A 44,210-nucleotide genomic window follows, 5' to 3' on the forward strand; every position below is an offset into this window, starting at 1 on the left:
CCCCCTACCCCCCCCCCCCCCCCCCTCCCTCCCCCCCCTCGTCCCCCCCCCCCCCCTCCCCCCCCCCCCCCCCCCCCCAGCGCCGTCTTTTCTGCTCCCGGGGTCGCTACTTGGCCTGGCTGCGCTTTTCGGCAGCCTTCAATTCCTTGCGGATGCTACGCCCGCGCAGGCCCATTGACGCCATGTGCGCCAGGAGGCCGACGCCGATGAACGGCAGGGCAACGAACGTCATGGCGGGTGTTGTTGTCACGGCACCGATCACAATGATCACAATGCCAATGAACGTCAGGCCCATACCGCCAAAAACAGCGCATTTATAGGCGGGCGGCGCGGTTTCCCAAAAGTCGTTAAGCACCACCCCAGTGTACGGGACGCGTTCGCGCAGACTTCTCGCCTTAGAAGAGCGATTCCTGCAACGCCGGCACCTCCGTGGCGTAGTCGCCCCAAGACACCTTGTGCCCCTTCAACGCCGAAAGATCCGCCACAAATGACACGCTTGAGTCATCCACGGCCACCAAAGCGTAGGGGCCCAGCATGGATACGAGCCGCATGCCGTGGGTGCCCGAGCCCAGCGGCTGCGGGTAGGCGACCCTGGGGGTGTTGGCTGTGATCGCGCCGGCGAAACTGCTTGGTTCCCACAGCTCATGGACAACCTCGAAGCCCTCCAGCGGGTGGGTTTGCAAAAACTCCCGTACGACGTCGGAGGTAGCCTGGTTGCCTGCCTCAAGGTGCGCTGTAGGCCGGGGTGAGAGCAGGGATGCCAGTTTGGCGGCCCCGCGGACAAATTGCGTCAAGCCCAGTTCCTTGGTTACCGCGTCTTCGAGCAGGCGCACCACGGCGCCGTCGCGGGCCAGCGCCACGTACTGCGCCACCACTGCACCCTGTTCAGCAAGGCGTCGCCATTTGCTCGGTTGCGAGGCTGTGCCCACCTTCGTGGTGCCGTCGGCAAACGTGGCAATGTACAGCCAGTGTGGCTGGGCCAAGTAGTCCCGCATTCCAGCCGGGGCATAGCCGCTGCGGTGAAAGTCGTGCATATGGCGTAGATCGTCCCGGGCAAAACAGGAACCGCATTGGAAGCCGCGCTCAGCCGCCTGCCCCGACGGGCAGCGACAATGCTGAGACTGACCAGCCCCCGCAACGCTGGTGTAGCCAAGACAATACCGGGCGGGAACGCCAGCCCCCGCGTGAACCCGAAACCGCAGCCACTGCCGAGCCGCCAGCGACACCAAGGCGTCGCCGTCGTCCGTGGTCAACGACAGCGAGGCCCCATCAGGCCCCCACGAGACGCCCCGGACCAGTCCGCCCTCAGGCACTGTCGGCTCGGCGCTGGCGGGATCCAACAGTTTAGAGCGCGGGCTGGACGCCGTAGGCGACGGCCAGTTTCATGATCTTCTCGGCCCGGCCCAGGCGGGGCAGGTCGGACCCGTCGCGGATTATGCCGCCGCGGGCGTTGAAGTCGTTCATGAAGTCGGTGGCCCAGGCCACGTCCGTGGGAGTGGGGCTGATGACTTCGTTGATGATGGTCGTCTGGTCCATGGCCAGGGCGAGCTTGCCGGTCATCCCCATGGAGACGGTGATGGCCGACTGTTCGCGCAGGATGGGGTGGTTGGTGCCCACCGTGGGGCCGTCAATGGGGCCGGGCAGGTTTCCGACGCGGCTGGCGACGACAAGCTTGGCGCGCGGGTAGGCCATGGCTTCGCGATCGGCCGACATTCCTGTGTCGCGGCGGAAGTCACCGGAACCGAAGGCCAAACGGAAGGCACCCTCGGCGCGGGCAATGTTGTTGGCTTCCTCGATGCCCAGGGCGGACTCCACCAGGGCCAGGACGCGTGTGTTGCCGTCGAGGCGGTGATACGTTTCCTTGACCTGTTCGGCCTGCTCGGTCTTGGCCAGCATGACACCCAGAAGGCCGGGGATGTTGCGCAAGCCGGCCACGTCGTCGGCCCAGAAGTTGGAGGAGACATCGTTGATGCGGACCCACGCCCGGCCGCCGTTGCGCAGCCAGTCAATGACGTCGCCGCGGGCGGCGTCCTTCTTTTTCGGGTCAACGGCGTCTTCAATGTCAAGGACGACGGCGTCGGCGCGTGATGCTGCCGCCTCGTCGAATATTTCCGGCCGGGTAGCGGGGACGAGAAGCCACGAGCGGGCAATTTCCGCCGGGATATTGCGGGTTCGGACGGGCTTGGAGACGGCTTCGTTACCAACGGTGCTAGACATATATCTACCGTATACGGACTGGCCCCCCAATGTCCTTGTGTCCACCCACAAAGCCGGGCATCTTTTACTAGTGCATTGCACCAGTGCCTCTACTTGCGCAGATAGTCGAGCAGCCGGGCGAAGGGTTCCATGTCACGGCCCTTCGCCGTGTCGGCCTCCGCGGCCATGGCCTTTTCAAGTTGTAGCTGGCTCATGTCCGACAACGACCAGCCCAGCGGCGCTGCAAGGGCAGGAACGCTATTGGGGGCCACTTCCACGACGGAACGATTGCCCAGCGCCTCCGCAACCGATTTGGCGGCGACGCTGCAAATGCTAGCGGCTTGACTGTCGGGGCACACGCTGGCGCTCGCCTCGAGGCGCTGGATCCACGCAGGCGCCCCTGACTGCAGTTCCTTGGCACCTTTGCCGATCAAAGGAACCATGAGTTCCGCGGCGGCCTTGGGTGCCCGTGCCACAATGTCCGATCCCGGAGAGTTTTGCAGGAACAGGAACACTGGAACCACGATCTCCGTTTTCGCGACCGTCTCCGTGCATCCATCAACCTCTTTCTTGGGGTCCTCTTTCGGCATGGTGGCAATCGCCACGACACACGCGTTGTGAGCCAGAACCGCCTTCTGCAGCACAGGCCACAGATCCGCGACAGTTCCCATCGCCGAGACTTCGGAGTAGCCACCGTCAATGAGCTGGAACCCGGGGTCCATTGGGCATTTCACACCACCTTTCCCGTCTGCAACCGCGGCCGCTGCCCGGCCACCCGGGGAAACGATGGGAAACCGGCCCGAGAGTAGGGTCGCTGTGGACCAACGGAGTTTCAGCGCGCATTGCGCCTCCTGGTCCAACAGATCCACCGATAGAGGGAATCCCTGCTGCGCTGTGCACTGAATTCCTTGTGGAGGCGCCCCGGTTGTGGTGACCGGAGCGGGAAGGTCCAGCTGGCTAATTACCACCCGGCATCCAGTACCGGTGTCCGTCGAATTCAGCAGGAGTGCCCCGGTGGGTCCAGCCTGGTCGGCACCAAAAGGGTAGGCCAGCTTGCCCGCCGACTGCTCCCACACCGATTCAACGAGGCCCGCCCTGTCATTCCAGGCCAGCAGCTCTTGGCCGGTTGCAGGGTCATTGAACTTTGTAGGGATCTTGAGACCCGTACTCGCCCCGACGATGTCGCCCACCAGTGCGCCGGTGACTGCTGCCGCCAACGGCCCCGATTGGGCCAGCTCCTTCATCTTCCCCACCGCGTCGACCCCGTACAACCGGCTCAGCGTCAGACCCAGAGATCCGCCGCTGACGCCCGACGACAAAATGACGGATCCGTTGGCGCAGCTATCCACCGGGGACAGCTTCTCAAAGGCCCGCACCGTCCAGCTGGCAGCTCGAATCCCTCCTCCTTCGGCTGCAACGAGGATCATGGGACGCACGCGCAGGTCCTGGGCAGTGCGTGCGTCCGCGTCGGACAGCCCCGATCCGTCGATAGCTTTTGTACAGGCAGACTTGTTCTTCAGCCACTCCCCCAGGCTACTTTCAACTGTGAGCCGTTGCTTCACCGAGTTAGTCCCCTCTGCCACCTTTGGGCTTGGACGCAAGTTGTGAAGATTAGTGGTCCCGCCAAAGGCTGTGCCAGCCAGCAAGGTGACAGCAATCAGTGTCAGTACGGGATTTGCCCTGAGCTTCATGCTGGCAAAGAGCCGCAGGGGCTTCTGCCCTTGCAATGACACCACCAGCAGGCCTATGACGACGGCCCACGCACCAACGAGCAGCGCCGCAGTCCCGGGCACACCCACCAAGCCGCTGGCCTGCACAGGCAGCACTGCAAAGAGAGCCAACACTGTGGTGAAGAAGACAAAAAGAACCACGGATCCGCTCGCGACTTCCGGGCCGGCCCACGCGCGTGGATCCATGAACTTCCCCCACGCCATGCGGTTCAGCAGCGCACCGATGGGGAATGCCAAAGCAGCTGTAAGGACTCCGACGATCCAGAAGGCCCAGGCCACTCCGATTTCATCATTCATGGCCTGACCCTGGGCCAGATGCAGCGCCAAGGGCGCCGTGAAGGACCTCACCAGGGATATTCCTGAAATGGCCAGGAACACCATGGCCAACACATCCCCGCAACGCCATGCATCCCAGGCGCGAAAGTAATCAGGGTTTTCGTATTGTGGAGTCGAAGCCTCACCAAGTCGTTTCTCGATGGCGAGACTCACGACAACTGCGAGGGTGGGAACAAGAAGGACTGCTATAAACGGCGCATCGACTGACCAATATTTATGGCCTGGAGTGAGGAGGGCTACAACAATAAACCCTACAGCCAGCAGTAGCGGGAGCACCATCCACAACTCATAGTGGGGCTTCTTGTCAGGAATGCTGCCTGGATTCCGACTCGTCAAATCGCGTGGAACATGGAAGATCTTCCAGATCAGTTCACTGCGCCGTCGACCCACAAAAAATATGCCAAAAACGACCACGAGGACTATGCAGCTCGTCACGAGGAAGGGAAGAATACCCGCCCCAATCCACGCCCTTTGGGTGTCCGGCAGCTGGTCATTGACACCTTCAATGGGCAACAATGCCAATGCCGCGATGAGCAGTATGGCAACGAGCGAGATCCTGTGAATGAAAAGCGCCCGCCACGTACGTTTCACAAGCCGAAAGAAGGACCTCCGCAACCGTGGATACGCAAAGGTGACTACAACTAGGCCAGCCAAGAACGCCCACTTCAATGTCGTCGCCACCAAGGCCACGGCTAACAAGCCCTGAACGGTCAGTGGTTCCGACGCGGGAGTCACCAAGACCTGGTGGAGGGTGCTGAGCTGAATCAAGCTCTCGGCTAGTTCACTGGCAAGAACGACGAAAACCAGGAAGCGAACCCAGCGCCGGCGCCAGAGCAGACGTAAGAGCAAGCCAGTGTAGAGGGCAGCAAAAAAGACATCAGCGATGAAATAGATGGCCAGCAGTGAAGCCACCTGGTCGCCGATGGCAGGGGTCCCCTGGATGGCTTCACCAGCTGCGAGGTCTGAACTAAAAGGCAGGCTGTGCCACACAGCCCAGTTTTCTTGGCCCAGGCGGGGATCGATTGCCTGGAGTGAGCTGGCGGAGGCGCTGCGGCCGGTTTCCGTGGCGGTGTCGGCAATGAGCCGATCCACCTCGGCCATGGCAATCCACACCGTCAGAGTCAGGACCGCCAGGGTTCCTGTCAACCATTTAGACATGCGGGCCCGAAACCATCGGGTCATGCGGCCCAGCTGCGCGTTCTCTCGTTCTGGAAGATCTGGCAGCGTGCCTGTGAACCAACTGACGAGTTCATTCATGACCGGCTCCTGACCCCGCAGAGAAACCAACACAGCATGTTGACTAAAGTGGACACCCGCCGCCATGCAACGTCAAGGATTGACTTTCTAGCTCTCCGGCATGATCATGGTGCGCAGATCCAGCTGGCGCAGCACCCTGTCCACCACCTCCGGGTCGGCCTCCGGTTCGCTGCGAGCGCTGAGGACCTCGGCCCGGGCCGCGTCCAGGGCGATGGTTTGCACGGCAATGGCCAACTCCCGGCCACGACGGCGGCGCTCGTCAGTGTCATCATTCTTCAGGCCGTCATCGAGGAGTTCCGCGTGCAGGCGCTTCATCTTGTCCTTGACCAGAGACAATTTCTCCGGTGGCAGGTTTTTGATGACCTCATTGTCCCGCAGTGCGGCAATCGCTGCCCCTTGGGCACGCAGGGCCAGCAGCTTGGCCGCCTCACGCTCCTCCACGCCGTCGTCGGTGGCTTTCAGGGCCCGCATGAGCCACGGCAGCGTGAGCCCCGGCAGCACCAGCGTGGTGAGCAGCACGGCGCAGGCGATGACGATGATCTCATGCCGCCCCGGGAATGCCTCCCCGGAGGGCAGCACGGTGGGAAGGGCCAGCGCCAAGGCCAACGTGGCCAGCCCGCGCATGCCACACCAGGTAAGAATGGTGACGTCCTTGATGCTGGTGGGCGGAAGGTCGCCGTCGTGCTTCTTGGACAGCAGCGCCAACAGGCCGAACCACAGGAACCGGACCACCATCACCAGAACACTGATGGCGACGGCCGCGTGCAGCATCCCCCAAATGGCTGAGCCTTCTTCCTTGATGACCACACGGACTTCCAAGCCCACCAAGCCAAAGGCCAGGCCCGTCACGAGCAGTTCAACCACGTCCCAGAAGGCGGCACGGGTGATGCGCTCGGTGGCGTCCTCCGCACGGGCATGGCGTTTGATCTCCAATGCTGTGACCACCACGGCTATGACGCCCGAGGCGTGGACTTCCTCGGCCAGGATGTACGCGGCGAAGGGAACAATGAGGGTCACGGCGCTGCGAGCCACGGAGGAGGTGATGAGTTTGGTGATCACCCCCGTCACCCAGCCCATCAGCATGCCAACTGCCACGGCAATGACGGCACCGAGCAGGAATTTTCCCACCACACCGGCACCTAACGGCTCGCCGTCCATGGTGCTGGCCACGGCGGCTTGGAAGATCACGATTGCTGCCGCGTCGTTAAACAAGCCCTCACTTTGCAGGACTGTGATGAGTCTGCGCGGCATATGCACCCGCCCGGCAACCGATTCCACGGCCACCGGGTCCGGCGGAGCACACATGGCGCCCAGGGCGATGGCTGCCGGGATGCCAATACCCGGGATCAACAGCCACGCGGCACCGGCCACCATGGCCGTGGAAACCACCACTAAGGCAACCGCCAGCATGATGATGGTGCGCCAGCGGACCCGGAACACCGCCCAGGAGCTTTTCTGCGCAGTGGCAAACAACAAGGGCGGGAGGAAGATGGGCAGGATCAGCTCGGGGTCGATCCGCAGATCCGGGAACCCCGGAATGAACGTCAGCGCCCCCGCCATGATGAGCATGAGCACCGGGTAGGGCAGCTTGAGCCGGTCCCCCACGCCGACGGCAACTACTGTGGCGAAAAGAAGACCAATGATGAGTACAAGCTGTTCCACGCCCCTTATTTTACGGGGTCAACGCCACCTCAATGGGAACATCCCCGTCGGTGAACTCAATGGTGCGCATGATGGTCTTCGGGTCCGCCAGCACAGCGGCCGCCACCAGGGCAACGTTGGCCCGGGAGGTGTTGGTTGACTCAGCGGCGTTGCGCTCCGCCGCCGGGGTGGGGTCGATCAACCCGGTCGGTTCGGCCAGGGTAAGGGCTCCCGGGGCCAGGACTGTCCAGGCAAGGGTCGTGGAATGCAGGTGCGCGTCGGCAGCAGCCTTGGCTTGGGCATAGGCGAAGAAGCTGTTCTCCGGCGGCACCCCGTGGTCTGTCCGGGCGCCCAGGTAGGAGACCATGACGTAGCGCGGCACATCAGCCATGGACGCCGCATCCATGGTCGCGATGGCTGCGTCCCGATCCACCGCGTAGGTGCGTTCGGGGCCGCCACCGCCAGCACCGGCGGACCAGATGACGGCGTCCTGGCCGGTGAAGAGGTCGGCGAGTTCGGCAACCGAGGAGGATACGACGTCGTGCACCACAGGTGTGGCACCGGTGGCTGCGACGGCGTCGATCTGGGCGGCATTGCGGATCACCGAGGTGACTTCCATGCCTGCATCCTTGAGCAGCGGCGCCAGCAGCAGGGCAATTTTCCCGTGTCCGCCAATGATGAGAACCTTGTTCGGCATTTGTGCGCTCCTTTGTATCCTTCCCTGCGGAAGGCCGTGACGAGAGGTATGGCTACAGTTGGCGACCCCCGGTAAAACAAAAAACCCGTAGTCGCCAGGCCATCTGGCCCAAGACTACGGGTTTTCTTGCTGTAGCGGCACCGAGACTCGATCTCGGGACCTCACGATTATGAGTCGTGCGCTCTAACCAACTGAGCTATGCCGCCATAAATGAGATTGGCCCGTGCCCCCCGGACAAAACCGTCTTGACACGAGCCTTCTCATTTGCGAGCCCCCCACCGGAATCGATCCGGTGACCTCGTTCTTACCAAGAACGCGCTCTACCACTGAGCTAGGGGGGCAACGAGAGAATACATTACCAGTGGATTTGCCGGATGTGAAATCGAGAGAGGCGGAACGCTCTCCGAGCGGCGTGGCCGGCGCATATTCCGCTTCTGAAGCCGAGAATTTGGCGGAAAAATCCTCTACAAATCAAGGCATTTCACCGCGTCAACGACTTACGCATGACTTGCGTCACATGGATGTTCAGGCAAGAAAAGGGCCGGTTATCGCACAGGATAACCGGCCCTTTTTCTAGTGCCCTAGGGCGTGGTTGTTACCACTTGCCCTTGCTGTTGAAGCTCTGGCCACCTTCGTGACGGGGACGGCGGTCGCCGCCACCGTGACCTGTGTGGCTCTGGCCACGGTCGGCGCTGAAGCCGCGGTCAGCGCCGCGGTCAGCGCCACGGTCTGCACCGCGGTCACGGTCGCCGCGGAAGCCGCCGCTGCGGTCGCCGTCGAACTTCTTCTTGAAACCACCCTGGCCGCGGTCGGTGCGCTCTTCACGGGCCTTGTAAGGTGCTCCGGCGCTGGCGCCGCCACCGGAGGGGCGACGGCCCTTGTCCAGTTCAAGGTTGATGAGCTCGCCGCTGATGCGGGTCTTGCTCAGTGCACGCCACTGGTCCTTGCTCAGCTCAGCCGGCAATTCCACCAGGGTGTGATCGGCGCGGATGTCAATGCCGCCGATCTGCGCGGAGGACAGGCCACCTTCGTTGGCAATGGCACCAACGATGGAGCCGGGCATGACGCGCTGGCGACGGCCTACTGCGATGCGGTAGGTTGCGTTGCCCTCGGTCAGGGTGCGGGTCGGCCCGCGGGAGCCGAAGCCGTCCTTGGAGCGTTCCTTCTTCTGGTATTCCGGTGCTGCCGGCAGGTCGTTGACCAGCAACGGCTGACCACCCTGGGCCATAACGGCCAAGGCGGCTGCAATCTCCGATGCAGGCACGTCGTGCTCCTGCTCGTAGCTTGCGATCAGGTCGCGGAACTTGGCCACGTCCTGGCTGGCAAGCGTTTCGGTGATCTTCTCAGCGAACTTGCCCATGCGCAGCGAGTTGATGGTCTCCGCCGACGGCAGGTGCATCTGGTCCACCGGCTGGCGGGTGGCTTTCTCGATGGCGCGCAACAAGTACTTCTCACGGGGAGTCATGAACAAGATGGCGTCACCTGAACGGCCGGCACGTCCCGTACGGCCAATGCGGTGCACATAGGACTCGGTGTCGTGCGGGATGTCGTAGTTGATCACGTGAGTGATGCGCTCAACGTCAAGACCACGGGCGGCAACATCTGTTGCCACCAGGATGTCGATCTTGCCGTCGCGGAGAGCCTCAATGGTGCGCTCACGCTGCTGCTGCGGGATGTCACCGTTGATGGCGGCAGCCTGGAAGCCGCGTGCCTTCAACTTGTCGGCGAGGTCCTCGGTGGCCATCTTGGTGCGCACGAACGCGATGACGCCTTCGAAGTTCTCAACCTCGAGCACGCGGGTCAGGGCATCGAGCTTGTGCGGGCCCATGACCTGCAGGTAGCGCTGGCGGGTGTTGGCGCCCGTGGTGGTCTTGGACTTTACAGTCACCTCGGCCGGGTTGTTCAGGTACTGCTTGGAGATGCGGCGGATCTGGCCAGGCATGGTGGCGGAGAACAGGGCAACCTGCTTTTCCTTCGGCGTCTGGGACAGGATCTGCTCCACGTCCTCAGCGAAGCCCATGCGCAGCATCTCATCGGCTTCATCCAATACCAAGTACTGCAGGTTGGACAGGTCCAAGGAACCCTTGGAGAGGTGGTCGATGACGCGGCCGGGGGTACCGACAACAACCTGTGCGCCGCGGCGCAAACCGGCCAGCTGGGGGCCGTAAGCCGAGCCACCGTAGACGGGCAGTACGGAGAAGTTGTCCATGTACTTGGCGTACGAGGTGAAAGCCTCAGCAACCTGCAGCGCCAATTCACGGGTGGGTGCCAAGACCAGGATCTGGGTGTCCTTGGTGGGACCGTTGAGGTCCATCAGCTCAGCCATGCGGGACAGGGCGGGGACGGCGAATGCTGCAGTCTTACCGGTACCGGTCTGTGCCAAACCAACAACGTCGCGGCCCTCAAGCAGCAACGGAATGGTGGCGGCCTGGATGGGTGAGGGCTTCTCGTAGCCAACGTCGCGCAGGGCAGACAGCACACGGCCGTCAATACCCAAGTCGGCGAAAGTAGTTTCGTTTTCTTCCACGGCGTCGGGGGAAGTTTCTGTCAAGTTTTCGGGCATGGTCAAACTGTCCTCATTCATAGGGCCAAGCGGCTAGGAAAGCCGCAGTGGAGGAAATCCAGCCGCTACTCGGCATCCCGGGCAGGATCTCGCGCCATGTAGTGCGCCGTTGGTACGGCCGCCGATGTTGTAAAAACCAACACCGCATGACGTTTCTTTGCCGGCAATCCCCTATGAACGCTACTTGCCCGCACAAAAACATTGCGGGCCCCAAACACTTCAGGCTCCTGCCTCAAAAATTGGGCAGAAATAAAAGGAGATACCGGAGTGGGGGATATTTAAATTGTAGTGCATACACTACCGCCGCGATACAGCTAACGTCGATGCCGGTCAGTGAGGTTGGGCACATGCCCTCCAAGGGCATACTCCGGCCTGCCTGACTGGGGGCTGGCGTTGCGCATGGCCCCATGTCAGTTTGCTTGTGCGCACCGTTGTTGCCGGTCATTGCGCCAGTGCCGAAGCTGCGCCCCCATTGACTGTCAATGGCGCGCAGCTTCGGCACTGGCAATCAGTCTAATGACGCCCATCACCGTCTCAACGGTGAGTCCGGTGAGCTTAAGCGTTTTTTTGCACTATCCGCTCGAAGCGGGGCCAATAATGGGCGCTCAAGGCCAATTCCCCTGCGTCGTGCAGGCCCTGCAGCGTGTTCACGTCCTGGACAGTGGGGTCGCTGAAGAACTTGCCCACAGTGATCCCGTGGCTGGGCACGTGGTCAAGAGCAATGGTGTCACCGGCTTGGGCCGTGCCGCGCTCCAGCACCCGCAAATACGTGCCCACCCGCCCGGCAGCGGTGAAGCGCTTGACCCACTGCGGCTCAGCCATGCGCTCCCCGAAGGTGACACAAGGGACGCGTGGAGCCGTGACCTCCAGCAGAGCCTTGCCAATCCGCCAGCGCGTCCCAATCACGGCGCCAGTGGTTTCGATGCCCTGCGTGCGCAGGTTCTCGCCAAAGAGTCCCGGCGGAATCGGGCGTCCGAGCTCGGCACTCCAGTAGTCCGCGTCTTCCTGCGAATAGGCGTAGACCGCCTGATCGGGTCCGCCGTGATGCTCGGTGTCGCCCTGCACGTCACCAAAAACGCCGAAGGTCCGCAGGCTGACGGGCCCCGCAATGGGGCGTTTGTCGATGGCTGTGACACCAAAACCTGTTGCCGTGGTGATCAGCTGGTGGACCCGGCAAATGGCAAGCAAGGAACCGGTCCGTGGCGTGGGGGTAGTCATGCTTTAACCCTAGGACACGATGCCGCCACCATTTTTAGGCTTCCACCCACTCGGCATCAAATTCCTCGGCGGGGTCTGCTTCCGAGGCCCACCGTGGCAGGAACGTTGCCGCAATGGAGGCCAGGACCATCCCCCCGGCCATCCACCACATGGTGAACGTGAAGCCGTCGATGAAGACTGCCGACTGGCTGGCGGCCGTGCTGGTTTCCAGCGAATTGAAGAAGATGGTGCCAATGATGGCGACGCCCAGGGCGCCGGCGAGTTGGCTGGTGGTGTTGAACAGGCCTGAGGCGCTGCCAGCAAACTTGGTGGGCACCTCGGAGAGCACGAAGATGCCCACGGGCGCCACCACCATGCCGAAGCCTGCACCGCTGAGGGCGAGCCCCGCCACCAGGTGCCACGGGGTCACGGCCGCGCCCGCTGCATGAACCGTGACGATCAGGACCACGAAGCCCACGGCAATGACCAGCGGCCCCAACTGCAACACCACACGGCCAATCTTGCGGGCCAGTATGGTCGCGGAGATGCCGGCCAGGACCGGAACCATGATGGAGAACGGGATCATGGTCAGCCCGGCCTTCAGGATGGGGTAGTCCAGGCCCAGCTGCAGAAACAAGGTCTGAATCAGGAAGAAACCGTTCATGGGGATGAAGAACAAGAACATCATGGCGATGCCGGCAGCAAAGGGGCGGCTCTTGAACAAGGACACGACCACCAGCGGCTCGCCACCGTTCCTTTCCTCGCGGCGCTGCAACAACACAAAGCCGACCAGCACCAGAAGCCCAAAGGCCATCATCAGGAACGTCCACAGCGGCCAATTCTCCTCCCGACCCATGGTGAGCGGGTAGAGGATGGCCAGCATGCCCACGGCAAGAATCACGACGCCGGACAGGTCAAGTTTGTGCCGCACGGGTGCCACGGACTCGGGCACGTACTTGACGGCACAAATGACCGCGAAGATGCCCACGGGGATGTTGACGAAGAAGATGGTGCGCCAGCCCCAGCCGAAAATGTCGGCGTCGGTCAAGATGGCGCCCAGGATGGGGCCGGAAACGGCGGCAACCCCGGCAAGTGCGGAGAATCCTGCCATGGCGCTGGCCCGCTCGGAGGGCTTGTACATGACCTGAAGGCTGGAGAGCACCTGCGGGATCATGGCCGCCGAGGCAAAGCCCTGCAGAGCGCGTGAGGCGATGAGCATTTCCGGGTTCATGGCCATGCCACACAACACGGAGGCCGCGGTGAAGATCACCAGACCGATGATGAAGGTTTTCTTGCGGCCATAGATGTCACCGACCCTGGAGCCCGTGATCAGGCCAATGGCCAACGCCAGCGTGTAGGAGGCCACCATCCACTGCAACTGTGCACTGTTGGCACCGAAGGACCGTTCAATATCCGGCAGTGCAACGTTGACAATGGTGGCGTCCAAAAGCTCCATGAAGGAGGCCATGAACAGTGAGATCAAGGCTATGGTGCGTGCCCGCCCGATGGGTGGTGCAGTGGTTTTCATGCGTGCTTCCTCGTCAAGTGGTGGTGTATTACGTTCTGTGGCAGCGCTATGGCTGCGGTTCGTGTGCCTTGGACAGTGCGGCGAGGGATTCCCGGCTCCATGTCATGGCGCCGGACTCCAACTCGGTCACGACGTCGTCCAGAAATTCCAGTTCCGTGGTGCGCGTGCGGACCATGAGTTCGGCGTCCAACAGGACCACGCGGGGCAGAAAGTCAGTCAGGGCCGCCAACTCACCTTCCAGCTGGGCCACGTCCACGGCCAGCGCCTGCCGGCGGGTGCGCAGCAGCCCGGCCAGCTCGCCGGGCTCAAGCACCGGCACATGGGCCAGTGCGGCAAGGAATTCCGGGAAGACAGGCTTGGGCACGGACAGCATTTCGGTGAGCCAGCTGTGGGCGGCGGCGCGGCCGGCGTCGGAAATTTCATAGACGGAGCGTTCAGGCCGGGAGCCGTCCCGTTCAATCTCCGCGACGCGGATCAGGCCGTCGCGAGTGAGCCGTTCAATGGTGCTGTAAAGGCTGGCGCGTTGACTAACGTTGACAACCTTGTCCTTGCCGCGCAGGGTGATGAGCTGCTGCATGCGGTAGGGGTGCATGGGCATTTCCAGCAGCAGCGTGAGCACAGCAAGCGCCAGGGGCGAACGTTTTGTCATAGTCATAATCTTACTAATTGATTTATGACTACATAAGGCCCCGGTAGTGGCTACGTTTTGTGGGTTTGCTCACCCCGGCAGCAGGGGCAGCTAGGGTGCGAACCGGTACCCCATGCCCGCTTCCGTGAGCAGATGCGCCGGATTGGCGGGGTCGTCCTCGAGTTTGCGCCGCAGCTGCGCCATGTAAACCCGCAGATAGTGGGTTTCCTTCGCATACGCCGGGCCCCACACAGCGGTCAGGATTTGTTGCTGACTCACCAGGCGGCCGGGGTTGCGGACCAAAAGCTCCAGCACACTCCACTCGGTGGGTGTCATCCGCACCGCCTCACCGTGCCGGAAGACTTGCTTGTTGGCCAGGTCCACGGTGAATTCTGCCGTCTCCACGCGCGGCTCGGCCGTCTGCGAACCGGAACGCCGCGTCGCCGCCCGCAGCCTGGCCAGCAATTCATCCAGGCCGAACGGTTTTGTCACGTAGTCGTCGGCACCGGCATCCAGCGCCTCCACCTTGTCGTGCGACCCATGCCGGGCCGAGAGCACAATGATGGGCACCTCGGTCCAGCCGCGAAGCCCGGCGATCACCTCCAAACCGTCCATGTCCGGCAGACCCAGGTCAAGGACGACGACGTCAATCGCCTGGGTTTGGGCGGCGGCTAACGCTGCGGTCCCGTTGGGGGCCGGCACCACCGTGTATCCGTGGGCGTGCAAATTGATTTGCAGGGCACGTAAAATCTGGGGTTCGTCATCTACTACCAAAACCGTTGTCAAGATTCAATCCTCAAAGTGTTTTCGTAATCCCTGTGGAGAGCGGCATCCTGATGATCACAGTCAACCCGCCGCCGGGCGTTTGTGCCGCCTCCAGCACACCGCCCATAATCTCGGTGAAACCCTTGGCAACGGCCAACCCCAGGCCCACACCAGTGCCGCCCTGCGGACCGTAGGAGACGTCGTCGAGCCTTTGAAAGGGCTTGAACATGGCCATGACGTCGGCCGCCGGGACACCCTTGCCATGATCCACGACGCGCAGTTCGCTGGCCGGGTAGCCGTTGATCGTGGCGCTGCCGCTGCCGCCGATGGAGCCCACCACAACGATTTCCGAGCCTGGGGCATACTTGACGGCGTTTTCGACAATGTTGGCAATGACCCGCTCCAACAGGCCCGGATCGGCGTCGATGGCAGGCATATTGGGTGGCAGTTCCCGGCGCACCCGCCCCGCGGGGACGCCGTGCAAGGCTGCCGGCAGCACTTCCGCCCATGTCACCGGGCCCACCACCGGGTGGACCATTTGGGCGCTCAGGCGGGACATGTCCAACAGGTTGCCCACGAGCGCCTCCATCCTGTCCGAGTAGTGCTCAATGGTGCCCAACAGCTCGGCCTCGTCCTCGGGGCTGAACGTCACAGCTGTTTGGCGAAGGCTGCTGACGGCCAGTTTGATCCCGGCCAGGGGCGTGCGCAAGTCGTGGGAGACCGCCCGCAAAACAGAGGTCCTGATGTTGTTGTCCTGGCTCAATTGCTGATTCTCCCGTTGCGTGACACTGAGCGCCTCGCGTTGTTCAAGGGCGAGCAGGTGTGCCCCAAATGCGCTCAGCAAGCGCCTGTCACTGGCTGGTAGAACGCGCCCGGAAAGGCCCAGCATCCAGTGCTCGGACACCTCCTCAAGAGTGTCTGCCTGCTCGGGGATTTGCGCCGGCTCATCCCCCACGGCGGCCTCCATTCGCCAGCCCTTGCCTTCCTGGGCCGCCCCGGAGGCGGTGTTGCGGAACAGGACCACCGAGCGCATCGCGAAATGGTCCCTGACCTGTTCCAGAAAAACCTGCACGGTGTCTTGGGAGGCAAGGATGCCACGGGCCAGTTCACTCAAGGTGGCGGCTTCCGCCCCGGCCCTGATGGCTTCCCGCGAGCGCCGGGCGGATTGATCCACGGCCAACGCAACAGCCACCGCCACCAGCAAGAAGATGGCCAGTGACAGCAGGTTCTCCAGGCTGCTGATGGTCAGGGTTCGCACAGGTGGTGCGGAGAAATAGTTCAGCAGCAGGCTCCCCCACACGGCTGCCAGCACGGCAGGCCACAGGCCGCCGATCAGGGCAACAGCAATTGCCGCCGCCAACTGGACCACCATGGTGGTTTGCAGGCTCAACGGTCCCGTGCACAACTCCACCAGGACGGGCAGCACCACGGCAAGAATGAATCCTGCAACGACGCGTTTCTTGTTCAGCTCGCCGCGGTTGCGCACGGTACCACCGGACCCGCTCAAGGGGTGCGGCACCATGTGCACGTCAATGTCACCGGCGTCGCGCACCACCCTGGCCCCCACACCGGCGCTGTTGAGGAATCCCAGGCGTGGTTTGCGCCGCGAGGAACCAATGACTATTTGGGTGGCACCCACATTCTTGGCAAAATCCAGCAGCGCCTGCGCGGGGTCCGAGCCACCCACAAAATGGTATGTCCCGCCAAGGTCCGTGACCAGCTGCCGCTGCGCTTCAAGGGCCGACGGCGCGTCCCCGGCAACGCCGTCGGACCGGGGCACGTGCACGGCCAGCAATTCCCCGCCACTGACCCGGCTCAAGATGCGGGCGGCGCGGCGCAGCAGCACCTCACCAACGGGTCCGCCCGGCAGCCCCACCACAACGCGTTCACGGGTGGGCCAGCTGGTGGCGATACCGTGGCTTTCCCGATAGGCGGCAACACCCTCTTCCACCCTGTCGGCAAGCCACAGCAACGCCAGTTCACGCAGCGCCGTGAGGTTGCCGAGCCGGAAGTAGTTGGCCAGTGCGGCGTCCACCTTGTCGGCGGCATACACGTGGCCCGTGCTGAGCCGCTGGCGCAGCAGCTCCGGCGGGATGTCCACCAGTTCTATTTGATCGGCCCGGCGCACCACGTCATCGGGCACTGTTTCCTGCTGGCGGACACCGGTAATGGTTTCCACCACGTCCCCCAGGGAGGCCAGGTGCTGGACGTTGACGGTCGAGTACACATCGATGCCGGCGGCCAGCAGCTCCTCCACATCCTGCCAGCGTTTGGCGTTGCCCGCCCCCGGAATGTTGGAGTGGGCGTACTCATCGACCAAGGCCAGCGCCGGACGCCGCGCCAACAGGGCAGCGACGTCCAGCTCCTCGAAATCGGTGCCACGGTAGTTGATAGTCCGGGCCGGGATGACTTCGAGCCCGGCAAGTTGCGCCCGGGTTTGTGCCCGGCCGTGGTCAAGGACAATTCCCGCCACCACGTCAACACCTGCCGCGGCTTGGGCATGACCTTCCTCCAGCATGGAGTAGGTTTTACCCACACCGGGGGCTGCGCCCAGGAAGATCCGCAAGATGCCGCGCGTCATAGTTTATTCTCGCAGGCCTGTGGCAGTTTTCTGCACAGCACCCAGGGCAGCATTCAAGGTGGTGGTGTTCACCGCTGGTTGGCCCAGGAAAGCGTTCACCCCGGCGCTGGTGTTCTTGGCAATCAACTCCTTCACGGCCGCCTCGCTGAGCCCGTTGGCGGCAGCCACCCGCGGTACTTGCAAGGCCGCGTACGCCGGCGAAATGTCAGGATCCAGCCCCGAACCACTGGCCGTCACCGCGTCGAGGGGCACGGTGGCAGGTGCCACCTTCTCCCGCTCAGCCACCTCGGCCCGGTTGGTGGCCATCGCCTCCACCAGGGCCGCTTGGTTGGGCCCCAGATTGGTGGCCGATGACGCGGCCGGGTCCCAGTCCACAGCCGAGGGCCGCGGAAAGAAGTGGGCGGTGCCGGTGACAGGCTGGGCCAGCAGCGACGAACCCGCGACCTGGCCACCCACCGTAATAATGGAGCCGTTGGCCTGGGCTGGGGCAAGAACTTGACCCAGCCCAAAGACCAGCACCGGATAGGCCAGCCCCAACACGAGCGTGGCGCACAGCAGGAACCGTAAAGCAGTGAAAAGTTGACGTCCGTAAGCGTTCATTGTGCTAACCAATCGTGGGGATGAGAGAGACCAACAGGTCGATGAGCTTGATGCCGATGAACGGGGCAATGACGCCGCCCAGGCCAAAGATGAGCAAGTTCCGGGACAGGGCACTGGCCGCCGAGACGGCCCTGTACTTCACCCCGCGCAACGCCAGCGGGACCAGCGCAACAATGACAAGCGCGTTGAAGATCACCGCTGACAAGATCGCACTCTCCGGTGAGGAGAGCCCCATGATGTTCAACAGGCCCAGCCCGGGGAACGTGGCGGCAAACAACGCCGGCACAATGGCAAAGTACTTGGCCACGTCGTTCGCCACCGAAAAGGTGGTCAGCGAACCGCGCGTGATCAGCAACTGCTTGCCAATGCCCACAATGTCAATCAGCTTGGTGGGGTCCGAATCCAGGTCCACCATGTTGGCCGCTTCCTTGGCCGCACCGGTGCCTGAATTCATGGCCACACCCACATCCGCCGCGGCCAGGGCCGGGGCATCATTGGTGCCATCCCCCGTCATGGCCACCAGACGCCCCGCCTCCTGCTCAGCCCTGATCACAGCCAGCTTGTCCTCGGGGGTGGCCTCGGCAACAAAGTCATCCACCCCGGCCTCGGCAGCAATCGCAGCGGCCGTGATCTTGTTATCCCCGGTGATCATGATGGTTTTGATGCCCATGGCCCGCAGTTCGGCGAACCGTTCCTTCATGCCGGGCTTGACCACATCAGCCAGATGCACAACACCCAGAACCTGCGCGCGCTCGCCGTCGTAGGTGGCCACCAGCAGCGGGGTGCCCCCTGTCCCGGAGATTTTGCGCACCGCCTCTTCGAGTTCCTGGGGCAGGAACCCGCCGCGTTCGGTCACATAGCGTTCGACGGCGGACGCGGCCCCCTTGCGCACCTCCAGGACCGCATGGCCCGGGTTGGCAGGATGCCCCACCGGCAAGTTCAGCCCGCTCATGCGGGTGACTGCGCTGAACTCGATGACATCAACATCCGGGGTCAGTGCCGCGGTGGCGTCCTGTCCCTTCACCGCATCCCCCACAGCCAGCTCGACGATGGAGCGGCCCTCGGGTGTCTCGTCTGCCAAGGAGGACAAGCGTGCCGACTCGATGAGCACGTGCTGGTTCACGCCGTCGGCCGCCACGAAGGCAACGGCGCGACGGTTGCCGTAGGTGATGGTGCCTGTCTTATCCAACAGCAACGTGGTGATGTCGCCGGCGGTTTCCACCGCCCGGCCGGAGGTGGCCAGGACGTTGCGTTGGATCAGCCTGTCCATGCCTGCGATGCCGATGGCCGGCACCAGGGCGCCAATGGTGGTGGGGATCAGGCAGACCAGCAAAGCCACCAGAACCACCGGTGTGGGTAGTGCGTTGGCGAAGTTCGCCAGCGGCGCCAGCGTCATGACGCCGACCACGAACACGATGGTCAGCGAGGCCAACAACACGTTCAATGCGATTTCATTGGGCGTCTTTTGCCGGGTAGCGCCTTCGACCAGGGAGATCATCCTGTCCAGGAACGTCTTGCCGCTGGCCGCTGTGATGCGGATGACGATCCTGTCGGAGAGCACCATGGTCCCGCCCGTGACGGAGCTTCTGTCCCCGCCGGATTCGCGGATCACCGGCGCCGATTCGCCTGTGATGGCGGATTCGTCCACGCTGGCCAGGCCCTCGATGACGTCACCATCACTGGGGATAAGATCCCCTGCTTCACAGATGACCACATCGCCCACGGCCAAGTCGGTGCCGGGCACCAGCTCCTCGGCATAGTCGTCGCCGCCGCCGGACTGGCCGGCCGGCACCAAGGCGCGTGTCCGGCGTCGTGCCATGACGGAGGTGCGAGCGGAACGGAGACTGTCGGCTTGCGCCTTGCCCCGGCCCTCGGCAATGGCCTCGGACAAGTTGCCGAACAGCACAGTCAGCCAAAGCCACACTGTGACAATGAGGGAGAACACTGCCGAGGAGGAGCCAATGACCAGCTGTTGGATGCTGACGGCCGTGCAGACAATGGAACCGATCAGCACGGTGAACATGACTGGCGAGTGGATCATTTGGCGAGGATTGAGCTTGCGGAAGGCCAGGGGCAGCGCCGCAATCGTGTTGCTTGGGTTCATTTCAGCAGTCCTTCAGCAGCCGGGCCCAGGGCGAGCGCCGGGAAGTAAGTAAGTGCGGTCAAGATCAGGGCGATGCCGCCCAGCAGCACGGCAAAGAGCGGACCGTGCGTGGCGAGGGTTCCCGTTGTGGCAGGGGTTTTACGTTGCTTCGCCAGGGAGCCGGCGAGCGCCAAGACCAGGGCTATGGGCAAGAACCGGCCAATGAACATGGCCAGCGCCAGCAAGGTGGCCAGGCCGGGACCTGAACTGGTGATGCCGCCAAATGCTGAGCCGTTGTTGTTGGCAGCCGAGGTGAACGCGTACAAGATTTCGCTGAAGCCGTGCGGGCCCTCGGCGGGCGCCGCAGCCGCCAAGGCGGGGATGGATACCGTGATGGCGGTTCCCAGCAGCACCAGCGTGGGGGTGACCAGGATGTACAGGGCCACCAGCTTCATCTGGGGTGCACCGATCTTCTTGCCCAGGAACTCGGGGGTGCGCCCCACCATGAGGCCGCCGATGAACACGGCCACCACTGAGAGCATCAGCATCCCGTAGAGTCCGGAGCCCACGCCACCGGGAGCAATCTCGCCCAGCATCATATTGAGCATGGCCAGCCCGCCGGCCAGGGGTGGGAGGGAATCGTGGGCCACATTCACGGCGCCGGTTGAGGTCAGTGTGGTGGCTGTTGCGAACAAGGCGCTCGGGGCAACGCCTAGACGTTGCTCAAATCCTTCGCCGACGCTGGTGCCGCTGCCACTGAAAGCAGCTATGGCCCACGCCATCAAGGAGGTGGAGATCAGCCAGAACGCCACCATGACAGTGAGCACTGTGTAGCCTTGGCGTTTGTCGCCCACCATGCGTCCGTACATGGCCGGCAGCGAGAACGGGATGACCAGGATCAAGAGAACCTCGAACAAGCTGCTGAAGGCTGTGGGGTTTTCAAAGGGGTGGGCCGAGTTGGCGTTGAAGTAGCCGCCACCGTTGGTGCCCAGGAGTTTGATGGCTTCCTGCGAGGCGACCGGACCCCCTGGAACGATTTGTTGAGCGCCCGTGACCAGCGTGTGGATAGCGGTGCCACCCCAGTTTTGGATGACGCCTGTGACCATCAGGACCACTGCGCCAACAACTGCCAGCGGCAGCAACACCCGCAAGGTGCCGCGTGTCAGGTCAACCCAAAAGTTGCCAAGGTTACTGGTTTGGGCCCTGGTGATGCCGCGGATCAGGGCCACCACGACAGCCAGTCCCACGGCTGCACTGAGGAAGTTTTGCACGGCGAGCAGCAGCATCTGGACGCCAAAGCCGAGCGTTGCCTCAGGCGCATACGTTTGCCAGTTGGTGTTCGTCACAAAGGAGACGGCGGTGTTCATGGCAACCCATGGGTCCACAGCACCCAACCCCTGGTTGAACGGCAGGATCCCTTGCAGCAGCTGGCCGAGGAACAGCACCACGATGGAAACGATGCTGAACGCCAGCAGCGAGCGCAGGTACACCTTCCAGTGCTGGTCGCTCTGGGGGTCAATGCCGGAGAGCTTGTACAGTCCGCGTTCCACCGCCACATGTTTGTGGCTGGTGAACGTTGCCGCCAGGTATTTTCCCAGCGGTTGATGGGCGGCGGCCAGCACCACTACTAATACGGCCAGCTGGGTGGCCAGCGAGAAGACGTTAAGGTCCATGGTGTCCGCTCACCACTTTTCGGGGCGGATGAGGGCAGTCAGCAGGTATACCAGCAAGGCAAGCCCCACCAGCCCCAAAACAAGCCACGTCAGTAAAACCACGACAAACCTACTTTCACAATGTGCGTTGATGTCTTGCCTCAATCGCACACCCGTGACGTGGGTTTGATGCCTGTTTTTACGCGTTCTTTACGCCGTCCTTGGCAATCTTGACGGCTTCATGACAGCCGGCCGGTTTGTGTCTGCGCATCGTTGGCGGTGGATGCGGCGCAGCCCTGAAAGTGGCGCAGGATTCGGCATGGACCGCGCGCAGGCATCTTGTGATTACGCCGAGAAGCCGCCGTCGGCCTTGATCAGCTGGCCGTTGACCCACCGCCCGCCCGGGGAAAGCAGGAACGCCACGGTGGGCGCCACATCAGCCGGGGTGCCCAGCCGCCCGCCCGGGTGCAGCGCGGCCAAGGATTCGCGCGTTGGCGCATCCATCCAGCCGGTGTCCACGGGGCCGGGATTGAGCACGTTGGCGCTGATGCCCTGCCCGGCCAGTTCGCGGGCAGCGGCAATGACGATCCTATCCAGTGCGCCCTTGGACGCCCCGTAAGGCACGTTGAACGCCACGTGGTCACTTGTCAGCGCAACTATGGCGCCGCCGTCGGCCGGGGCTTGCCGGGCAAAGGCGGCAATCAGCTGCCAGCTGGCGCGGGTATTGACGGCAAAATGCCGCTCAAAACTCTCCAACGAGGTGTCCAGTATCCCGGAGTCCACCGATTCACAGTGCGAAAGCACCATCGCGCTCAACGTCCCGGCCCGCTGCGCAATGTCCGCCATCAGCCGCTCGGAACCTGACGGGTCGCCCAGGTCTGCCGGCAGCGTCCACACCCGTGAGCCCGCCGCCTCAAGCTCCGCGGTGAGAGTGCTGATGTCTTCTGGCTGTTCACCCCAGGGCATGCGCTCGTCATACTGTTGCCAGTAGTTCAGGACAAGGTCCCAACCATCGGCGGCGAGGGCTCGCGCGATCCCGGCGCCGATGCTCACAGTGCGGCCCACACCCGTTATCAAGACAGTCTTCTTCTGCATCGCCTCAGCCTAACTGTGGGGCCCTGAAGTTATGCGCTGAACTGGTGGTGAGTCCCGCGCACCCGCTACGTCAGGCTGGCGCGTACCTCACGGGGCAGCAGTAGACGCTGTAGCTTGGAGGAGTCCACCATTGCTTAGCGAAAGGCCGTCATGACACCCTCATTGCCCACACCGAAGCCCGGCGGAACCTCACAGGGCGGCTTTGTGCCGGGGCGTGTCACGCGCAGGGCGGCCGCACCCGCGGGAAAGCCCGGCGCCATACCGGCTCCGACACAGCCGGGCAAGGCAGGCAAGCCGGGCAAGGCGGGCAAGAAGCAGGCCACGGCGGCAACCCCCGCCAAGTCTGCCGAAAACACTGCCTCGATCAGTGCCACCATTCGCGAGGCAGCCGCCGCCGCGAAACGACGGGTCCTGGCCATCACGAATGCTCATGTGGTCCCCGTTGAGGGCGAGCCGTTCACCGGGACAGTGCTGGTCGACGGCGGCAAGATCGTAGGTCTTGGCGCGTCCCTTGCCGTCCCCGAGGGTGCGGACATTCTCGACGCCAAGGGTCAGTGGTTGCTGCCCGGTTTCATCGACGCCCACGTGCATTTGGGCATGGACCCCGAAGGCGAGCTGGAGTCCACCAGCGACGTCAACGAGATGACTGATCCGGTCATGGCGGCCGTCCGCGCCATCGACGCGGTGGATCCCTTTGACCCGGGCTTTGATGACGCGCTGGCCGGCGGAGTGACTGCCGTCAACGTGAACCCCGGCTCCGGAAACCCCATCGGCGGGCTGGCTGTGGCCCTCCACACTCATGGCCGGTACATCGAGGAAATGGTGCTGCGCTCCCCCAGCGGCTTGAAATCGGCCCTGGGCGAGAATCCCAAGAGTGTCTACGGTGAAAAGAAGCAGACTCCCTCCACCCGCCTCGGCACAGCATTGGTGATCCGCCAAGCCTTCATGGCGGCGCAAAACTGGCTGGCGTTGCCGGAGCCCCGCCCCCGCGACGCCCACATGGAGGCCCTGTCCATGGTGCTGCGGCGCGAGATCCCGTGGCGCCAGCACTGCCACCGCGCCGACGACATCGCCACAGCCATCCGTTTAGCCGACGAGTTCGGCTATGAGCTGGTCATTGACCACGGCACGGAGGCCCATGTGCTGGCCGATGTACTGGCCTCCCGCGGCACCCCGGTGCTGATCGGTCCGCTGTTCACCAGTAAGTCCAAGCCCGAACTGCGGGGCAGGTCCCTTGCCAACCCGGGCAAGCTGGCAGCGGCCGGCGTCGAAATTTCCATCATCACCGACCACCCTGCTGTCCCCATCAACTTTCTGGTCCACCAGGCCACCTTCGCGGTGCGGGAAGGCCTGGACAGGGACACAGCCCTGCGGGCCATCACCCTCAACCCGGCCAAGGTGCTGGGTCTGGGCGACAGGATTGGCTCGCTGAAGGTGGGCAAGGATGCCGACCTGGTGCTGTGGAGCGCGGATCCCTTGGACGTCATGGCTCGGGCGGTGCGGGTGTTCATCGGCGGCAAACAGGTTTACACCTACGACGTCGGCACCCGGGCAGGCGCCGCGGCCTCTCGCGTGTAGGAGCCCAACAAAAAACCGACCCGCAGAAAACGCCGAAAATCACGGGAAAACCGTGAATTTTCGGCGTTTTCTGCGGGTCAGATTGTCTTGGGGCAGTGTTTATCAGGCCGGGAGCTGCAGCACAGCGCCGGTGAAGATGAGGTCGGGATGGATCACTGTGTCGGCATTTGCCTGGAACAGCGTCTCCCAACCACCCTCGATGCCCAGCTTGTCGGCAATGATGCTCAAGGTGTCGCCGGACTCGATGGTGTAGGTCTCGCCACTGAGCGCGACCTCAACAGCGGCCGGTGCCTGTGCGGCGGGGGCCTCTGCAGCGGGAGCCTGCTCCACTGGTGCCTGCTGGAGCGGCACCTCGACTGGGGCCTGCTCTATGGGTGCTACCTCAGCGGACTGTGCAGCGACTGGCGCAGGTGCTGCCGGAACGGCTGCGGGTGAATAAGCTTCCCCGCCGCCACCGCTCAAGCCAAGCTGTGCGGCGCAGGAAGGCCATGCTCCCCAGCCTTGGCCAGCCTGGACGCGTTCTGCCACGGCGATTTGCTGCTCGCGGGAGGCACTCTCCGGTGCCCCGGTGCCGCCGAAGGCAGCCCAGGTGCTGGGGGTGAACTGCAGCCCGCCGGAGAACCCGTTGCCTGTGTTGATGGCCCAGTCGCCGCCGCTTTCACACTGCGCCAAGGAATCCCAGGTGCCGCCGTCGGCCGCATTGGCCCCGGTTCCGGCAACTGCCAGCCCGCCCCCGGCGAGGGCACCGATGGCCAAAACGCGGCCGATATTGCGTGTAATTGTAGAGTTTTTCATGGATGCGTTCTCCCAAAGGCCACCTGCGCTCCATCCGTCCCCGGACATCCGTGCGCCACCGTCCAACCTATAGATATGGAGGTTGTTTCCGAGACCTTCCGCATGACGGTGTGCGGTGTTGGAAGGTCCGGGCATTCGTGGGGCAAAAAAGTGCCACCCGCCCCGTAGGGCATGATTAACCATACGTCGAAACCAAATCGATACACAAATCAGTCAAGTGTTACCCAATTGTCACCGGTTTATGCAATTCGATAGTGTATGCATAATTCAGCCACCGGCTTCAGCATCAGCGACACCCCCAACAACAACGACAGACGCTCTCGCAGCAATGGCTGGATTTTCAGAAACGCTCTCGCACTGACTGCGATAGCGTTTGTAGAAATGGCACCATTGCTGCGAGAGCGTCTGTAGTGTGTGGGTGTCAGTCGAGGGTGGCTAGTGCCTGCTCCAGGTCTGCGATGAGATCGGCGACGTCCTCAATGCCCACCGACAGCCTGAGCAAGTTCACCGGCACGGCCAGCTTGGTGCCCTTGACCGAGGCATGCGTCATCTCGGACGGGTAGTTCATGAGCGATTCAATGCCGCCCAGCGACTCGGCCAGGGTGAACAGTTTCGTGGACTCGGCCACCTTCCGGGCTACCGCCTCGCCGCCCTTGAACTGCACCGAAATCATGCCGCCAAAGCCGCGCATTTGCCGGGCCGCCAGCTCGTGTCCGGGATGGCCGGGCAGGCCGGGGTAAAGCACACGTTCCACTTCGGGGCGCGCCAGCAACCATTCGGCAATGGCCTGGGCGTTGCTGCAATGCCTGTCCATGCGCACGCCAAGGGTCTTGAGCCCGCGCGTGGTCAGCCACGCCTCCATCGGGGCCGAGACGGCACCGACGGCAAACTGCACAAAGCCGATCTTCTCGGCGGCCTCGGGGTCGGAGAGGATGATGGCCCCGCCGGACGCGTCCGAGTGCCCCCCAATGTACTTGGTGGTCGAATGCACCACCACATCGGCCCCCAGAGCCAGCGGGTTTTGCAGGTACGGGGAGGCGAAGGTGTTATCGACCACTAGCAGCGCCCCGGCGGCGTGTGCCACCTCGGCGAGCGCGGCAATGTCGGTGATCTTCATCATGGGGTTCGACGGCGTCTCCACCCAGACCATCTTCGTCTTACCTTCTCGCCCGCCCGCGGCTACAGCGGCAGCCAGCACACCGGCGTCGTTCATGTCCACGGCAGCGTTGCTGATGCCCCACACGGACAAGACCCGGTTGATCAGCCGGTACGTTCCCCCGTAAACGTCATTGCCCATGACGATGTGATCGCCGGGAGCCAGCAGGGCGCGGATCAAGGCGTCCTCGGCCGCCAGCCCCGAGGCGAAGCTGAAAGCGAAGTCCCCTCCCTCGAGCGCCGCGAGCTGGGACTGGAGCGAGTCGCGGGTGGGGTTGGTGCCACGGCCGTACTCATATCCATTGCGCAGCTGGCCAATGCCGTCCTGTGCGAAGGTGGTGGTTTGGTACAGCGGCGGAATGACAGAACCCGTGGTGGGATCCGGGGTCTGTCCGGCGTGAACGGCGCGGGTGTTGAATCCTTCAGTCATTGTTGTCTCCTAGCATGGTGGAAAGTCAGTCGTTGAGGTAGTTCAGCAGGTCGTGGCGGGTCAGCACACCCACCGGCGCACCCACGAACGTCACCATGAGCGCGTCCACGTCCTGCAGTTTGGCACGCGCCGCGGCGATGGGTTCCAGGGAGCCGATGATGGGAAGTGCGGGTTGCATGTGCTCGGTGATCTTGTCTGTCAGTTTGGCTTCGTGGCGGAAAAGTTTGCCGGTGAGGGTGCGCTCATCCACCGAACCAATCACCTCGCCCATGACGACAGGTGGTTCGGCCGACAATACGGGAATCTGTGAGACACCGTATTCGGCCATCAGGCTGATGACGTCGCGGACCGTCTCGTTCGGGTGGATGTGGACCAGATCCGGCATCCGCCCCGTCTTGGCCCTGAGCAGTTCCCCAATGGCCGGCTCATCCGTGGCCTTCAAGAAACCGTACGACTGCATCCACAAGTCATCAAAGATCTTCGCCAGGTAGCCGCGGCCGCTGTCCGGCAGCAAGACAACGACGACGGCGTCCTCACCCAGGTCTTTGGCCGCCTCCAAGGCCGCCACGACAGCCATCCCTGAGGAGCCGCCCACCAGCAGCCCTTCTTCCCGGGCCAGGCGCCGGGTCATGGCAAAACTGTCGTTGTCGCTCACGGCGAGGACCTGGTGCGGGACGCTCTTGTCATAGGAGGATGGCCACATGTCCTCGCCCACCCCTTCAACAAGGTAGGGCCGTCCCGTGCCGCCGGAATACACCGAACCTTCGGGGTCGGCGCCAATAATCTGAACTTCCCCGCCATCAGCGGCGGGCCGGTCTCTGGAGACCTCCCGCAAAAAGCGGCCCGTACCGGTAATGGTCCCGCCGGTGCCCACGCCGGCGATGAAGTGGGTGACTTTCCCGGAAGTGTCGGCCCAGATCTCCGGGCCCGTTGTTTCGTAGTGGCTTAACGGCCCGTTTTGGTTGGAGAACTGGTCGGGCTTGTAGGCGCCGGGGATTTCCTTCACCAACCTGTCGGAGACGCCATAGTAGGACTGGGGGCTGTCCGGTGCCACGGCCGTCGGGGTGACCACCACCTCGGCGCCATACGCTTTCAGCACAGCACGTTTATCTTCGCCCACCTTGTCGGGGACAACAAAAACGCACTTGTAGCCGCGTTGTTGGGCCACCATGGCCATGGCCACGCCGGTGTTGCCGCTGGTGGGTTCCACCACCGTGCCGCCGGGTTTGATGCGGCCCTCCCTGGCAGCCTCATCCAGCATCTTCACGGCGATGCGGTCCTTGGCGGACCCGCCCGGATTCAGATACTCCAGTTTCACTAAAATGGTGGCCTTGATGCCGTCGGTGACCTTATTAAGTTTCACCAGCGGCGTGTTGCCGATCAGGTCAAGGACTGAGTTCGCGTACTTCATGAGTTCAAACGTATCGGTAAAGCGGCCGCCATGACCACAGCTCGTTACGTCAGTGCCGGCCACTGGGCGCACAGCCCCTCCATTCTGCCGCACACGGGGTATATGATTCGGCCATGGACTACACCCAAGACATCATTGTCAACGTCCCCCGGCAACGGTTCATCGAGCTGTTCGACAATCCCGACACCATGTCGCAATGGATGGAGGGCCTGCTCTCCCTCGAAGCCTTGACAGGCGTTCCAGGGCAGGCCGGCACCACCTCACGGCTCACGTTCAAACGCGGGCGCGGCACCCTGGAAATGGTGGAAACCATTGTGCGCAGGGAGCTGCCAGATCATTTTGACGCAACCTACGACGCCAACGGTGTGCACAATATCTGTGCAAACCAGTTCATTGACATTGACGGTGCTTCCACCCAGTGGGTGGCCCACAACATCTTTGAGCTGAAAGGCTTCATGAAGGTCGTCGGCGCCTTGTTCGGTGCCAGCTTCCGGAAGGAAAGCTACAAGTCAATGCAGGCGTTCAAGACCTTTGCTGAGGCCAACGCCTGAGCTCGACCGACAATGATTGCGGGCCTGGCGGCTGCCCTCATAGAATCAGCGGGTGCTCTCCGCCCTCAATCCGCTGCCGCTGCGGCCCCAACGAATCTTGATCGCCGGCGTCACCGGCGCAGGAAAGACTACGCTCGCGTCCCGTCTGGGGGAGCTTCTTCAGGTGCCCCACACGGAGCTTGACAGCCTGTTCCACGGCCCCGACTGGGTGCCGCGGGAGAGCTTCGTGGACGACGTCGAAGTCCTCACCAGGTGCCCCGGCTGGGTGAGCGAATGGCAATACAATATGGTCAGGGTCATGCTGGCGGAGCGGGCAGATACGTTGATCTGGCTGGATTTTTCGTTCCGGACATCCATGTGGCGCCTAATCCGGCGCACCATCCGGCGCAGGCTGCGGCACCAGGAATTGTGGAACGGTAACTACGAGGGCCCGCTCCGTGCAGTTTTCACCGACCGCGACCACATCATCCGCTGGGGTTGGCGGACCCGCAACAAGTTCAAGGTTGCCGTACCGGCGCTGGAACGTACACAACCGCACCTGCACATTGTCCGCTTGCGCTCACCTCGGGAGGCGGAACTCTGGGTGCAGGAACTTCGCCACGCCCTCGCCGCCGGCTGGTAGCCTCAAGCCATGACACCCGATGAGCTGGCCGATCTGGCGCATCTGCGCCGGGCACGGGACATGATTGACAGGGACTACGCCCTGCCCCTGAACGTATCCACCATCGCCGCCAAGGCGTTGATGTCCACGGCCCACTTTTCCCGAAAATTCAAGGACGCCTACGGCGAAACACCCTACAGCTACCTCATGACCCGCCGCATCGAGCGGGCCGCGGCGCTGTTGCGCGGCGGCATGTCAGTGACGGATGCCTGCATGAGCGTCGGCGCTACGTCGCTGGGGTCCTTCAGTACACGGTTTACCGAGATCATGGGCGAAACACCCAGCAACTACAGGAGCCGGGAACACAGCGCCATCGAGGCCATGCCCCCGTGCTTTGCCAAAAACACGACCCGGCCGGTCAGGGGCAACCGCGGCTAAGAAGTCGAGCAGGAATGGAGAAGCGCAGCAGCGCTTCCCGGGGATAGTTTCGTCCTATGGCTATTTCACTTCAGTACACCAACATCACAGTCAACGACGCCGAAGAATCAATCGCTTTTTACCGCGACGCCCTCGGCCTCAACGTCAGCAATGACGTCAAGTCCGGTGACTTTCGCTGGGTCACGCTCAGCACGGACACTCAACCAGGACTGGGGATCGTCATCTCCGAACCTCATGCTGGCCGTTCAAAGGCTGACGGCGACGCCTTGGCGGAGCTACTCACCAAGGGGGTGCTGCCCATGCTCGTGTTCAGCACCGACAATCTCGACTCGACCTTTGAGAAGGCCACTGCCGCTGGCGCAGAAGTTCTCCAGGAGCCCACGGATCAGCCTTGGGGGCCGCGTGACTGCGCGTTCCGCGACCCGTCGGGGAACATGGTTCGCGTTTCGCAGTCCTGATCCGCAGCCGTCTCCTCCTTTCGCACCCGTTGGGACGGGCGCGAAAGGAGGAGAGCGGGTGGGGTCTAGATCAGGCCCTCCGAGAGGTGGTTCGGAGTGCCGAAGCGGTGCGCCGTGATGCTCACTGCCTGCTCGTGCAGGAACGGCAGCATTTCAACGCGGCCAGCCTCGGTGACGTTGCCGGGGTAGATGGCCAGGTCCGGGCGTCCGCCGCTTGCTTCGTACACAGCACTGGCGTCACCGCCGATCAGGCGGATGCGGCCGGCACCGAAGTTCCGGGCCGTGGTCAGCCATTCCTCGTCGTTCTCAACAGTGACGTTGATGCGCAGGCTCAGCAGCAGCGCCTGAATGGCGTTGGGGAGTGCGACGGCGGAGGAGACTTCCGGGGTGGCGCCGGCTGTGATGCCTGCCGCAAGAACACGGATAAGATTCGCAACCGACTCGCCCTGCGCCAGGCGAACCAGCGGGTTCAAGGGCACGTAGCGGAACACGTTGCGTTCGGCGGACAGTGCCGAAACATCCTTGGCCACGCCGAACTCGGCAGACCATGCTGCGGCGTCGCTGTGCAGCGATCGCAACAAGAATGCTTGCTCCGCGGCCGAAAGCTCGGTGGCTGCGGCCAGCATCTTGGTGGCCGCGTCACCCAACGGCTCGGTGGCCGTGGATTCAGCAGACTCCCACGAGCCCAAACCAACAAGGTAGTTGGGTCCACCAGCCTTGGTGCCTGCACCAACAGCGGACTTCTTCCACCCGCCGAACGGCTGGCGCTGCACAATGGCACCTGTGATGCCACGGTTGACGTAGAGGTTTCCTGCCTGGACGGTGTCCAGCCAGAGTCCGATTTCGGCGGAGTCCAGGGAGTGCAGGCCGCTGGTCAGGCCGTAGTCCACCTGGTTGACCAGCGCGATGGCGTCTTCTAGCGTGTCCGCCGCCATGACACTCAACACGGGGCCGAAGAACTCGGTCAGGTGGCAGGTGGATCCTGCCACAACGCCTGTGCGGACACCCGGAGACCAGAGACGGCCGGTGTCATCGAGCTGCACGGGCTCGATGGCCCAGCTTTCGCCCTCGTCCAAGGTGGTCAGGGCCTTGAGCAGCTTGCCGGCTGCCGGTTCGATGACCGGGCCCATCTGGGTGGTTGCCGTTTCAGGGTAGCCGACGCTCAGGCTGGAGGCGGCGTCGATCAGCTGGTTGCGGAAGCGGGCCGACTTCGCCACTGACCCAACCATGATGACCAGGGAAGCTGCTGAGCACTTCTGCCCGGCGTGCCCAAACGCGGACTGGACAATGTCCTTCGCGGCCAGGTCAAGGTCGGCGCTGGGGGTGACGATGATGGCGTTCTTGCCTGATGTCTCGGCCAACAACGGCAAGTCGGTGCGGAAGCTGCGGAACAGTTCAGCCGTCTCGTAGCCGCCGGTCAAGATCACGCGGTCAACGCTGGGGTGGGCCACAAGTGCCTTGCCCAGCTCCCGCTCGCCCAGCTGGACAAGTGCCAGCACCTCGCGGGGCACCCCGGCGTCCCAGAGGGCCTCAACCATGAGGGATCCGCTGCGCTGGGCCTGACGGGCGGGCTTGATAACCACTGCGGAGCCCGCAGCCAGCGCGGACAGGGCCGAACCGGCCGGGATGGCGAGCGGGAAGTTCCACGGCGGCGTCACCACAGTCAGCTTCACCGGGACAAACGTGGCGCCGTCAACTGTTTCCAAGTCCTTGGCGCGCTCGGCGTAGTAGTGCGCAAAGTCCACTGCTTCGCTGATCTCGGGGTCGGACTGGTCCAGCGTCTTGCCGGTCTCGGAGGCCATGACCTCCATGAACGCCGCACGGCGGGATTCCAACACATCACCGGCGCGGTGCAAGATGGCTGCGCGCTCGGCACCACTCATGGCGCCCCACGCCTTACCCGAGTCGACGGCGGTGTCGACTATGCGGTTCAGCTCGGCCAGATCGGTGACGGTGGTGGCTGCCACGATGTCGTTGGCCAGGACCGAACCGGGGATGCGGGCCAGAATGTCCTTGCCCCAGGCCTGGTTGGCCACCAGCGACGGATCGGTGTCGGGGGTGTTGGCGAAGGAATCAGTGGGCGCATCAGCGGCAGGCTGGTTGCGGTCCTGGACGCGGTTGGTGGGCGGGACAGCGGTGTCCAGCTCCTGCAGGGAGGCCAGGAACCGCTGCTGCTCACGCTGGAACAGGTCCTCATTTTCGGAGAGCTCGAAAACGGCTGACATGAAGTTGTCCTGGCTGGCACCCTCCTCCAAGCGGCGGATGAGGTACGCAATGGCGACGTCGAACTCACCCGGGTGGACCACGGGCGTGTACAGCAGCAGCGAGCCAACATCCTTGCGGACAGCCTCGGCCTGGCCTGTGGCCATACCCAGCAGCATCTCAAATTCCAGCCGACCGGCGGTGGTGTCGATGCCGCGCTGCTTGGCAAGCAACCAGGCGTGAGCCACGTCGAAGAGGTTGTGACCGGCCACGCCAACGTGGACGGCGTCAATGCGTTCGGGGGTCAGCGCGTAGTTCACGATGCGCTTGTAGTTGGTGTCCGAGTCCTGCTTGGTGCCCCAGGTGGCCAGCGGCCAGCCGAAGACCGAAGCCTGTACCTGTTCCATGGGCAGGTTGGCGCCCTTGACGATGCGCACCTTCACGGCGGCACCGCCTTCTGCGCGGCGCTTGGTGGCCCATTCCGTCAGCTCGATCATGGCGGAAAGCGTGTCGGGCAGGTACGCCTGCAACACCAGGCCGGCCTCAAGGTGCTTGAACTCGGGCTTGTCCATGATGCGCTTGAATACGGCGATGGTCATGGTGAGGTCTTTGTACTCCTCCATGTCCAGGTTGATGAACTTGGCCCGGGGGAAGGAGTTGGCCAGCGTGTACAGCGGGGTCAGTTTTTCCACGACATGATCGACGGCGTCGTCGAAGGCCCAGGGTGAGTGGGGGGCAACCGTGGAGGATTCCTTGATGGAGACATAGTCGACGTCGTCCCGCGCCAGCAGCTTCAGGGTTCCCTCAAGACGGCGGGCGGCTTCGTGGTCGCCCAACACTGCCTCGCCCAGGAGGTTGATGTTCAGTTTGGCTCCGCCGGCCCGGATCTTGGCGATGGCCGGGCCCAGCTTGGCGTCCGTGGCGTCCACGATCAGGTGGCCCACCATTTCGCGGAGAACCTTGCGGGCGATCGGGATGACAATCTGCGGCACGATCGGTGCCATGACACCGCCCACGCGCACGGCACTACGCATGTACCACGGCAAGAACGCCGGAACCTTGGGCGCAAGGATGGCCAGGTTGCGCGCGGCAACGGTGAGGTCTTCGGGACGGATCACACCGTCAACGAAGCCGACAGTGAAGTCAAGGCCGTTGGGGTCCTTCAAAACACCTGCCAGGCGTTGGGCGGAGACATCGGCCGGGAACTTGGCAGCTTCATTGAGCCAGTGCCGGACAAGGGCGACGGTTTCCTGTGCAAGATCGTTGCTGGGAACCGGAATGCTTGCGGAGGTGGCCGCTGTGACGGAACTTGTCATGGTTGCTGATGCACTCATTTCTGTTGGTGCCAGGAGTGGGGACAAAAATCTTTGGTAATCACCAGTATGAGACGTTTGTTCAATTAGCAAAAGTGGTGATTTATGATGGATATTGATCATTTCTACTAACTCTTCCGGAGGTGCCCATGTTGGACGTCAGACGCCTGCGTTTGCTGCGTGAATTACACATTCGCGGAACCCTGGCCGATGTGGCTGCGGCACTGCAATACAGCCCCTCCGCCGTGTCCCAGCAGCTGGCCCAGTTGGAGAAGGAGGTGGGGGTCAAGTTGCTGCTCAAAGTTGGTCGGCGCGTGCAACTCACACCCCAGGCTGAAATCCTTGTGGCACACACCACCGAGCTGTTGGCGACCTTGGAACGGGCCGAAGCTGACTTGTCCGCCTCCTTGACCACTGTGACCGGGACGGTGAAGTTGGCTGTTTTTCAATCTGCGGCCCTGGCATTGCTTCCCGACCTGCTCACGTCCATGGCGCAAACCCACCCGGATGTGCGCATTGAAATGGTCCAACGCGAACCGGAAACTGCCCTCTACGAGACGTGGGCGCGAGACTTTGATTTGGTGGTGGCCGAACAGTATCCCGGCCATGCAGCACCCCTGCACCCGGAACTGGACAAGATCACCCTCACCACTGACGCCATCCGGCTGGCGGTGCCCTCCGAGGGCGTGGCTGGTGGTATGAACCGGCTGTGTGCAGCTCCCATCACGGACCTTGCGGACACAACAAATCTGCCGTGGGTCATGGAACCGCGCGGGGCCGCGTCCCGGCATTGGGCCGAGCAGGCGTGCCGGCAGGCCGGATTTGAACCCGATGTGCGCTTTGAAACAGCCGATCTGCAGGCGCAGATCAGGCTCATCGAGTCAGGCAATGCGGTGGGGCTGATGCCCGATCTCATGTGGACAGGGCGCCCGCCGGCACTGACCCTCATCGATTTGCCCGGTCTCCCCCGGCGCACTGTCTTCACTTCCGTCCGGCGTGCCAGCCGCCGCCGTCCGGCACTGTTGGCATGCCGGGAAATCCTGGCGCAAACTGCCCAGTCACTCATTACCTGAGCCGCGTATTGAGGCAGCCGCACCATGTAGGGCCAGGTGTCGGCCCCACGTGCGACCATGGATTCATGACTGCCGCCGAAGGACCCACCATGCTGTGGGATGCTGGCGGCCCCTACTCCCTGCACGAGACTCTGGGCATCATAGGCCGCGGCCCCGGCGATAAGACCATTCACCTGGCACCCCATGCGGCGTGGCTGGCCTTCAACACAGCTGCTGGTCCGGCCACCGTGGGTATCACCCAGCACGGGCGCGAACTGCGGATCCGCTCCTGGGGGCCGGGCTCCGAGCAGGCCCTGGTTTCGGTGCCGGCGCTGCTGGGAATTCACGACGACTGGTCAGCCTTCGACTCCCCCGCGTTTGCAGCCACCCTCCCCCGCCCAGTGAGGGAGGCCCGACGCCGTCACAGTGCTGTGCGGCTGCCCGCCACCGGGCGCATGGTTGACGCACTCATCCCGGCCATCTTGGAGCAAAAGGTCACCTCACTGGAGGCGCACCGCAGCTACGCAACACTGTTGCGCACCTTCGGCACCAAAGCCCCCGGCGCCGGGACCGACCCCACAGTTCCCCACGATCTTTTGGTGGCGCCCGCACCCGCCCAATGGGCGGCAATCCCCTCCTGGTCATGGCACAAGGCAGGCGTTGGACCACAACGGTCGGCAACAGTCCTGCGGATGCTCCGATCGGCGTCGGGATTGGAGCGTTTGGGGCAACTATCGCCAACAGAAGCGGGCGCGAAGATGCGCAGCATCCCCGGAATTGGCGTGTGGACGGCGGCGGAAGTCACCCAACGCACGCACGGTGACGCCGATCAAGTGGCCGTGGGCGACTACCATCTGGCCGCCTACGTGGGTTGGGCACTGGCTGGAAAACCGGTGGACGACGCTGGCATGCTGGAACTTCTGGAGCCGTGGCGCGGGCACCGGCAACGGGTGGTGCGCATGCTGTATCTGAGCGGATTTCGAAAGCCCGCATTTGGTCCCCGCCTGGGTATCCAAGACCACCGCCGGCACTGACGCACCGGGCGGAATGGTTCACACTGCGGAATCGCTTCCAGACCCGGCCCCGGCATCGCCTAGGCTTGGTGCATGAGCGAGATCATCAACCTACAGTCCACGTTTATCCCCAATGAGGGCGAATTCTTCCGAGTGAAGCTCGCCCTTGAGATCGCGATTGAACAGGTCGTTGAGGAGCCCGGCTGTATTCTGTATGAGATCACGGAGGAATCCGAAGAAAAGATCGTCCTGACTGAGCAGTGGGCTTCCGAGGGCGACTTTGAAAAGCACGGCAAGGGCATCGCCGTGCAGGATCTCGAAGAGTCCCTCAGCGCCCTGTTGGCCGAGCCGGTCAAGCTGGCACGGCTCTAACAACGAATGGCGCCCACCTCGAGTTAGACGGAAGGCCGCGAAACTGATGCGGCGCTACGTCTGACTCGGCGGGCATAAGTCTGACTCTGCGCCTGCAAGCCCGAGCTGCCAACGTCGAGGGCCTCTGTGAAGAACGCTACTGGACGGGATCGCCCTCGGCCTGCTTGGCGGCAACAGCGGCATGGACCTCGCTCATGTCCAGCGCCTTGACGGCTGTGATGACCTCATCGAGCTCAGTGCCGTTGAGCGCACCGGGCTGGGCAAAGACCAGCACCTTTTCCCTGAACGCCATCAGAGTGGGAATGGAGGTGATGTCTGCTTCGGCGGCGAGCTGCTGCTCGGCTTCGGTATCCACCTTGGCGAACACGACGTCGTCGTGCTTCTCCGAGGCCGCCGCAAAGGTGGGCGCAAAGCGCAGGCAGGGCTGGCACCAAGACGCCCAGAAGTCAACGATCACAATGTCGTTACCCTCGATGGTTGGACCAAAAGTTTCTGTGGTGATATCAACTGTAGCCATGCTTTAACCGTACGTGAGTAACCACGTTCTTGGCTGTAGTTTCGCTCAACGCGTGAGTGGGAATAACACTTCAGACCCTGTGCGGCGCGTGCGCCGTCAGGAATCTGCGGCCGCCGAAGATGACACAGGCACTAATCAGCACCGCCGCCGCCGCAACATAGAACGTGGTGGCGGCGTTAAAGTGCTCAGCGATCTTGGCCGCCATAAACGGCGCCAGGGCGCCTCCCATCCACCGAATGAAGTTGTACCCCGCACTGGCCACGGGCCGCGGGGAATCCGAAACGGACATGGCCATTTCGGTGAACAGGGTGTTGTTGATGCCCAGCAGGGCCCCCGAAGCAACCGTCAGGACCACAATGACAGTAATTGAGTGCCCCGTGGCCAGTGCTATGCCAACCAGAATCACCATCAGGCCCAGCAAGGAACCCATGAGTGCCCGGGTGGGCCCAAACCAGCGCTGGACCAGGGGTGCCACGAACACCGAGAAAACGGCCACGGCCACGCCCCAGCCAAAGAACACGGCACCAATTCCATAGGCGTCGAAGCCCAAGATGAACGGCACAAATGCCAGGATGGTGAAGAACCCGTAGTTGTAGAACAAGGCGCTGCCGGCCGTGGTGCGCAGACCCTTGTGGCCCAACGCCAACAGTGGGTCACGCAGCCGCGTCTTCGTTGCGGGCACGGGTGTCTTGGGCAGCATGATGATGACCAGAATGAAGGCGATGACCATGGCCGTTGCTGTGCCAAAGAAGGGCGCACGCCATTGCCACCCGCCCAGCAGGGCGCCCATGAGCGGGCCCAGGGACAACCCCAAACCTAGGGCGGCCTCGTACAAAATGATTGCCGTGGCCGCACCGCCGGAGGCAACCCCCACCATGACGGCCAGCGATGTAGCCACGAATAAGGCGTTGCCCAGGCCCCACCCGGCACGGAAGCCAACAAGCTCATCGACAGTGTTGGAGAAGCCCGACAAGGCGGAGAACACCACAATGATGCCCAGGCCAATGAGGAGCGTCTTCTTCCCACCAATGCGTGATGACACGAACCCCGTGAGCAACATGGCGATGGCCGTTACCAGGAAGTAACTGGTGAAAAGCAGTGAGACCTCGCTGGGGGTGGCTGCCAGATTCTCGGCAATGGCCGGCAAAATCGGATCCACCAGGCCAATGCCCATAAACGCGAACACGGCCGCGAACGTCACCGCCCACACGGCCTTGGGCTGTTTGAGCATGGAGCGTTTCTCGTTCGCCAACACGTCTTCTATTTCGTGGGCAGATTTAACTGCCGTTGTGCCGTGCACGGTTTCTCCTCAGTACTGGTGTTTCTTAGAGTTCGACGGCGGCATGTGCCGACGCGATCAGCCGGCCAGGGCGTCGTTGAGTTTGGCAATGGCGGGTATCGCCTTGGCCACGGCCAGGCGCTCGTCGGGGTTCAGAGTCTTCAGCGCCGCAGCCATCGTGGCATTGCGGCGCGCATTGGCCTGCGCCAGTGCGCTCCGCCCGGCCTCCGTGAGGCGAACCAAGACCACGCGCGCATCGGATTCGTCCGCCAGCCGGTTGACCAAGCCCAGCCCTTCGAGTTTGATGACCTGTTCGGTGGCGCTGGGGACACGGATGCCGGCGTTGCGGGCTATGACGCTCACCCGCAACGGTTCTGTGGCAATCATGTTCAAGGTACTCACCTGGCCGGTGCTTAGTTCACCGTCGGCATCAATGGAACGGACCAGATAAACGGCTTGGCGCAAAATCTCCCGATACCGGCGGGCCAGGTCTTGAAGCTCAATGTCGTTCATAGTTAGGTAGCCTAACATCTTTTTGATCGCGCAGCCACCTCCCCGTGATGCGGCGGTGAAGCTTCAGAATCAACTGGGGCCCGGCGTCGAACATTGACCTAGGTGGGCGTACGTGGGCGTCCAGGGCAACTTCAAGGAAAAGTCGCCGTGAGGTCACATATTATTCACAGCCAATTCACCCGGCGCGTGCATACTGGCGTTATTGACTATAGAAAAGGAAGCAGCGATGACTTTCACCTCAGGAGACCCCATGATCCGCCCCGTTCACCACCGCGCCTTCATCAATCCCGAGAATTACGAGGTATGGCCGGCGATGATGCGGGACCAACCCGTTGCCTTGGTCAACAACCGCGGCTGGCGCCTGTCCGGCCGCGTGGAGACGCTCAGCAGTGACCGTCAATGCCTCTGGATCCAGCTCGACGCCGGCATGGGCCGCCAGCTTATCCACCATCAAGACGGCTTTGTGCTTGAGAGCGATGCAGTAGCCAGTTAGTGGTGCGCGCGCAAAAACGCCCGGTTCCGTTGCGGAGCCGGGCGTTTTTATTTGCAGTTCTGAATTAAACCTTGGATTTCCGGTAACCGGCTGCTTTCGCCGCCGCCTCAGTTGAGAAGCAGATTTCAGGGGTGGTTTTCAGGTAGAGGCGCTGGCCCTTGAGGTGGTAGATCTTGCTGGGAGCGTTGCCCTTGATGGGAGCCCACGCTGGACAATTCCATTTGCTGGCCGGTTTTGCTGATGTTGCCTTGGGTGCCGGCACAACCTTCACGTACTTCTGCACGCTCGACGCCGCAGCAACGGAGCCCTGCTTGGCCCACCTGATGGACCATTTTCCTGATGCCGAGGCGGCGAATGTTGTCTTCAGGTTTCCGGTGGAGTTGCTCTTAAACGTTCGAACGGCCTTGTTGGGGGTTGCCCCGTCGGCGTCAAAATACACCGCGGCCGTCAAAGCACCTGTCTTACCCCAGGCTTTTCCGGAGTATCGCTGCGCTTGGGCAGCCACGGTGATGGTCTTACCTTTGACGACGGTTGCCGGGCTGGCGGAGAAGCTTGCAACCCGCCCCGCCGACATGGCCGCGTGAGCGTTGGCGGGAATACTGGCCAGCGGGATCACCAGCGCCAATGCTGTCAAAGCAATCATCAGGCGCCGGCGCAGGGCGTGAGTGGGCGCGTTTGCGGAATGGTTCATGTGTCCCCCGGGAGTTTGACCAAGACGAAAGTTGTGGATGCAACGATTCACTCTAGCCAACTACTCCGAATCCGCGTGAACATTACGTTCCTGGCGCCGCCCACGAGGTTAGGTGTTCGGCTCAATCATTGACACAAATTCCAAGGCCTCGGTGACGCCGATGTCGGCGTGGTCGCACAAAAGGCGGGCTGCGCCGTCGTAATCTCCGGTCTGGGCCAGATTGCGTATCTGGCCGAAAATCTCCTCGTTGAGACGCGTGCTGGCCACCTCACGAACCTCGTCGCCGCGCGTCACTATGGCCCGGTAGCGGTACTTGCTGGCCGCAGCGGCCGGAATGACCTGCGCCTTCTGGGGCACTGGTTCCACGGCTGTCGGTAGCGGGGCCGCGTTGATAATGTCTTCAACCGTCAGCACGGTGTCCGCGACGGCAGGTGTTGCCGGCTCGGGCGACGGCTGCGGGAATTGTGCCAGCGCCGCGATGGCGCCAGCGGATTCGGCCAGGCCCAGGCGGGTGGCCTTGCGATACACCTGCACGGCGGTGAGCACCTGGTTTTGGGCTATCAAGGAGTAGATGGTCCGGTGCTGTTCGGGTGTGAGCCTGCCGCTGGCGGCCTCGGCAGCTTCCCGGGTGATCGCCTTGCCGCGACGTGACGACGTCGCCGGCTTGGAAATGGTGCCTGGCGTTGCGCCCGCCTCGAGCGGCGCTTCGGTCCGGTCACGTCGTCCCACAAAACGGGTCACGACAATCACAACAATGACAACGACCAGCACAATGACCAGCGGCACAACGTATTCCATGCCTTAACTGTAGTTCCGTCAGCCACCTCACAGGCACAGAACACAAAAAACCCGGAACCCAAACGATTTCTCGCATTGGTTCCGGGTTTCCCGTTTGGTGGCAGATACTGGATTCGAACCAGTGAAGGCGTTGCCAGCTGATTTACAGTCAGCCCCCTTTGGCCGCTCGGGTAATCTGCCGTGGCCAGTCAAACCTCAACAACGGGTTCAACTTTCGCCCCCAACAAGTGGGAGCAGTAAAACTGTACTAGGGTTTTGGCGAAAAACCGAATCGGGAGCTTTTGAGACTGCCGGACAGCTCAGCTTCGCCTGGCAAAACTGCGGTTTCCCGGCCCCGGTTTGGGCACTACGCCACGTTCTGGGTGCCCGCTTGGATCCGCTTAACTAGCTGTTTTTCCAAGAATGCCGCCTGCTCGGAGGTGATCTGACCAAGTTTTACGGCCCTGACCATGTCTTCGTGAACGCCGGCGATCCTGGAGGAGGCGGAGTTGGGCGGTGAACTGATGATGCTGCCTGAATTCGCACCCGACGCTGCCGCACCAGCCAGCGCGGGGCCACTCAAAACCGTCACAGCAGCCAATGTTGCCGCAGCCATTGCTGTTCCTACTGTGGCTCCTACAGTTTTCTTGGCGGGCCGAGTCTTAGCACTCGAAACACCCTCCCAAGCCACATACGGCGTGGGTTCGTTGTCAGGCGCTGACGTTGCGCGGTCCTTGGTGGCCATCGGTCCTCCTCTATTGCTGGCGGTCTGAACAACTTCTACTGTGTCAATCGCAAATGTGTACGGACAATATAGAGCCTTAGAACGAACTGTGAACGGCGGGCACCACTTCTGGCCGGCGAGTCCTCCCAAAACCTCGCTTCGCTCGCTTTGGGGCCCTCGGGCGCTAGCGCCTAACGCCCTCCCAAAACCTCGCTTCGCTCGCTTTGGGGCCCTCGGGCGCTAGGCTTAGATTCAAATCAATTGCTCAAGTTTGCACGTACATGGAGGAATCATGGCTAGTGAGTCAACGTTCGACGTCGTCAGCAAGGTCGACAAGCAAGAGGTCGCCAATGCGCTGCACCAGGCCCAGAAGGAAGTAGTCCAGCGCTACGACTTCAAGGGTGTTGGGGCTGAGATCGACTTCAGCGGCGAAAAAATCCTTCTCAAGGCCAACTCCGAGGAGCGCGTCATGGCGATCATGGACGTCTTCGAATCCAAGCTGATCAAGCGCGGCATCTCCCTGAAGTCCCTGGACGCTGGCGAACCCTACGCCTCCGGCAAGGAATACCGCCTCGAGGCCGAGATCGTCGAGGGCATTGCCCAGGACGTGGCCAAGAAGATCAACAAGCTGATTCGCGACGAAGGCCCCAAGGGCGTCAAGTCCACCATTCAGGGTGATGAGCTGCGAGTGAGCTCCAAGAGCCGCGACGACCTCCAGGAAGTCATGGCCATGCTGCGTAAGTTCGAAGACGCGGACCTGCAGTTTGTGAACATGCGCTAGTCCCCACCGGGCCTTGGGCCCAAGCCTTCTTGGCACAAGTGCACTAAAAGCGCCTACCGGATGAATCCACCCACCCCACGGTGGGAAAATATTCACCCGGTAGGCGCTTTTTGCCCTTGCCCCCACCTTGCCTGCGGGCATAGTCTTCCCTTGTCCCTAGCCAACAACTTGTATTTTGGAGTTGCCATGACCTTGCAAGATTTCCCGGCCGGAGCGCCGTGTTGGATTGACCTAATGACCTCCGATATCAGCCGATCACGCGAGTTCTATACAGCCCTCTTTGGTTGGGACTACGAGGTGGGGGATGAAGACAAGTACGGCGGCTACACCATGGCGCTCAAGGACGGCAAGAGCGTTGCCGGACTGATGCAGAGCCAAGACGGCGGCCAAGGCTACCCCGACGTGTGGAGCACATACCTGCGAGTGGATGATATTGTCGCGTCCATGGCAGCGGCCACCAACGCCGGCGCCATCTCATATCTGGAACCCATGGAGGTGCCCGAACAAGGCAAAATGGCCATGCTGGGCGATCCCAGCGGCGCCTCCGTGGGTTTGTGGGAATTTGGTGGCCACACAGGATTTCAGGCTCACGAGGAAACCGGGGCCGCCGCGTGGCATGAGCTGCACAGCAAGGACTATCCGGCTGCGGTGGGCTTCTACAAGGACGTTTTTGGCTTGCAGACCTCCGTCATGAGTGACACTCCCGAGTTCCGCTACACCAACCTGGTCAGCGGCAAACGGGAACTGGCCGGGATTATGGATGCCGCGGGCTACCTGCCGGATGAAGTTCCCTCCAACTGGCTGGTGTACTTTCAAACGGACGACGTCGACGCCACCGTCGCCTTGGCCCTCACCTTGGGTGCCACCGTCATCAATGCGCCGGAGGACTCCCCGTACGGACGGATTGCCGGGCTGAGCGATTGCACAGGAGCCATATTCAAACTGGTCCAGCCGCTCAACTGAACAAGGGTGCCATCGCCTTCCTTACGACTACGTATCCGATGGCGGCGGCCCGGACTTGCGCGACCACAGACTTAAAAGCGATCAGCTATATTCCTGACGCACACCCCGCCGGGGGTGAGTTAGTGCTGGTGTTTGTTGTGGCGTGGTTGGGGGCCTGGTAGTGGGGGTGCTGTGGAGATGTATCGGTGGCCTGTTGGTGTTGTGATTTCGGTGATTGGAGGGCCTTGGCCTGGGGCTGTTGCCTCGGTGTCTTTGGTGGAGGTCCATCCTGGTGCTTCCTTGGCTTGGTTGCAGTCCGAACACAGGCCTTGGCCGTTGTTCAGGGATGTGGTGCCGCCGGCCGCGTAGGACTTGATGTGGTCGTATTCGCGTATGGGTGCGTCGCAATACGGTGTTTGGCAGTGTTGGTCTTGGAGTCGAAGGAACTCCTTCATGCCCTCCGGGAAGAATCTGGCGTGGGAATCCATGGCCAGCAGCTGGTTGGTGTCCGGATGCGTGAATAGCCTCTTGAGCCACACTTCCGGCGTGGACCCGCGATCACCAAGAATCATGCTGCGTGCAAGGGGTGCAGGAATGGGGTCGTAGCCAACGAGCACGGCTGGTTCGTTGGCACTGCCAAAAAGTGATCTGTCGGTCATGACCAGTTCCAGGGATATGTTGGCCTCATCGACCGTGGTGCACAACGACTGGCTGGGGGTGCTGCCCCGTGAATCTGCGGCCTGTAAACGTGCCTGGGTGACTGCTTTGCCACCTACCGGCACGCCCCGGTGGTCACCGAGCGTACCGGCACCGTCATCGCACGGGGCATGCTGGAGCAGGCGGTGCATGAGCGCATCAGCCATGATTTGTCCCTTGCCCCGTTCATCACCGGATGCTTTGAGGCTGTCGGAAACCCTGGTCAGGGTGGCCAGAATACGCACCCCTTGTTTCAGCGGTATCAGTGCGCTCAGGTAGGTCATGCCGTCGGCGGCCGGCCGGAGCGAAACGTACCTGTCCCCCACAGCCTTCTCATGGCGCTTGACAAAGGCTTCAGGATCCAGGGTGTAGGCGGCCTTTTTGGCTGCGACGCCCAGTTCCCTATTACCCAGGAGCCCGACAGTGTCCGGGTCCGCGCAGATGGACTGATCCACGTGGGCCCTGTCCGCCAGGGAAAGGAAAACTGTTTCCCTGGCAATGATTCCGGCCTTGTACTCGCTGATCCGCCCCTGAGCGAAGGCCCTCATGGTGTAAGGCATTTCGCGCACCAACACTTCAGAGAACTCACCTAACTGGCGGCCACGGTGGGGAGATTCATGGCGGGCCAGGGCCAACTGATGGGCAATACCCCGGCCCAGTTTGTCCTTGGGAACTCCTGCACGAGCCTGGTCAAGGCGCTGCTGGGCAACAAACAGCGTCTGCGCGTGGGCTTGGGCGGCGGCCATGGCATTCTTGGCTTCCTCCAGAACAGCAATGACATCTATCAGGACCGCACCCGAAAGCTGATCCACAGTGTCGGGATCGAAACCTACCCCCTCAACGCACCCACCCAGGGACGTGAGCACTCCCGTGGCCAAG

At 62.6% G+C, this 44,210-nt stretch carries 39 protein-coding genes and 3 tRNA genes; 11 read left to right on the forward strand and 31 right to left on the reverse strand.

Annotated elements, in window-relative coordinates; all coding sequences use genetic code 11:
• Window positions 1–106: 106 nt before the first annotated feature.
• The 19 genes from ACX80E_RS13105 to ACX80E_RS13195 all read right to left on the reverse strand — a co-directional run bounded on the left by ACX80E_RS13105 (window position 107) and on the right by ACX80E_RS13195 (window position 22,549).
• Window positions 107–355 (reverse strand): DUF3188 domain-containing protein, encoded by a 249-nt coding sequence (locus ACX80E_RS13105; protein ID WP_459302436.1) that lies wholly within the window; start codon window positions 353–355, stop codon window positions 107–109.
• A 40-nt stretch (window positions 356–395) separates the two neighbouring features.
• A complete protein-coding gene (locus tag ACX80E_RS13110) occupies window positions 396–1,340 on the reverse strand; it encodes a DUF2797 domain-containing protein (RefSeq protein WP_459302437.1) in 945 nt (314 codons plus the stop codon).
• A 4-nt stretch (window positions 1,341–1,344) separates the two neighbouring features.
• Window positions 1,345–2,217 (reverse strand): HpcH/HpaI aldolase/citrate lyase family protein, encoded by an 873-nt coding sequence (locus ACX80E_RS13115; protein WP_459302439.1) that lies wholly within the window; start codon window positions 2,215–2,217, stop codon window positions 1,345–1,347.
• A gap of 89 nt (window positions 2,218–2,306) precedes the next feature.
• Window positions 2,307–5,519, reverse strand: a complete 3,213-nt coding sequence (locus tag ACX80E_RS13120) for a hypothetical protein (protein ID WP_459302440.1) — start codon at window positions 5,517–5,519, stop codon at window positions 2,307–2,309.
• An 87-nt stretch (window positions 5,520–5,606) separates the two neighbouring features.
• Window positions 5,607–7,181, reverse strand: a complete 1,575-nt coding sequence (locus tag ACX80E_RS13125; RefSeq protein ID WP_459302441.1) for a Na+/H+ antiporter — start codon at window positions 7,179–7,181, stop codon at window positions 5,607–5,609.
• A gap of 10 nt (window positions 7,182–7,191) precedes the next feature.
• Window positions 7,192–7,857 carry an NAD(P)H-binding protein gene (locus ACX80E_RS13130; RefSeq protein WP_459302442.1) on the reverse strand — a complete coding sequence of 222 codons (666 nt, stop codon included), beginning with the start codon at window positions 7,855–7,857 and terminating at the stop codon, window positions 7,192–7,194.
• 132 nt (window positions 7,858–7,989) lie between these two features.
• Window positions 7,990–8,063: transfer RNA gene (locus ACX80E_RS13135), tRNA-Met, on the reverse strand.
• Window positions 8,064–8,126: 63 nt separating this feature from the next.
• Window positions 8,127–8,198: transfer RNA gene (locus ACX80E_RS13140), tRNA-Thr, on the reverse strand.
• Window positions 8,199–8,452: 254 nt separating this feature from the next.
• Entirely contained in the window at window positions 8,453–10,420 is a 1,968-nt protein-coding gene (locus tag ACX80E_RS13145; protein WP_459302443.1) for a DEAD/DEAH box helicase, read from the reverse strand.
• Window positions 10,421–10,975: 555 nt separating this feature from the next.
• Complete coding sequence (locus tag ACX80E_RS13150; RefSeq protein WP_459302444.1) at window positions 10,976–11,638, reverse strand: MOSC domain-containing protein; 663 nt, start codon at window positions 11,636–11,638, stop codon at window positions 10,976–10,978.
• 34 nt (window positions 11,639–11,672) lie between these two features.
• A complete protein-coding gene (locus ACX80E_RS13155; protein WP_459302445.1) occupies window positions 11,673–13,145 on the reverse strand; it encodes an MFS transporter in 1,473 nt (490 codons plus the stop codon).
• Window positions 13,146–13,191: 46 nt separating this feature from the next.
• Complete coding sequence (locus ACX80E_RS13160) at window positions 13,192–13,794, reverse strand: helix-turn-helix transcriptional regulator (RefSeq protein WP_459302447.1); 603 nt, start codon at window positions 13,792–13,794, stop codon at window positions 13,192–13,194.
• Window positions 13,795–13,884: 90 nt separating this feature from the next.
• Window positions 13,885–14,559 (reverse strand): response regulator, encoded by a 675-nt coding sequence (locus ACX80E_RS13165; protein WP_459302448.1) that lies wholly within the window; start codon window positions 14,557–14,559, stop codon window positions 13,885–13,887.
• Window positions 14,560–14,569: 10 nt separating this feature from the next.
• The gene (locus ACX80E_RS13170; protein WP_459302449.1) at window positions 14,570–17,119 is read right to left on the reverse strand and encodes a DUF4118 domain-containing protein; all 2,550 of its coding nucleotides are present in this window, start codon (window positions 17,117–17,119) and stop codon (window positions 14,570–14,572) included.
• A gap of 3 nt (window positions 17,120–17,122) precedes the next feature.
• Window positions 17,123–17,719 carry a potassium-transporting ATPase subunit KdpC gene (gene kdpC / locus ACX80E_RS13175; RefSeq protein ID WP_459302450.1) on the reverse strand — a complete coding sequence of 199 codons (597 nt, stop codon included), beginning with the start codon at window positions 17,717–17,719 and terminating at the stop codon, window positions 17,123–17,125.
• Between the two features lie 4 nt (window positions 17,720–17,723).
• The gene (gene kdpB, locus ACX80E_RS13180) at window positions 17,724–19,823 is read right to left on the reverse strand and encodes a potassium-transporting ATPase subunit KdpB (protein WP_459302451.1); all 2,100 of its coding nucleotides are present in this window, start codon (window positions 19,821–19,823) and stop codon (window positions 17,724–17,726) included.
• Window positions 19,820–21,475, reverse strand: coding sequence for a potassium-transporting ATPase subunit KdpA (gene kdpA / locus ACX80E_RS13185; protein ID WP_459302452.1), 1,656 nt, complete (start codon window positions 21,473–21,475; stop codon window positions 19,820–19,822). Before kdpA ends, kdpB begins: the two co-directional genes overlap by 4 nt.
• Window positions 21,476–21,484: 9 nt before the next feature.
• On the reverse strand, window positions 21,485–21,577 hold the full coding sequence (gene kdpF / locus ACX80E_RS13190) for a K(+)-transporting ATPase subunit F (RefSeq protein WP_459302454.1): 93 nt from the start codon (window positions 21,575–21,577) through the stop codon (window positions 21,485–21,487).
• A gap of 222 nt (window positions 21,578–21,799) precedes the next feature.
• On the reverse strand, window positions 21,800–22,549 hold the full coding sequence (locus ACX80E_RS13195; protein WP_459302455.1) for an SDR family oxidoreductase: 750 nt from the start codon (window positions 22,547–22,549) through the stop codon (window positions 21,800–21,802).
• A 150-nt stretch (window positions 22,550–22,699) separates the two neighbouring features.
• Between ACX80E_RS13195 and ACX80E_RS13200 the strand changes: the two genes are divergently transcribed.
• Entirely contained in the window at window positions 22,700–24,127 is a 1,428-nt protein-coding gene (locus ACX80E_RS13200; protein WP_459302456.1) for an amidohydrolase, read from the forward strand.
• 102 nt (window positions 24,128–24,229) lie between these two features.
• Here the strand turns inward: ACX80E_RS13200 and ACX80E_RS13205 are convergent, their stop codons facing one another.
• From ACX80E_RS13205 to ACX80E_RS13215, 3 genes are all read right to left on the reverse strand, one after another.
• The gene (locus tag ACX80E_RS13205) at window positions 24,230–24,922 is read right to left on the reverse strand and encodes a transglycosylase family protein (protein ID WP_459302457.1); all 693 of its coding nucleotides are present in this window, start codon (window positions 24,920–24,922) and stop codon (window positions 24,230–24,232) included.
• 421 nt (window positions 24,923–25,343) lie between these two features.
• A complete protein-coding gene (locus ACX80E_RS13210) occupies window positions 25,344–26,507 on the reverse strand; it encodes a cystathionine gamma-synthase (protein WP_459302458.1) in 1,164 nt (387 codons plus the stop codon).
• 25 nt (window positions 26,508–26,532) lie between these two features.
• A complete protein-coding gene (locus ACX80E_RS13215; protein ID WP_459302459.1) occupies window positions 26,533–27,918 on the reverse strand; it encodes a cystathionine beta-synthase in 1,386 nt (461 codons plus the stop codon).
• Window positions 27,919–28,031: 113 nt separating this feature from the next.
• Between ACX80E_RS13215 and ACX80E_RS13220 the strand changes: the two genes are divergently transcribed.
• The 4 genes from ACX80E_RS13220 to ACX80E_RS13235 are packed head-to-tail and all read left to right on the forward strand — an operon-like array spanning window position 28,032 to window position 29,966.
• Window positions 28,032–28,469, forward strand: a complete 438-nt coding sequence (locus tag ACX80E_RS13220; protein ID WP_459302460.1) for an SRPBCC family protein — start codon at window positions 28,032–28,034, stop codon at window positions 28,467–28,469.
• 52 nt (window positions 28,470–28,521) lie between these two features.
• On the forward strand, window positions 28,522–29,091 hold the full coding sequence (locus tag ACX80E_RS13225; protein WP_459302461.1) for a P-loop NTPase family protein: 570 nt from the start codon (window positions 28,522–28,524) through the stop codon (window positions 29,089–29,091).
• A 9-nt stretch (window positions 29,092–29,100) separates the two neighbouring features.
• On the forward strand, window positions 29,101–29,508 hold the full coding sequence (locus tag ACX80E_RS13230; RefSeq protein ID WP_459302462.1) for a helix-turn-helix transcriptional regulator: 408 nt from the start codon (window positions 29,101–29,103) through the stop codon (window positions 29,506–29,508).
• A 56-nt stretch (window positions 29,509–29,564) separates the two neighbouring features.
• Entirely contained in the window at window positions 29,565–29,966 is a 402-nt protein-coding gene (locus ACX80E_RS13235; protein WP_459302463.1) for a VOC family protein, read from the forward strand.
• 65 nt (window positions 29,967–30,031) lie between these two features.
• Here ACX80E_RS13235 and ACX80E_RS13240 read toward each other — a convergent pair whose 3' ends face one another.
• A complete protein-coding gene (locus tag ACX80E_RS13240) occupies window positions 30,032–33,484 on the reverse strand; it encodes a bifunctional proline dehydrogenase/L-glutamate gamma-semialdehyde dehydrogenase (RefSeq protein ID WP_459302482.1) in 3,453 nt (1,150 codons plus the stop codon).
• Window positions 33,485–33,630: 146 nt separating this feature from the next.
• On the opposite strand from ACX80E_RS13240, the gene ACX80E_RS13245 reads away from it, so the two are divergent.
• From ACX80E_RS13245 to ACX80E_RS13255, 3 genes are all read left to right on the forward strand, one after another.
• Entirely contained in the window at window positions 33,631–34,554 is a 924-nt protein-coding gene (locus ACX80E_RS13245; protein WP_459302465.1) for a LysR family transcriptional regulator, read from the forward strand.
• A 65-nt stretch (window positions 34,555–34,619) separates the two neighbouring features.
• Window positions 34,620–35,567 carry a DNA-3-methyladenine glycosylase family protein gene (locus ACX80E_RS13250; RefSeq protein ID WP_459302467.1) on the forward strand — a complete coding sequence of 316 codons (948 nt, stop codon included), beginning with the start codon at window positions 34,620–34,622 and terminating at the stop codon, window positions 35,565–35,567.
• Between the two features lie 72 nt (window positions 35,568–35,639).
• Window positions 35,640–35,918 carry a putative quinol monooxygenase gene (locus ACX80E_RS13255; RefSeq protein ID WP_459302468.1) on the forward strand — a complete coding sequence of 93 codons (279 nt, stop codon included), beginning with the start codon at window positions 35,640–35,642 and terminating at the stop codon, window positions 35,916–35,918.
• A gap of 136 nt (window positions 35,919–36,054) precedes the next feature.
• Here the strand turns inward: ACX80E_RS13255 and ACX80E_RS13260 are convergent, their stop codons facing one another.
• The 3 genes from ACX80E_RS13260 to ACX80E_RS13270 form a co-directional block, all read right to left on the reverse strand.
• Entirely contained in the window at window positions 36,055–36,435 is a 381-nt protein-coding gene (locus ACX80E_RS13260) for a thioredoxin family protein (protein WP_459302469.1), read from the reverse strand.
• 70 nt (window positions 36,436–36,505) lie between these two features.
• Window positions 36,506–37,735: an MFS transporter gene (locus ACX80E_RS13265; protein ID WP_459302470.1), complete on the reverse strand. Its 1,230-nt coding sequence runs from the start codon at window positions 37,733–37,735 to the stop codon at window positions 36,506–36,508.
• Window positions 37,736–37,792: 57 nt separating this feature from the next.
• Window positions 37,793–38,227 carry a MarR family winged helix-turn-helix transcriptional regulator gene (locus tag ACX80E_RS13270; protein ID WP_459302471.1) on the reverse strand — a complete coding sequence of 145 codons (435 nt, stop codon included), beginning with the start codon at window positions 38,225–38,227 and terminating at the stop codon, window positions 37,793–37,795.
• A gap of 226 nt (window positions 38,228–38,453) precedes the next feature.
• Between ACX80E_RS13270 and ACX80E_RS13275 the strand changes: the two genes are divergently transcribed.
• Window positions 38,454–38,720: a hypothetical protein gene (locus tag ACX80E_RS13275; protein WP_459302473.1), complete on the forward strand. Its 267-nt coding sequence runs from the start codon at window positions 38,454–38,456 to the stop codon at window positions 38,718–38,720.
• Window positions 38,721–38,784: 64 nt separating this feature from the next.
• On the opposite strand, the gene ACX80E_RS13280 is transcribed toward ACX80E_RS13275, so the two are convergent.
• The 4 genes from ACX80E_RS13280 to ACX80E_RS13295 form a co-directional block, all read right to left on the reverse strand.
• A complete protein-coding gene (locus tag ACX80E_RS13280; RefSeq protein WP_459302475.1) occupies window positions 38,785–39,411 on the reverse strand; it encodes a sunset domain-containing protein in 627 nt (208 codons plus the stop codon).
• Window positions 39,412–39,519: 108 nt separating this feature from the next.
• Window positions 39,520–40,209, reverse strand: coding sequence for a hypothetical protein (locus ACX80E_RS13285; protein ID WP_459302476.1), 690 nt, complete (start codon window positions 40,207–40,209; stop codon window positions 39,520–39,522).
• Window positions 40,210–40,304: 95 nt separating this feature from the next.
• Window positions 40,305–40,389 (reverse strand) — tRNA-Tyr (locus ACX80E_RS13290).
• A 166-nt stretch (window positions 40,390–40,555) separates the two neighbouring features.
• Window positions 40,556–40,804: a hypothetical protein gene (locus tag ACX80E_RS13295; protein ID WP_459302477.1), complete on the reverse strand. Its 249-nt coding sequence runs from the start codon at window positions 40,802–40,804 to the stop codon at window positions 40,556–40,558.
• A 400-nt stretch (window positions 40,805–41,204) separates the two neighbouring features.
• On the opposite strand from ACX80E_RS13295, the gene ACX80E_RS13300 reads away from it, so the two are divergent.
• The gene (locus tag ACX80E_RS13300) at window positions 41,205–41,693 is read left to right on the forward strand and encodes a YajQ family cyclic di-GMP-binding protein (RefSeq protein ID WP_459302478.1); all 489 of its coding nucleotides are present in this window, start codon (window positions 41,205–41,207) and stop codon (window positions 41,691–41,693) included.
• 186 nt (window positions 41,694–41,879) lie between these two features.
• The gene (locus tag ACX80E_RS13305) at window positions 41,880–42,656 is read left to right on the forward strand and encodes a VOC family protein (protein ID WP_459302479.1); all 777 of its coding nucleotides are present in this window, start codon (window positions 41,880–41,882) and stop codon (window positions 42,654–42,656) included.
• A gap of 119 nt (window positions 42,657–42,775) precedes the next feature.
• Here ACX80E_RS13305 and ACX80E_RS13310 read toward each other — a convergent pair.
• Window positions 42,776–44,210: HNH endonuclease (locus tag ACX80E_RS13310; RefSeq protein ID WP_459302481.1), on the reverse strand; the 1,435-nt coding region annotated here is incomplete at its 5' end.

This window comes from Arthrobacter sp. TMN-49 (assembly GCF_054511095.1).

Excerpts from the sequence above, each read along its gene's own strand:
- ACX80E_RS13160 (WP_459302447.1), bottom strand. The coding sequence starts at position 13,794 with ATGACAAAACGTTCGCCCCTGGCGCTTGCTGTGCTCACGCTGCTGCTG.
- ACX80E_RS13155 (WP_459302445.1), bottom strand. The coding sequence starts at position 13,145 with ATGAAAACCACTGCACCACCCATCGGGCGGGCACGCACCATAGCCTTG.
- ACX80E_RS13305 (WP_459302479.1), top strand. The coding sequence starts at position 41,880 with ATGACCTTGCAAGATTTCCCGGCCGGAGCGCCGTGTTGGATTGACCTA.
- kdpC (WP_459302450.1), bottom strand. The coding sequence starts at position 17,719 with ATGAACGCTTACGGACGTCAACTTTTCACTGCTTTACGGTTCCTGCTG.
- ACX80E_RS13200 (WP_459302456.1), top strand. The coding sequence starts at position 22,700 with ATGACACCCTCATTGCCCACACCGAAGCCCGGCGGAACCTCACAGGGC.
- ACX80E_RS13150 (WP_459302444.1), bottom strand. The coding sequence starts at position 11,638 with ATGACTACCCCCACGCCACGGACCGGTTCCTTGCTTGCCATTTGCCGG.
- ACX80E_RS13280 (WP_459302475.1), bottom strand. The coding sequence starts at position 39,411 with ATGAACCATTCCGCAAACGCGCCCACTCACGCCCTGCGCCGGCGCCTG.
- ACX80E_RS13295 (WP_459302477.1), bottom strand. The coding sequence starts at position 40,804 with ATGGCTGCGGCAACATTGGCTGCTGTGACGGTTTTGAGTGGCCCCGCG.
- ACX80E_RS13170 (WP_459302449.1), bottom strand. The coding sequence starts at position 17,119 with ATGACGCGCGGCATCTTGCGGATCTTCCTGGGCGCAGCCCCCGGTGTG.
- ACX80E_RS13220 (WP_459302460.1), top strand. The coding sequence starts at position 28,032 with ATGGACTACACCCAAGACATCATTGTCAACGTCCCCCGGCAACGGTTC.
- ACX80E_RS13255 (WP_459302468.1), top strand. The coding sequence starts at position 35,640 with ATGAGCGAGATCATCAACCTACAGTCCACGTTTATCCCCAATGAGGGC.
- ACX80E_RS13260 (WP_459302469.1), bottom strand. The coding sequence starts at position 36,435 with ATGGCTACAGTTGATATCACCACAGAAACTTTTGGTCCAACCATCGAG.
- ACX80E_RS13245 (WP_459302465.1), top strand. The coding sequence starts at position 33,631 with ATGTTGGACGTCAGACGCCTGCGTTTGCTGCGTGAATTACACATTCGC.
- ACX80E_RS13120 (WP_459302440.1), bottom strand. The coding sequence starts at position 5,519 with ATGAATGAACTCGTCAGTTGGTTCACAGGCACGCTGCCAGATCTTCCA.
- ACX80E_RS13275 (WP_459302473.1), top strand. The coding sequence starts at position 38,454 with ATGACTTTCACCTCAGGAGACCCCATGATCCGCCCCGTTCACCACCGC.
- ACX80E_RS13250 (WP_459302467.1), top strand. The coding sequence starts at position 34,620 with ATGACTGCCGCCGAAGGACCCACCATGCTGTGGGATGCTGGCGGCCCC.
- ACX80E_RS13210 (WP_459302458.1), bottom strand. The coding sequence starts at position 26,507 with ATGACTGAAGGATTCAACACCCGCGCCGTTCACGCCGGACAGACCCCG.
- ACX80E_RS13285 (WP_459302476.1), bottom strand. The coding sequence starts at position 40,209 with ATGGAATACGTTGTGCCGCTGGTCATTGTGCTGGTCGTTGTCATTGTT.
- ACX80E_RS13205 (WP_459302457.1), bottom strand. The coding sequence starts at position 24,922 with ATGAAAAACTCTACAATTACACGCAATATCGGCCGCGTTTTGGCCATC.
- ACX80E_RS13145 (WP_459302443.1), bottom strand. The coding sequence starts at position 10,420 with ATGCCCGAAAACTTGACAGAAACTTCCCCCGACGCCGTGGAAGAAAAC.
- ACX80E_RS13240 (WP_459302482.1), bottom strand. The coding sequence starts at position 33,484 with ATGACAAGTTCCGTCACAGCGGCCACCTCCGCAAGCATTCCGGTTCCC.
- kdpB (WP_459302451.1), bottom strand. The coding sequence starts at position 19,823 with ATGAACCCAAGCAACACGATTGCGGCGCTGCCCCTGGCCTTCCGCAAG.
- ACX80E_RS13230 (WP_459302462.1), top strand. The coding sequence starts at position 29,101 with ATGACACCCGATGAGCTGGCCGATCTGGCGCATCTGCGCCGGGCACGG.
- ACX80E_RS13300 (WP_459302478.1), top strand. The coding sequence starts at position 41,205 with ATGGCTAGTGAGTCAACGTTCGACGTCGTCAGCAAGGTCGACAAGCAA.
- ACX80E_RS13235 (WP_459302463.1), top strand. The coding sequence starts at position 29,565 with ATGGCTATTTCACTTCAGTACACCAACATCACAGTCAACGACGCCGAA.
- ACX80E_RS13130 (WP_459302442.1), bottom strand. The coding sequence starts at position 7,857 with ATGCCGAACAAGGTTCTCATCATTGGCGGACACGGGAAAATTGCCCTG.
- ACX80E_RS13115 (WP_459302439.1), bottom strand. The coding sequence starts at position 2,217 with ATGTCTAGCACCGTTGGTAACGAAGCCGTCTCCAAGCCCGTCCGAACC.
- ACX80E_RS13195 (WP_459302455.1), bottom strand. The coding sequence starts at position 22,549 with ATGCAGAAGAAGACTGTCTTGATAACGGGTGTGGGCCGCACTGTGAGC.
- kdpA (WP_459302452.1), bottom strand. The coding sequence starts at position 21,475 with ATGGACCTTAACGTCTTCTCGCTGGCCACCCAGCTGGCCGTATTAGTA.
- ACX80E_RS13270 (WP_459302471.1), bottom strand. The coding sequence starts at position 38,227 with ATGAACGACATTGAGCTTCAAGACCTGGCCCGCCGGTATCGGGAGATT.
- ACX80E_RS13215 (WP_459302459.1), bottom strand. The coding sequence starts at position 27,918 with ATGAAGTACGCGAACTCAGTCCTTGACCTGATCGGCAACACGCCGCTG.